Below are 54038 nucleotides of genomic sequence, written 5' to 3' on the forward strand. Positions count from 1 at the left end.
CTGAAGCTCTTGATGGTGACCGACATGGCTTGCTTTTCCCCGGTGAGATTGTACAGGTAGGCGTTTTCCGCCGCGGGCGAGTCGGTCAGCTTGGTGTTTAAGATATAGTCGCCCGGCGCCATGTCCGCCGCCGCATATTTGCCCAGGGCGGCGTCAAGGCTTCTGACCACGTTGTCGGGCAGGTTGTAGCTGCCAACCTCCACGGTTTTCACCATGTCCCTGGTGATTTGCTCCCCGGCTTTGATGTCCCTGGCGACGCGGACGATGTCCGTCTTTTTTGAAATGCCGGAATTGAAAAGCGGAGTGACCGCAAAGCAGATGAAAAGCGACAGCGCGATGCAGATCACGCCGAGAACGGTCCTGTTTCTTAAAAAGCTCATAGTGTGATTCCTCCTTGGAATATGAAATACGCGGCTATACAGCCGGCGGACAGAAAGGGCGCGAGGGGGAACGCCCTGGGGCAGTCCCTCTTGCGCAGCCTTTGCACCATAAAGCAACCGGCATAAAAAAGAAGCATGGCGGCAAGTCCCATGACCATGGCCGCCATACCTCCCCTGAAGCCGAGGACAAAGCCCGCCGCCGCCATCAGCTTGATGTCGCCGCCGCCCATGCCGCCCCAAACAAGGGCGGCAATCAGGAGCGGCAGGGCGGAAAGGCAGCCCAGCAGCTTCACCGGCGTAAAACAGATAAAGCCCGTCAGGGCGATTGCCAGGCAGATGGCGTCGGGGATGATCCTCTTTCTGACATCAATGAGGGACGCGGTCAAAAGCAGGACGATAAAAATGCCGCCCTTGAGCAGAAATAGCGGATTGCCCAGACCGCTGAAATCAGCCCCCATAGTTGAACATCTCCTGAATGCGCTGTTTGAGGGTGGGCAGCACCGTGTCGCCGAACAAGGTATACAGTCCGGCCAACAAAAGAGCGCCGATAACCACGGCGATTAATATGCGGATGGCCGAATCGACAAAATTCTCACCGCGTTCAGACAGCAAAGCCTTTGCCAACAATGCTTTGCCGGTGATTTGATCCTTTACCTTGGTTGCAATTTTTCTCATGGCAATTTACCTCCAAAATTCATATTTTCGTTGAGATTTCCGCGCTATGGCGGGGATTTGCATCGTGTGAATCCGTATCGTGCACATCTTCCACAGGAAAAACGGGCAGGTTCTACATGCCGCCCATCCGCATGCCGAAATCCTGTTCCGGCGCTTCTTCCAAAACAGACGGCCCGTCCGCAATTTTTTGCTCAGGGGGCTTTTGTTCGGCCGGTTTTTCTTCCTGCTTTCTTCGCGGCAGTTTATAGGTAAAGGCGGGCGGAATGCCTTCAAGGTCTTTGCGCCTCTTTACCTTGTACCTGTCGTTGTCCTCTTTATACAGGTAGTACCAGTCTTCATCAAAGCTGTACACTCCCACCATGCCCGTGGCGTTTCCGGCCTTGTAAATCAGTTGATACTTGAAAAGAGGATTGGGATCGCGGACAACCCTGATCAGGTCAAGCTCCAATTCTTCCGTAATTACCACCTCCCCGCGCAGGCAATAAAAAAAAACACCGGTGGTTCATTCCGGTGCCTGGATGCCACCTGTGAGATTTTTATCCGGTTCTGTATTCCTCCGTTTCGTCCACATGGAGAAAGCCCCGTGCCGCGGCCTCAACAATTCCGGAAGTTACAAGGGACACAAGCGTGCCGCCCTTGATTAAAAATCCGTCGCGCATCGTATAGTTTTCCGGGAGTTTTGCGTCGGAAGGCCGCGGGTAAGAGGTTTGACCGGTGTTGGCATCTTTGGATAACAGGCTTTTTTCTTCGCTCATGGGCATCATCTCCGTAAATCTATAATTGGGGCATGATCTTGCTTTGCTTACCCCATCCGCATTCCGGGGGTCTGTTCCGGAGAAGCGAAAGAGGGGTCGCCCTGGGTCTGGGTCTGGTTCTGGCTCATGCTCAGCGCCTGCTGATAGGCAAGGATGACCGCGTCGTTGAGCTGCTGCCTGAATTCCTTGGTCACGGGGAAACAGATGTCCTTGTATTCCCCGTTCCCCGCCTTGTAGCTGGGCATGTCCACGAACAGGCCCTTGCCGCCGTCCATGATTTTAACGTTCCGGATGGCAAAGCAGTCGTTTAGGTTGACCGAGGCTATGGCGCGGATGGCGCCCTCCGGACGGATGGAGCCAATCTTCACATCCACTTTCATGGGCAGGGGCTGCTCCGCGCTTTCCAAAGGGGCGACCTGGGTGTTTTCCGTTTTCTTCATAATATTTTCCCTCCTGTCTGTTTGGTTTTTGGACGCAAAGAGACAGCCGCGCGGCTGTCTCTTTGCTACAGGTCCATGGTCTGGCCATATTCCTGCTCCTGTTCGGGAGACTGGAACGCAATCTCCTTAAAGCCGAAGCGGTCGACGTAGTGGAAGGAGCTGCCGTTTTGGTCGTACAGCTCGATAACGTCCGACATGGAAAGGCTATGGCCCTGATAGCCGGGCGGATGGTCAAGGTTGAATTTTTCATAGATGGCGTCGAGATCATTGGTTTCAATCTGACCGTCGTAAACTACACGGTAGTTGTCCGGATTCGGCTCGCCGAAGCGCTCCAGCAGCTCATCGTAGCCGATGAATTTCATCATGACATCCACTTCCGGCTTGAGCTGGTGGATGCGGCAGTTTTTCAGGACCGGAGCGTTGCCGTCCGGATCAAGCCCGCCGCCGGCCAGCCGGTCGTACACGCCGTTTGTCCACTCAATTTCCAGGCCCTGCTTCATTGTGAGATAATCCTTTAATTCCTCGCAGCGAAACATGGGGTCGACGATTGCCCTGCCGTTTTCGATGTATCCCGCGGTGTTGCCGTAGAAGAGGACGCGGTGGTTTTTGATGCTGACGCCGTTCATTGAAGATCCCTTCTTTCATCAACGCGCTGTTCACACTATTCAAAGTAATACTTAACCGAATAGGTGATGTTGGACTTGTTGTACATGCAGGTATGGTTGGTATAGTAGTAGAACTCCAACTGGGTATAGACACCTGGAGCCAGCGTCCGACTGAAGGTGATGCCGTTGGTGGTCGTCTGGTAGTCCAGTTGATCCCATTGGCGGGTATTCTTGTTGTAGCCGCGCACCCGGCCATAATCGCTTCCGCTGTGGCCGCTGACCGGGGGAACTGTGAAGGTGTACTCGATGATGGTCGCGCCCTCAATACCTTCCTCCAGGATGACGGATTCGGGACCCGTCAGGGTCATGCCGCCGCCATTGGTGGAATCGGCCACAAAGAATACGATGGCCGTCCAGGGGGATTCCGCCCCGACGGCGTCCACCGCTTTCACACGGACAGTATTTTTACCCAGCGGATATGTGGATGTTTGAGCCGGTCTGCCCTCCCACACGTAGGTGATGGCGTCTCCATCCGGGTCCGTGGAAGACGCGGTGATGGTGACGGGCGTGCCGGGCGGTACGCTGTTTCCATCCGGCGTCCTTGTGATGACCGGCGTGTTTGGCTCCGAGTTGGCAACGGTAAAGCTGATTGTTGTCCAGTCGGAATACAGGCCATAGGCGTCCTTTGCCCTGACTTTGACGGCGTAAGAGCCAATCGCGTAGTAGCCGTCCGCGCTCTGGCCGGAGTATTCATAGGTCACCGCGTCCCCGTCGGGGTCGGTGGCGGATACGGCAAAGTTGACAAGCAGCTTCCCGTCTTTGGCTGTTCTAGTCACCGTTGCGCTGGCGGTCGGCTTGTTCGGGGCGGTGTTGGTGACGGTGATGTTTTCGGAGTGCGTGAACGTCCTACCCACATCATTGGTGACGCTGGCGATCAGGGTGTAGGTTCCGGTGGCGCCGATGGATATGCCGCCCCCGCCGTTGGTGAGGGTTCCGGTATAGCTTGCCGCACCGCCGTTCTTGGTCAGCGACCATGTGATGCTCTTGCCCTCCAGGCCGGAGACGTTCCCCATCGCAACAGTGAAGCTTGTGCCGACATGAACGGAGGATGGAATACTAAATGGGATTTGCGCAATAGGTTTTATAGCCGCGGTGTTGGAAGCAAACGTAAAGCTGCGGCCGTTTTCATCATTGGTGACAGCCGTAAACTTCACCGTGATGGTCTTGTCCGTGCTGATCCGCACCTCTCCGCCGCTATTGCCGAGGGTTCCGGCGGCGTACTGGGTGTAAGGCGCCAACGCGCCTCCGTCTATCGAGATGCACCAGACCATGTTAAGTCCGGCCGGTTCATTGCCCGAAACTGTGACCGGAAGGGCTTCTCCGCTGTATGTTAGCTGCGGCAGGCTGATTTGCATGTCGGGTATGGGATAAACGGCAACGGCTTTGCTCTGGGAGAAGGTTCTGCTCAGGGCGTCGGTCAGGGTAACAGTCAGCACATAGCCGCCTTTTGCTTTAAAGGTAATATTGCCGCCCACGTTGGAAAGGCTGCCGCCGGCGTACTCGGCGTACGGTTTGCTGTCGCCGCCGTCTTTGGAAATAGACCATGAGGCGGTAAGGTTGTCAAGCTCGCTTCCGCTTACCGACACGGAGGCCGTTTCTCCCACATAGCCAACCTGCGGGAGATTTAACTGGATTTCCGGTATGGGATAGATGGTGATTGCCTCGCTTCTTGCAAAGCTCCTTCCCAGGGTGTCGGTCATGGTGACAGTGAGGAGATAACTGCCTTTGGCTTTAAAGGTAATGCTGCCGCCCTCGTTGGTCAGGCTGCCGCCAGCGTAATCGGTGTAAGCTTTAGCCTCACCGCCGTCTTTTGAGATTGTCCATGAAGCATTCAGGTTTTCAAGATCATTTCCGCTCACGGACACCGAAGTGGTTTCTCCCGCGTAGCCAACCTGCGGCAGCGTTAGCTGTATTTCCGGTATGGGGTAGACGGTAATGGCTTTGCTTTGGGAGAAGGCTCTGCCAAGTTCGTCCGTCATAGTGACGGTCAGCACATAGTCGCCCTTCGTTTTAAAGGTAACGTTTCCGCCCAGATTGGACAGATCTCCGCTGGCATAGTCCGTGTAAGGCTTGCTGTCTCCATCGCTTGCCGATATGGTCCAGGCGGCGGCGAGGTTTTTCAAGTCGCTTCCGCTGACGGCCGCCGCGGCGGCTTCTCCCACATACGCGGTCTGCGGCAATGCCAACTGGATTTCAGGTATGGGATAGACCATAACAGAATCCGTATAGGAGAAGGTTCTGCCCAGGGCGTCGGTCATTGAAGCGGTCAGGGTATATTGACCCGCTTGGGTAAAACGGATTTTTCCTCCCTGCGCGTTGAGGGCGCCTTCCACACAGGCGTCAAAGGGTACGGCTATTCCATCCTTGGATACGCTCCATTCTACCGGCAGGACGCCTATATTGCCGCTGGTCCTTAAGTCGATTGTCCGGTCGGGATAGGTTGCCTCCGGCAAGCTGAACCGGATGTTCAGCACAGGATGCACCTCGGTCTTGCTCCCGTTTTCAAAGAGGAACACCCGCCCGGTTGCGTCTGTCGTTCTGGCTACCAGCTCGTAAACACCGGCGTGCTTGAAGTGGATTGTGCCCCCATCATTGTCCAATTTGCCGTCCACATAGGTGGCCCAATCCTGGAAGCCGTAGGTGTTGTCCACCAGCCACTCTACCGTCAGTCCATCCAGCTCGGCGGATGTGGTATCTACCTTGATATCACTGTCGGTGTGCGCTGTGGCCGGAAGCTGAAACGAAAGGCTTGGAACGGGATAAACGGTGACCGGCAAGGAGTAGCCGTAGGTTCTGCCTGCCGGATCGGTAAAGGCGGCGGCCAGGATATATTCGCCCTTATCCTTGAATCGGATGCTGCCGCCGTTGCTGGTCAATGTTCCCTCAACGTAGTCGCCAAGGGTGACTGGCACGCCGTTCCTGGTCAGCGTCCAGACCGCTGTGGCGGCGTCGATGTTTTCAAAGCAGGCTTTTACAGTCACAACCTTGTCCGTGTGGGTTATTTCCGGCAGATAGAAACCGGCCGCCCCAACAGGATACACCGTGGTTTCCGACGTGGTTGCATACTCTCTGCCGGTGGTATCGGTAACCGTTGCGGTTAAAGCGTACACACCTTTTTCTTTGAACCGGATTGCGCCGCCGGCGTTCGTCAATTCTCCCTCAAGGTAATCGCCGATGGCTACTACCTCGCCGTTTCGGGTGAGACCCCAATTGATAGAGAGGCCGTCCATTTCAGACAGGGTTGTGATGAGGTCAATGGTTGTATCGGTGTGCGCTTTTTCGGGGAGTTCGAAGTCTACGCTTGCCACGGGATAGACCGTGATGGAGGAGGAATGGCTAAAGCTGCGCCCCGTATCGTCGGTGACGGTGGCTGTGATGCCATAGCCGCCTTTTTCCTTGAAGGTGATTGTACCGCCCTCGTTGGAGAGGTCGCCGTCGATAGCCGTGTCCCATGCCACAGCCTCGCCGTCTTTGGTGGCTGACCACACGATGTCGAGATTTCCAAGCCCGGTGGTGTCCACCTCGATAGAAACTGTTTTATCCGTGTGGGTGTGCTGCGGCAGCTCAAAGGCTATGCCCACCACCGGATAGACCGTGATATGCTGTGAGCAGCTTGTCGTTTTACCATCGTAATTGGTGGCGGAGGCGGTCAATGTATAGCTGCCGCTTTCCTTGAATACAATGGTGCCGCCCTCTTTATCCAGGGAACCGGACACGGCTTCCGCAAGGTCAAGGGGCTGCGCGCTGCCGTCCGCGGCTTCTTTTGCGAGCGACCAAGCGAGCGTCTTGGCGTATTTAAGGACAGGCGTTACGGTGATGCTTGTATCGGTGTGCGCCGCGGCAGGCAGTTCAAATGCAACCTGTGCCCTGGGATAGCTGGCGGAGCCTCCGCCCGAACTGCCGGAGGGCGGTTTCTTTTCGCCCTCCTTTTCTGCCTCTTTTCTGATTTTTTCCAGTACTTCATCCTGCCGCGCAAGCAATGTAAAGGCTTCGGCTCTTGTGGTTTTGCCCTCCGGACGGATGGTGTTGTCGGGATAGCCTTTGACCAGATCGTACCGGATTGCGATGTTGACATAGCCTTTGTCGGAGCTTTTGATGGCCTTGTCGTCCGCAAAGCCGGTGTTGTCCGTGGTCTGTTTTGCTTCTTCCCCTTTGCCGATTGCCCACACCAGCATTCGGATGATTTCAATGCGGGTAATCGGTTCATCGGGTTTTAAGCCGCCGCCATAATCCGCCGGGTCGAGGATGCCCCGGTCTACAAGGGCCTCGATGTTTTTCTCCGACCAGTGGCCGGCAATGTCGTCAAAGGTGGGCGGTTCTCTCCCCGCTGCTGCCGTGTCCACCTTGTGATTCCTGGCCAGCAGGGCGATAAATTCACCTCTGGTGATGGTGGCGTCCGGCCTGACCGTTCCGTCAGGGTAGCCCTTGATCACGCCTTTTTCCGCAAGCTCGATGATGGTCTGTTCCGCCCAATGTCCCTTGATGTCGGGGAACAGGACCGCCGCGGCGTATGCGCTGCCGCAGAGCAGCAAGGACAGAACAAGGGCAAGGACGCAGATTCTCCTGCCTTTCTGTTTCATGTGGTTTTCAATCCTTTCTGTTCGTTTTTTTTATGGATTCAAAAAGCCGGGGTCTCGCTTCGGGTCCCCCGGCTCCGTTCCATGCTTGCAACACTCCATCGTCTTTACAGGTTCATGCTCATGCCGCCCCGCGCTTGCTCTTTGCGGAATGCCTCGATGGTTTCCGGTAATGGATGGATGACCTCGCCCCGCACCATCTCGAACACACAGAAGCCGTCGCTGTCGCAGATCATCACCCGGTGCTGGTACTCTTTTTGCATCTCGATGTAGTCCTTGACCTCCTTTTCGCTGCAGAGCCACACACCCGAGGCGTATCTGCCGTCCGGCAGAAAGCTGTACCCGCTGTACCTCGGCTCATGCTCCCGCGGGTCGAGAGCTCCTCTTGGCCGGATTTGCGAAAGGTGCAGCCTGGCGGAGTCGGGCAAAAGCTCCGGCTTCAGGATGCCAAGGACGTCGCCGCGGTTCCACCGCGCACGCTCGCCGTCGGCCAGGGAAACCGTGAAGATGGAACGGCCAATGGGGTTGGGGTTGCTGCCGTTGCCACCTTCGCAAAAGTACAGTTGATGCGCACCGTCCCGACGTTCCGGCGGCAGGGAGGACGGCTTCAATACGACGACCTTGCCCGCGATGGACATGGCATACCCGGTTTCGATGCAGTCCTCCTGGGTGAATGCGTTTTTAACCGTCATGTGAAAGCCTCCTTACTCTTTGCTGTTTTCTTCAAGGAGGGAGATGAGCCGCGCCGCGAGGGAGAGGAGGGTTTGCTTTTCCATGGTCCTGACGGTGGAGAACACATACGCCTCCACCGCCTGCGGGGACTGGTCGCCCACCTCGATGAGCTCAACCTTTTGGGCGGTGACGACCCCTTTTTGCACCGCCAGCTTTATAATGTCGCCGTGCTGCATCCCTGCGGCGGCGCGGAGCTGCCTGGGGATCAGGACGCGGCCTTTGTCGTCCAGCACCTTGTAAATACCTTTACCGGCCATCCGAAACACCTCCGCTTCTCATGACTTCCCGGACGGTGTCGGGATGGATGCCGAGATCATCGAACAGCTCCCGCAGCTCATCGGGCAGGCTATCCAGCAGATCGGCCTGCAAAATGACGACCGTGCCCCTGGCGCAGACGATCTCCAGGTCGCTGTCCAAGGGAATCTCCGCCGCCTCCAGCAGTTCATGGGGCAAGGTGAGTTCCGCGTCCTCATCGTCCTTGAGAGCGGCGACGCCGTGCGGTGTCAAGACAAATTCTTTATAGGTGTTGTGGATGGAATCTGTGGAACTGCTGATGTAAGCGAGCTTCACCGTGTCGCCGGGGACCAGTCCCATGTCCTTCAGGAACTGGGCGGGGACAGTGAGCTGGCCCTGTCCGTCCACAACGCTTTGCATTTCAATCATTTTCATAAACTGTTTCCTCCTTGGCGCCCCATCACTGGGGCGTATTCAATTTTTTTCGCATGGTCTTTTTCAGACCGCTATTCCGTGTCGTATAAGTCGTCCATCAGATCAAACAATCCTATCTGCGTGGGGATGTCCTGCATGCGCTCCGAGGTGTCGTAGTTGGAGATGAGGACTTCGGGGAATTCACAACCGTTGTCATATCTTTGGGCCAGGTTGTTGATGCGGCTGACGGATTCGATTTGATAGTCCTTGTACAGTTCCCGGATGTATTCGCAGTCGTTGTAGGACACCAGCCATTTGCCCTGGCAGCCGGCCAGCGTGTCCCGCAGCCGCGCGTGATCCTCCCTGCGGAATTCCACTGCGTAGTGACCTTCTGCTTCGAAGTACGGCGGGTCACAATAAAAAAAGGCGTTGTCCCTGTCGTACTGACGGATCAACGCCTCGAAGTCCTTGTTCTCGATCACCGTGTCTTTGAGCCTGCGGCTCCCCGACCAGATGAGGTGGAAGGTTTTGCGGATGTCGAAGGGCTGGCAGCCATAGGAAGTGCAGCCGCTGCCGTAGCTGTAGCGGATGAGCTTGAAGAAAGCTGCGGCCCGCTTGACGTCATTCATGACGGCGTTCTCCATGAGGATGGCCTTGATTTCCTCGAACTGCGGCCCACTCAAGTTTTGCTGGGCCAGCTCCAGTTCCTCCCGCAGGTATTCGCTGGTGAATTCCTCCTTTTCAAGATATTTTTTCAGGACGTTGAATTCGTCCCTGCCGTTTAAGGGCAGGAAGTTCAACTCCTTGAGCAGGGCGAAAGGGCGCTCCTTGACGCAGCGGAACAGGTTGGCAAGGTCGGCGTTGAAGTCGTTGTAGACCTCCATGTCGGCACCGGGCGGCTTTCCGAACAGCACCCAGCCACCGCCGCCGAAGACCTCAACGTACCGTCCAAACTCCTTGGGCATCCGCTGGTAGATAAGGGAGCGCAAGGCCTTTTTCCCGCCAACCCAACTGATGATGCTGTTCAATCATCCATCACCTCCCCAGCCTGCCGGCCCGGTCCATCTCGGTGCGCAGGCAGGTTCCGTCCGTGTCCCAGCAGATAAAACCGACGCCGGGATAAGGACAGCCTTTGCACCGGTTTAAGTCTTTGGGAAGGGGGACAGTATAGATTTTTCTTGGCGGCCCGTGGTCGCTGTTTTCTTTTTTCTGCTGTGGTTTTACATCTGTGTCCAAGGTTTTAGTCTCCTTTCCGGCAACAAAATAAGACGCCGCCTTTTCAGGTAGCGCCTTATGCTCATTTGCCTTTTCGATATATGTATAGGCGGCATGTCTTTCTACACACCGCCCATCTTAGGAATTTCATCCGGCTCATCTTCCACATATTCATATTCGCCGGTGCTTTCATTGTAGATATATCCTGCTTCGGCAAGGTCTATATCGAGTATGCTTGCCGCCAGTTCAAGGGCTTCGGCAGAACCACCCGCCGGGATATAACAGCTTAAGGTTTTGCCGCTTTTATACTCTGCCTTGCCAGTGTTATGCCCAAAGTCCTCGTCCGCCCATTTGTAGTCGAAACGGATATCCGGAAACATAGAGGACAGCTTTTTCATCAGATCGCTAACGCTGCTCCATGCGGTTAAGAATTTTACCGTGCAGCCGTCAAAATTGTCTGCGGTATGTTCGTCATAGCCATAGCTATTCCATTTCGTTCCCCAGTTTTTTATGCTCCAGTCATACCAGCAGTTTTCAGCACCGTACTTTTCAATCTCCTCCCTGCCCAGATTCCCCCTGTAGATATGTTCCGGCATCGGTACAATTTTATTGAAATCAATACTGCCGGCTCCAATCTCATCGTTCTTAATGGCTTCAAACATTGCCCTGACCTTTTCCTTATCACCATATACGGTAAGTATGTTTGTGATATGATTGGGCATGTTACATTCCTCCCATCGTCTGTTCGTTGAAGTTTTGTTCGTTTTCCTGTTTCAGTTCCCGCTCCGGTTTGATGAAGAAATGATCACTGTTCCAGAAGCTGACGAAGATTTCACCGTCATCCGTTTTGATGGGACGCTGCTCGAACCCCTCGCCCCAGCCGTCAGACATTTGACCAACGGCAAAATCGAGCAGTTTGTCTGTTTCCGCTTCGGTCAGCTCACCATAAACCTCTGCCACCATTACGCCCCACAGCTTGCCGTTCCATTCTTCAACTGTCGGGTGGAGGCTATAGATTTTTTCAGATAGTGCCTGGTCATCGTAGAAGTAAACCATCAGACCACGGTCACCTTCGCTGGGCAGCTTTTCTTTTTCGATAGCGGAAAGGATTTCATCCATGTAATACACCGCCTCTGATGGAGATAATTCTTCAGGCAGATCACCTGCGCCGCACTCGCCGTATTCATGAGAAGGGTATGTTGTAATCGACAGTGGACTGAAAAACTTGACGGTTTGCTTGATGTTTGACATTTGATTTCCTCCAATCGTTTAAATTTTTTATCTAAAAAAGGGCACAAAAAAAGCGGATGCATTTTCATTTGAAAACACATCCGCTCATTTTATTGAAAATCCTTATTCAGCTGTATACGAGGGTTCAATTCTCTCCAGATTGCCAAAAAAGCCCAATGTCATCTCTGATTTTGAAGTGTAAAAAATGGGGGTCTTTACCTCCATAAAAGCCTTATGCCATGCGGGTTTAGCCGCATGGCATCTTTATTTACCTAAAAAGATGGCTACCCTACTATAAAATGATACAAACGCACACCCCTGGTCAATCTTTCAACGATCTAAGGATAGGGGGGTGCATTTTCGTCAGGGGGTGTGCTATTTTTAAGTCATTTGCGCCTTAAAGTAATTAGCTTTGGACTGTCTGCATTCTGGTAAATATATTCGGTCAATCATCCATCGTATTGCCTGTTCTTTCAAATCAGTACGGTTAGAGTAAATCATCATATCTCTAGCAAACCAATCCACATCGCTAATGAAAAGCTGTGCCTTATTGATAAACGTCTCTGTTGTTGCATCAGAAAATGGGATATTATTTGCTTCACTGAAAATCTCAGAAATCACTGGCTGTACTTCTTTAACGAGTGAAAAGAAGCCAGTGAGAGAATAATTTGGCTTCTCTACATAATTACATAGGCTATCGCAATAAGGTAGGACTTTTCTTGCTAAATCGTTGTACTTGCCGATGGCATCTTGGGAAGAAATCTGCTCGTTCAAATGATTCAATCGATTTGCATGATAAGATTGCGTCCATTCGATGGCATACTGCGTGTCATTACGCCATACACCCCGACAAATCCAGTTCGGATTTGCTCCACAATCGTTCTCGTCGAAATAGAAGAATGTCCAAATTCTTGCGTTCTCACCATACTGGGCAAATAGTCCCTCATATACTTTTCTAATCTCCAAGGCCAGTTTGTCTCGGTCAAAATAAAGACTGTTTATACGATATTTGGCGATGATTTTGTTGAATGAAGCTTTTTCTTGTATATTGAAATCTGTTTGCGTTAACGACACATCGTCATACCCATCCAATGTATCGTATAGCATATCTTTTGAATACCCCAATTTCCTTAATTCCTGTCTAGACTCATTCTTAACACTATATGGGATTATAACTTTTTCAACAATGAGGTCATCTATATGCGGAGTGCCTTTGGAGATGATTTCATCCCCACATCTCCCGAATCCAAATATAATCCCAGTTCCACCCTGTCTGAAGGCACGAGGATTAGTGTAGCCCAAATCCTTATATTCCACTAAGTAGTCTTTTGAAATAACTTCGAAGACATCAAAGGCATTACCTGCTTCCCTTTGCAATATAGAAAGATTAGATATATCTTTTTCGAGAACAAAGGAAAAAAGGCTCATTTCATAACTATCAGCATTGACGGCTTCTTCCTTTTTGATCACAAATACCGCTCCATCGTCATTACCTTCACATGAAAAGAAAAGCGCGCAAAGATGGCTGATTGTTATGTCGCAAATTCTAGTAGGCACCCCATAATGTTGCATTTCGAAAAGAGCCAATAAAGGAGTAAGTTTTGGGTTTGAGAAGATCTTCTCGGCAATCATCTTTCTCTCGAAATCCAATGTTGGTGGTTTATCGGATCGAAAAAGATAAGGGCTTATGCCCCAATTGGCATCTGACTGACCACGAAAATAGTACCTGCCTTTGTACTTTTCTGTATACTCAACATACTCGGCGAAGGACTTTATCGTTTTTGTCTTCATTCTAAACCGCCTGCTTTTCCAACCGTTAAATAGTTATCTTCTTTTTATATTCCGGTTAATCTTTTTTTCTAGCTACGATACCAAATAACAAAGGTTCTCATATTTGCCATTGGGGTCGATACGCCGATACGCTGCCCCGATGATACCTTTACCCATAGGCTCCACAAGGTATTTTGTTATGGTTTCCTGAGTGAAGGGACTGATAACCCTGACCCGCTGCTTCGCTTTCTCAAAAGCGTCGATAATTGCATCACGGTGATTCATGTTTAACAATTCAATAGACATCACACGGCATCAGTTCTAGATTTCGTCACATCCACCCTTACTATCGCATACATGAATACGCCGTTTTTCGCATCAACCCTGCTGTAGTCATGCCAGTCGATACGGTAGCAGCCGGAGAGAGTAAGGGGTTTTTCCCGACCTTTGATAGAACCCTCGTTCATACTAACGCCCCAAGACATCGTACCTTCCTTGACCGCGCCGTTGTGTACGCTAAACTCGGAGTAACCAGCAGTATCATTTTTCGGTTTGTTCCAGTAGGATGGGTCATTCGTTAGCCAGATAGCATAGCCTTCACGGTAGCCCGAGACATGTTCGCGAAAAGCCTCGACACGGCAGATGTCTTTCACAAAATCATATTTGCCAACGTCCTGCGCGCCGTGGTTTTTTAAATAATACTTTTCACCACCGACCACCGCGCTGAACAGCTTCGTTTTGTACTTCAGTTCTATTGGATAAACGTCGCCGCCGAGCCGCACGAAAATATCAATGTACTTCGTAGGATCGTTAGGTGGCGGGTACTCAAGACGGATCGTGGCATCGGGATATCGCAACTGAATCTCCCATGCCAAGGCAAATTGAAAATCAGCCTCCGAATGAAATACCTTTCTTTTGTTCTTGAGTTTTGTCAATGGAATTGCTATATCCATTGTCCCACCTCTCATCGTGCGAATTCATTCCGGTTGCTCAGTCTTCCTCATCTCTAATATAAGGGACGTATTGTATATTTGCCGCAACTCTTGCTTTTCCCGATTCAATAATCGTATGTTCCAGCCGTTCAACTTCGCTTCTTGTCAGTTCAAGCTTACTGCGGAATTTAGTTTTATAATTATTAAGGTAGCAAATAAATTTACTCTTGTTATCTTCATTTTGAACAATAAAAATAGATTCGCTTACCGCTAATAACGGGAATTCGTCACTTTCAATATGCTCCCCATTTTCTACTACATACTGTACACTAGTAAAACCACGCCGGGGCTTATCTTCAGTGTCAGGAATTAACCAATCGCGTCCATTCTTTTTTGCATGCCTTAGTTTTCCGCGCCGTATCCATTGTCTTACTGTAACAGGCTCTACATTATGCATAGCGGCATATTTCTCGACTGTAAGGTAATCACATTCGACTGTAATTAAGGTGTGTTCCACAGTTGAGGTCATGCCACTAATTTCATCGTTTTTAACTTCAATCTCACTAGCCTGGCATAAATTCAGCTCCATACTATTCCCTAAAAACTGATATTCATAGAACCACCAAAGTTCTATCAAAACCGGAAGTTTGCATTTCTTTACGGCTGCAATAAATTTTTCGCAAAGTTTTACTCTGTTTTTTACAACTTCATTTGAGTATTCATTTTCTTCATTTAATTTTTCGTGTTCAACAAATAACTCTAATGCCTTTAAAATATCTTCCCTCGCAAATAAATAATCCTCTCGGAATAGCTTTTCTTTAATGTCCATAGAGGACCCTCCTATAAATGTTTAAAATAATTGTAACGCAACGTTACAGATATATCAAATATTTTCCATTCCTTTTTCTTAAAACAACTGTCGATTCTTGGTTTAAACATGTACACCTCATATTTACTTGACTTATTCTTGCTTTGGAGACATAACTACGGTTAAAAATCCAAGGAGAACGATATGAACAAGCAGCAGGCAGAAAACGAAATGAAATACCGCCTTATCAAGATCATGCTTGAGGCCATGGAAGCGGAAGGTCTAATTAATGTCTCAGAAAAAGAAACAGCTCTGAGAAAGCTAATCAACAAAGTTAAACCACTGATTGGTCAGTTGGACTAAAAAGGAACGCTTATGGAAAGGAAAGTTTTCAAGATTGCCGCGCGACCGTTACTTCCGACAATTACCGCAGAGCATTTCCTTAAGCGCCGGGTAGCAGCATATGCCCGTGTATCAACCTCAAGCGAGGAACAACTGGTCAGTTTTGAAGCTCAGAAAGACTACTATGAAAAATATATCCATGCTCATCCAAACTGGGAATTTGCCGGACTATACGTAGACGAGGGTATTTCTGGTGTCTCCTGTAAGAATCGCGCAGGGTTCAATAGCATGATCAAGGACGCACTGGACGGCAGTTTTGACCTTATTATAACCAAGTCAATCTCCCGCTTTGCTAGGAACACTGTGGATACCCTTACCACTATCCGAATGCTGAAGGAAAAAGGCATTGAGGTCTATTTTGAGAAAGAACATATCTTTACCTTTGACAGCAAAGGGGAACTCATGCTCACTATCCTATCCAGCATTGCCCAGGAGGAAAGCCGTTCCATATCTGAAAACGTAAAGTGGGGTTGCCGCAAGAGAATGGCCGATGGAAATTACTCATTGCCTTACAAATATTTTCTCGGTTATAAAAAGGGCGACGACAATAAACCCACAATTGTAGAAGACGAAGCCAAAATCATCCGGCGTATATATAGACTGTTCCTGGAAGGCCGGACCCCATCCAACATCGCCGCTATCCTTAAAGCTGAATCCGTTCTTTCGCCTGCTGGCAAGCCAACGTGGCAGGTAGCCACAGTGATAAGTATTCTGACCAACGAGAAATACTACGGCGTGGCCTTATTGCAGAAAACATATACTGAAGACTTCATGACCAAGAAGTGGCGCAAAAATAATGGTGAATTGCCACAATACTATATCGAAAGCGATCATGAACCAATCGTCAGCAAGGAAGTATTCGATGAGGTTCAGCGTAGGTTAAGCTTGCCAACCAAGGAAAACCCCAGTCACAACACCTTTGCTAACAAACTGTTCTGTGGTGATTGCGGGGGCAAGTATGGCAGAAAAATCGTTGGGAGTTATCGCGACAATAAAAAGTACCGCCATGCTGTTTGGAAATGTAACCGCAGGTATGATCACGCTGAAAAATGCCAGACTCCCTATTTGTATGAAGAGGTTATCACTCACGCCTTCAATAAAGCAGTTCTGTGGCAATTGAGGAACAATCCCTCGCTGGTAGAATTATGCTGCAAACTTGTTCTTTCGTCTATTCGGGCAGCCAAATCCGTATCCAAAGCAGAGCGCAAGCAGATGATTGTAGATTATATTTCGGAGTTTCTGGATGCTTCGCCTAATGAGGTAGCTTTTAGTACAACCGCCTGGCGCGTCATCATCGAACGAGCAGACATAATACGAGATCGGCAAATAATACTGCAATTTATTGACGGCAGCAAGTATGTGTATACCATCCCACCTTATTCGAATATCCGTAGAAAGCAACTCTTAAAATAATAAGCCCGCAACCAGCCATTACCGGCTTAGCGGGCTATGCAGCAATTATATCGTCTACACATTTACACAAGTTCTATCTTTAAAAACAAATTCCAGGTGACCATCTTGGTGGATAGTAACCTTTTCAACTGCTGCCAACCACAGCCTCTCATCAAACTCCTCGACCACAAACGGGCGGGTTCTGATTTCTCGGATAAACCTGTCCAGTATCAGTAATTTGTTTTGGCGGTTTCGCCGCTGATCCTCTAATTCAGCAACCCGCTCCGTTGCTATCCGGTGCCGCTCCATGTATCCCTGGTGCCGTTCGTTAAATTTATCCTGATTAATGGCAAAGCGGGCGTTTTCATAAATGGATTTTCTCGTGAGTTCGGAAACAACCTCAATTTCGCGGTGCAGTTCCGCAAGTTCCGTTTCAATTGCCGAGCAATCGCATAAGACTTCTTGGGCAAGGCGGCAGTTGGTGAGAACCTCATCCCGATCACCCATCAATATGTTAAATGCCTTCAGAAAGCGCTGCTTAATTTCATCTTCTGTAATATGAGGTGTTGAACATGGTTTATCGTTTTTGTACTTCTCATTGCACCGCCATACCGTGCGCCGATACTTGGTGTTGGAACCCCAAACCTTGGAGCCGTAAAAACCGCCGCAGTCACCGCAAACGATTTTAGCTGAAAATGGGCTATGGCAACTGACTGGCCTACCGAGTTTTTTACGCCGTTCCATTTCAAGCTGCACCGCATCAAATTCGTCCGGCTCAATAATGGCGGGATGGCTATTCTGCACATAGTATTGAGGAACCTCACCCTCGTTGACTTTGGTGGTTTTGGTGAGAAAATCCACCGTGAAGCTTTTTTGCAGCAGAGCATCACCCTTGTATTTCTCGTTAGTCAGAATGCTTATCACTGTCGCCACTTGCCAGGTTTTTTTCCCGGCTGGAGATGGGATACCCAGATTGCCAAGATGCTTGGCGATGGCTGAAGGCGTTTTACCCTCAAGAAACATTCTGTAAATAAGCCGCACTGTTTCTGCTTCCTTTTCAACGATTTTAGGTAAACCATCCTCACCCTTTTCGTAGCCAAGGAAATGACGATAAGGCATGCTTACTTTCCCATCAGCCATACGTTTGCGTTGGCCCCAGGTTACATTTTCAGAAATTGAACGGCTTTCTTCCTGTGCCAAGCTGGACATAATGGTGATTAAAAGCTCACCCTTACTGTCCAGCGTGTAAATGTTCTCCTTTTCGAAATAAACCTCAACGCCTTTTTCTTTTAGCTGGCGAACCGTAACCAGAGAATCAACTGTGTTTCTCGCAAAGCGGCTGACTGATTTTGTAACAATTAGATCGATTTTTCCGTCCAGTGCGTCGGCAACCATCTGCTTAAACCCATCGCGCTTTTTGGTATTAGTGGCACTGATACCTTCATCGGTGTAGATTCCGGCAAATATCCAATCAGCGCGTTCGTTGATGTACTTGGTGTAGTAGTCTACCTGGGCTTCGTAGCTAGTAAGCTGTTCCTCAGAATCTGTTGAAACGCGGGCATATGCAGCTACTCTTTTTCTTGCGGCTACACCAGTCTTTTCCGGCACAAAGCGGTTTATGGTTGGTGGTATGACAGTAACGGATCGAGCGGGTTTCACTTCAAATCTCCCCTTTGGTAAGCAAGTGCCCTTTCCCGCGCCTGCTGTTTCTTTTTGTCGTCCCAGCTTGATTTGCGTGACCGGTCTTGCCAGAGGGCTTCAACTTCATGACCGTCTTGAAAAATATAAATTACCTTGTTTGCTTGCGGCACCTGCATCTGCTTGATCTGGGATCGGAAAACCACCTCATCAAATTCCGCCAGACCTAGAACTTCAGCGGTCAGCGAAATTAGGGTTGGTTCCGGGATTTGCTTCGCTGGGCAGACGTCCTTGCCGTAATTGACGAAGGTGGAACAGTTCCACGCTGCATGCCCCTTGTAGGTTACCCGCCGATAGTTCTTGCCGCAGCGAGGGCAGAAGATTAAGCCTGAAAATGGGTAACGGTTGGCCGGGTTTTGTCTGACATTTCTGTTCTCCCGGCGAAGGGCCATGATTTCTTGCGCCTTTTGAAAGATGAGAGGGTCTATAATCGGCGGATGGGTTCCTTCGGCATAGTACTTTGGCAGGATTCCCCGGTTATAAACCAGCTTCTTTGACAAGTGGTCGGCTACATACTTTTTCTGGAGCAGCGCGTTGCCAGAATACTTCTCGTTATTTAGGATGGCCAGGACTCGCTTTGCTGTCCACTGTCTGCCGCTGAACGTTCGCACACCCATTTCCCGCAGCCTGGCAGCAATCCGATCGCATCCCAGACCGTTTACGTAATCAGCGTAGATCATTCGAACGATTTCGGCCTGTTCCTGATCGATTTCAATTTGACCATTGTTAATTCGATACCCGTACATGAAACGCAGGTTTACAATCTCACCTTGCTGGAACCGCTTGCGAATCCTCCACTTACAGTTCTCACTAACCGAACGACTTTCCTCCTGAGCATAGGATGCCAGGATGGTCAGCATAAGTTCTCCATCCCCGCTCATGGAATGAATATTCTGCTCCTCAAAATAAACGTCAACACCGAGCAGTTTTAGTTCCCGCACCGTTTTAAGAAGTGTTACCGTGTTGCGGGCAAAACGTGATATCGATTTTGTAATGATCAGGTCAATCTTGCCATCCTTGCAGTCAGCAATTAGACGCTGAAACTCCGGACGAGTATCTTTGGTTCCTGTCAGTGCCTCATCTGCGTATACACCAGCATATTCCCAATCTAGTCGCTGCTGAATATGGTTGCTGTAATAGCTGACTTGAGCTGCCAGAGATTGAAACATTGCATCTTTTGCGGATGATACTCGGGCATAAGCAGCAACCCGTAATCTAGCAGGGATTGGTGACACTGAAGGGTATATTTTCGTAACTATCTTTTCCATAATGACCTCCTTTCGCTATGACATATTCGCTCCAAAAGCCCATATTATCAAGTGTTTTGGCGATATATGCTGCGCTCCGAAAGCCCGTATTTTTGAGCGATAGCTGCCTCAATTTTAATCAATTCATCTTCTCGTATAATGCCTGCTGCAAGCCATCTATTGAAAACTGCCATGGTGGCTGTATAGTAGATGACTGCTAATGCCTTACTACTCATGCCGCACCGCCTTTGACCTGCCGTAGCAAGCGCGGGAGCAGTATTTTCGCTCTCGTTTGCCATACGCTTCAAAGGACTGGCCACAAGTCTGACAGGTAAATGACCGGATGGTTTTGTGTTTAACGTCCTCTGGATGGGCATTCCACCACGCCATACGGCACTTGTCCGAACAGAACCGTTTCTGCTTCTTCCCGATGGTCTGATTAAGCGGCACTCTGCACTGGCAGCAAAATGTACCGTCCACAGAGTCAGACATTATAGCAGCGTTTCCGCCCAGATTGTTTCTGCGACAGTAAGACTTCACCGTGTTTATCGATAAACCTAAGGTATCGGCTATTTTGGTGTAACTCTTACCTTCGGCGCGAAGAAGAGCAATCTGCTCTTTTTGCAAGCCGTTCATATAGGTTCCTCCCTTCGAAGGGCATGAATCGTTCCCTCACAATCCACAGGACAACGAAGGGCGGTTTGAGTACCGGTAGCTTAGGGTTAAAGCAAAAAATGCCGGGTGAAATCAATCACCCGGCGATTTGGAGTCAGTTATTAGGTTTTATTAAAGAAGTAAAAGCCAGAGCTAATGCTTCAAGGATAGTTCTTTTAGGTAATAATCGTTAAGGTTATAGGGATGAAATGTACTCGGCCATTCTTTCAATCAGCATCCCGGCGTATTCACCATTTACGCTCTGGCCTTTTCTTGCATTTTCCAGCCAATATTCAGGGGATTTAAGTATGCCGTTTCTTACTAACACCTCCAAAACTCCTTCCAGACCATTCTTGCTTTCTTCTATGTATGCTAACCCCAGTTGGGAAAGGATAGCGCCAGCTACTGCTTTGATAATTTCATCTCTCTTGGCATCAAACAGTGCATTGTCCTGGCTGTTATCAATAAAGCCGATTTCGATTAGTACTGCAGGGGCCTTTGTTTCTCTTAAGACTTGATAATTAGCAGTTTTCACCCCCCGGTTTGCAAAACCGACCCCCACCAGGGAGCTTTGAATTTTTTCGGCCAGCCCCTTTGACTTGGCTCCCGGATTTAAATAAGTGTAAGTTTCTACACCGGTAGCGGTTTCCGGCTTAAAAGCATTACGGTGAAAGGATATGAAGTAATCAAAGCTGCCCATGTTTTCAAAATCACATCTAGCTTTCAGGCTTACACTAACATCAGCCGTCCTGGTCTCATCGACGATTACTCCATGGCGTCTCAACACTGCTGCTACGGCCCGACCTAGGCTCAGCACATCATCAGCTTCTTTCCTTCCTTTATATACTGCGCCCGGGTCATTGCCGCCATGTCCGTAGTCAAAACATAACCTAGCCATTAATCTTTTCCTCCTTATTTAGTTGGTCCAAAACCAGTTTGAGTTTCTCCGGAATAGGTAGGCCGATCTTGGCTGCATTTTCCAGAATACTAATCCCTTCGTTGGATAAGTAGAAGAAGATGACCGCGGTACGGACAGCGCTACCGTTTGTTATTACCTGGGTGTCGATAATGTGGCCCACTGCCACCAGGGCAAAAATCAGCACCTTCTTAAAGATGCCCCTGGCACCGACCTCGCTGGAAAGGCGTTTTTCCAGTATGGCCAACATGACACCGGTCAGGTAATCGATAACTACAAAGGTAATCAGCGCGTATAAAAAGCCGTCCCAGCCTCCCAAGACCCAGCCCAGCCAGCCGCCAAAGGCTGTTAAGGCGATTTGAAATGAGCTTTTCATTGTTAGTCCTCCTTTTAAAATTGGTAATAAAAAAGAGCCCCAAGGCCCATTCTGAAAAATACTTAATGCCTATAATTCTCAAGCTGATGCAATCCTGCCTGACACTTCCTTTTGTATATCAGTTGGCACCTGATCAATGGTTCTCCTTCCTGCCAGCACCAATTCAGCCATCAATTCAGTGCTGACCGTGCCGGGATTTGCCTCCGAAAGTTTAGCTACAGCCTCCATCAGTACTAAACTATACTTTTCAAGCTTGGCTACTTTTTCGTCCAGCGTTATATTTCTGCCGCCGCTTACTTTGTTATTCCATTCAGCAGTCGGTATCAGTTCCAGATGGCATCCTTCTTTATTTACAACCTTTATAGACTCGTAATTGGACAAATTGAGTTCAGGATCATTGGCAAAGACATAGTCCTGTCCTGGAGCCAGCACTGGTTCAGTCTCAGATGCTTGCACTACTAAACCGTCGTTCTTGTTATATACTAAAAACAATAAGTCTGCCTCCCTTCGTTAATACCTGTAGATTTCCAGCTTGCCTACCATAGATCCGCCGCCCCCGCTGGAAACAGAAAAATATATGGTGACAGATAGGGAAGAGCGAAAGGGGATAGCTAAATTGGCTCTGCTGTCAATTACATTGAGTTTCCCCATTGAATCAGCAAACAAAATAACATCAGATGCTCCCCAGGCTACACTACCATTCACAGAACCAAAGGCAGGTAGGGCCATTCCGTCAATCGTGACGGTAGCCCGGCATCTACTGGTCCATGAGGATGAACCGCTGGCTTGTATATAAATGTTTTGCAATATACCTGTGCCATTATAGGAAATGGTTACACTTTGTTCAGTACTGCCCCAGCTGCTGGTGTTTGACGATATAGTGCTTAATTGCATGATGGTGTAGTTCTTTATATAGTTTTGCAAAACTTCTTTAAGGTTGCCGATTTTGGCATGCAGGCTACCCGCCGGATCAGCGGCATCAGTCCTCACTCCGACCTGTCTGCGGATAAAAGCCAGAATTTCTTCTGAGCCAAACATTACACCACCCCCCGTTTTAATATCTCGCCTGACCATTGATAGGTTTTGATCTGTCTGACCCCACCTATAAAACCGGAAGCAGGGGGCAGGTACCGGTAGGCTTTGGCGATTAGATCACCGTCCCATATAAGCCAGGTAATAGCATTGTAGCCATAGATGCCATGCAAAAGGTTGCCCGTTTCCCCGTTATATACCCCAAAGTGGATAGCATTCTCCGCTGTCCAGTCTCCGCTGTTTCCCGCTCTTTTGTAAGTGGGGTATAAGGAGTCTTGTATGGTTTCCCCATGTAGGTGGAAATGGTTATCAGCATCCCCGGCTTTTTTAATGATCAGCCAGTAGTAAGCGCCGCTCACCAAGTCAGATATATCTATAGGGATGCTGAAATATCCCTTGCTGGGGGGAATAAACTCTTTAGGCAGTACCATGAATCTGAGCAACGAACCCGCTGTTGAACCGTCCGGATTAAAGCCGTCCCGCAGTTCGACCAAGAGATCAGCCCCCTGACCATGCCTGATAATTTCAAAGGTCACTCTCGCGATAGCGGCAGCGGCATCGGCTTTAAACCGCACCGCATGGTCATAACCGGCACAGTCAAATTCAGCTATGCCCGCTCCGGTTTTGCCTCCAAAAGCGGTGCCTTCATAAATATGCGAGAATTCCTGCATTATCATAGCAGCATTAGCCAGGTTCTCATCGATTACTGTTCGGCCGCTTTCAGCTGCAAACAACACAATAATCACCCCCTACTGCAGAGTAAGCCTGCATTCCACTGTCAAAATCATCTGGTTTTCCTTGCCCCAGGGCACTTTTAAGAGGTTAAACATAATGCCTGAACCGGGGGCATCGCTGGCGTCGGTAAAGATACATGTCTTTTGGTGCTGCCCGTTGCCTTCTCCAGCCAAGAGTACCGTCCTAAAGCGGATCATGTTGCCGGACTGGGTCACCACCGATACAGCCTTGCGGTAAACTTCCGATATAGTATCCCCTTCGGTCGTATCATCACCAATAACGAGATAGGGGCTGGAGAGTCCGGCCAACTTCTGGGCGGCAATATTTAAACCTGCGCTGGTAACATAGTTTTTTAAAGGGCCGAAAACTTTGCCGTCCCCATATTCCAAGTACCATTCTGATTTAAGGCTGATAATATCTTTCATGTCACACCACCCCGTATTGGCCCAGAACCACCGTCAGGCCAACCAGCGAGTCGGCTTCATCTGGTGATTTGTAGTTTAAGACCTGCACGTTGGCTTTTTGATAGGCCCTGAATTTGATAAAGCCCGGGAAAGGTACTGTTACAGCTTCGGAAAAGTCCACATCCGCCCATGGGCTCCACTGGCTGCCATCAATACTTGTTGATATCTGCAACCCCCTAGGCAATGACATAGCTTGGGTCTGGGGATAGATGCGGGCCAGGCTGCCAATAGTGGGTACAGGTTGGCTTTCCGGTTGCGGGATGTTTTCAAGCCCCCACTTGTGCATTTCCCATATCATAGACATAGCCTAACCTCCTATGTGATATCCTCAGCTGTAATCACCGCCAATATTGACCATAGGCCGACACTGGTGTTGGTTATCTGTTTGATACTGAAACCTTCTCCTGGCCGTATACATAAAGGCTTAACATCCATTCCCCGGGGTATCATATTGAAATCCAGCAAAGGAGTGGCATTAAGGGTCAGGGGTATTTCATCGTTATTAAGAGTTACCGGCCACAGCAAGGCACCTTCAACAATGGTGGCTCCGGTAGCAATATGAATTGTCGCTGTCAGGTTAACATCCGCAGTGTCAGCTTTTTGCGGAGTTATAACCGTACCGCCGCTCTGACTGGTGGTACGCATAAAATCCAGTTCAACCCCTACACCGGAAACCGATGTCAGTGACATATTAACAATGGATAGCCTAGGTACCCGAACTAAATACCCGCTGCCTGCATCGTTATATATGGAAAACAAGTGCTTGTTTTGCGCCAGAGAAATGCTGCGCGCTAAACAATAAAAGGTAGGCAGCCCTTGCAGGGCCACATACTGCTCATAGCCCGCTGTGCCTTCAATCGCCCGGTAGCGCGCGTTTAACTTTTTCCCGGTGCTGTCGGGCGGGACTTGAATATATCCGCCAGCCATAAAATCAACCTCCTATCATCACCGCACCGCTTGCACAGCCCTCGACCAACCAGGGACGGTTTTGGGCCGTTTTAATCAGCGCGTCTTTTATCGCGATGGCTTCAGTTCCATAGACAAACTTATGGATCAGTTTGGTATCGTTCATTTTTTTCTTCTGCTGAGCCGAGACCAGGGCTTTAAGAAAATCGGCTATCCCTAAGAGACGTCCGCCGTATTCGATTGTATATACCCAAATTCCGGCTTCACTTAAGGAGATGGTCACCTTTTGTACCAGGAAAACTGCGTTTACACCACGTTCGGGAAGCTCAATGGCGACTAATTGTCCCGGTTCCCATCCCGGCACTGTGGTGATGAAACTACCGCTGGTCTTGGGGTTGGCCCATTCGCGCAGATCGGCGTTTCCGGCCGCTTCAGCCGCTTCAATGGTGATCAGGGTATCGTCTTTGATGTAGTGCTCATACACCCCGTCGCCGCCTTCCAGGACGGCAATGGAAGCCTGGCTGGCCAAATCATCTACCATGGTAATAACATCAATGCTTTGCCGGGCGGTAAGCGAAATGGTCACGCCACTCTCGGGTGTATCAGTATCAGCAGAACAGCGCAGGTAGCCGTCGCCGAGATTTACCAGATAATCCTTGGCATCTTCTTCATCCACACCCTCAACCCCGACGTTTTGCACAGTACCGCCCACCTGCAAGCTACATTCATTAGGAGACCAGGGGAGCACCCAGATACGAGCCGCACCGTCTGCTTTCCACTCGATAGTCTGTGGGTCGGACAGCATGCTGCCGCCCAAAACATATACGCGGTTGCGCAGTCCTTGGTGGTCGATACTTACCTTGAAATTGCTAAACCGACCCCCGGCCTGCAATGTCATGGGGGCAGAAGTTCCCATTTGGGCAGGATCAAAAAAGTGGACCACCTTGTAGTAGTCCACATACCATTGCCAGCCGATATAGTCGCACAGCCACTTGATACATTCCGACGGCATTTTGTAGTTGAATTCGGTGCCGGTAGACTCGATTACTGGTGCGCCGCTGGCTATCCCCGCCGCCGAAAAACCGGGACAATATTTAAGCAGGATGTCGTGTACAATGGTGTCGGCATTTAAGCCCAGATAAGTTTCCACCACCAGCTTTTTATCCATCTGCAGGGTATAGTCCTGGCAGTCCACCTTCCACACCAGCGGAGCCTTATAGTTCACCAGTTCCACCCGGTCGATAGTTCCGGCAAAGAGCCGGGGTTCCGTAAGGTCGCTATCCTCGATGATGACTTCACTGCCCTCAAGAGGTTTTTCTCCCTTAACCGCAAATGAGCAGTTGTCTACCTGACTGGTAAGGATTTGGCTGATAGTAAGGCTCCCCCGACGATAGTCCGGCCAGCGCTCCATCCCGGCAATCTTAAGGCTTTTAGCCACTGAAACGCACCCCCTTGGCCAGGAGCGTCCGGTAAATCTGCTCGCCCGCGTCAGCGGTGCCGCCATTGACCGTTATGCTGATCTGGTTGATGGTGGTCGAGCTGTTACTGGTTGCATTTGTGGCAACCGTACCCAAGGCTAAAGGAGCAATTCCTGCTAAAGCGCTCTTTAAGTCAAGGCCACTTAAATTGTTTTTTAAGCTGCTGTAGGCAGCCGTTATATCAGCCACCCCGATTTTTATCTTGTCTACTAAAGAGGGAGAGTTGCGCTGATTGGGGTCCATACCGGAACCCATTATGCTTCGCACTTCATCCATGACACTTTGCAAGGCACTCATCCTGGACCTTATGCCCCGGATTAACTCACTCATGGCCTGGATGCCGTACCCGGCCGATTTTTTGACTATTTCCTCATACTTCTTTTCGATGGTGGCGATGGTTTCGGCGGCGTTCTTTTTAATTTCGCCGTTCTTTTCCTCCCAGGCCTTTTTGTATCTGACCAGCTCCTCATCGGCCTTGGCTTTCATTTCCATGAGTTTGTTCTGCATTTCGATAGTCTGCTGGGTAAGTTGGTTCTGGGTTTCCAGCCTGATCTCACTTAAGCGCTGGCTTAGCTCAACCCGGGCCTGACGCATCTCGATATTGGCTTCCGCCCGGGCCTGAGCGTTTTTGGTTTTCCAAAGGCTTACATATTTATTCAGCTCATCAGTTGTCAAGGCATTTAAGGCCGCGACCTGAGGAGCCGCCTTGACTCCCATCTGCCGCAGTTCGTCAATCAGCCCCTCGTCAACCCCTTTGGCGGCCAGTGACTTTAAGTTGGCCTGCCAGCTATCGAACTGACTAACCTGGTCCTCCAGATTACCAAGCAAGGACTTGCCCGATACTTTTTGTGGCTTCACTTCATCAAAAAGCCCGATCTGGTTTTTGATGGACTCCACCTTGGCTGCATAGCTCTGCTCAAAAGCTTCGATGGCCTGGGCTTCTTTCTCTAAGCCTGCTGCCGTAATAGCGGCTAATTTATCGGACAGTTCCTGCTGCAAGGCGATTTCATCCTGGGCCAGTTTGCTTTTGACTTCCCGGCACTGGTCAGCGTACTCTTTTTCCGCTTCCAGCAGCTTGGCATTGGTTTCAGTCTCTATATCTACCAGACTGTTCTTCATATCGACCAAGGTGGCAATAATGTCGGATACCGAACCTTCTATAAAGGATATTCCTTCTTGCATGCCGGTGCTCAAGCCTTCGCTGATATTAAGGCCATATTCGCGCATCACCTGGGAGGGGGAGCGGATGGATAGGGCTTCTTTGATTTTGTTTTTTACCGTCTCGGCAATTTCCCCGGCGATTTCCCTGACTTTCTCAATCCGGCCTTTAATCCCGTCGATCAAACCCTGAATAATATGAGTTCCTATTTCCAGCAGCGTATTGTGCAGGGTTCTTAGACCCTCGAAAGCGTTGGCCACCACTGTCTTAATCCCATTCCACAGGGTGATGAAAATGTTTTTGATATGCTCCCAGGCTCCTTGCCAGTCTCCCTGTAAGACATCCAGGAAAAAGCCGAAGGCGTTTACAATCACTTCCGCTGCAGTCTGAAATACCGCCTTGATGATGTTCCAGATATTTGTGAATACAGCGGTGATATCTTTACCCCATTTATCCCAGAACACTTTAATGGCAGTTCCGGCTTTGGCGATAATGTTCCCAATATCCGCCCAGATCTCCTTGACCGTGTTACGAAATCCTTCATTGTTCTGCCAAAGCTCCTTGATAGCTAAGATTATCCCGGCAATAACGGCTGCGGCGATAGCAATAGGACCAGTTAAGGCGGAAAAAGCCGCCCCCAACGCTGCGGTTACCCCACCGGCGCTGGCGATAGCGGCTGCAGCTGTACCGACTACACCGGAGATGGCCCCGGCGGCGGTGACCAGCTGACCGATAATCAGGACAACCGGGCCTATGGCGGCAGCCACCCCCGCCACGACTAGAATGGTTTTTTGGGCGCTGGGACTTAAAGCACCGAATCTTTGCACCAGTTCATTTAATCTCTGGATTAATGGGGTTATAACCGGCAGGATATGCTGGCCAAAGGCTCCCCCCAGCTCTTTTAAGCTTTCGGAGAAAACCCGCATCTGGTTAGCCGTTCCCGCCCCGGTTCTCTCGAAATCCCCCTGGGCGTTCTTGGTCATAGCCAGGACATAGTTGTACCTGAGCTGGGTCTGCTCAGCCTGGTTCATATCCTGGATTTTCTTTTTAATCCCCTGGCTGTAGGCGTATTCCTGCAGGTTGGCCTGGGTCATAACAATGCCTAATTCTTTCAAAGATTCGGTCTCGCCGGTAAATACCGACTTTAAAGCGGTATCCGCTATGTCGATGCTGATGTTCTTAAAACTGGACAGATCTCCGGCCAAGCCCACCAGAGTCTTGCTCATTTCTTCTGCCTGCGTAGTGTTAAGCCCCAAGCTGGTAGCCATATCCCCATAGGTAGCAGCCATATCCAGGGCAGTGCCCCTGGCGATGCCATAGCGTTCCAGGGTGGTATCGCTCCAGTTCTTAACGCCTTCAGCGTTATCCTGAAAGGCTACTTCCACCTTGTTCAGAGCTTCATTGGTATCTGAGGCCAGTTTCACCGCAGCGGTTCCGGCGGCTGCAAGCGGTGCGGTAACCGCCAGGGACATTCCCTGACCGGCACTGGTGATGCTGCTGCCCGCTGCTTTTAATTTCTGGCTGGCTTCTTCGGCCTTTTTAGAGAGCTTGGTCCAGGCGGAAGCTTGCAGTTCCAGTTCCTTGGCCGTATTTTTTAGGGAGTGTTCCATATTGGCCAGAACCTTTTCGGCCTGCAGCATTTTGATCTGCAGTTTTTCCACCGCGACCGCATCCTGCTCGGTACTGCCCGCTGCTTTTTCATATGCCTCTTTTAAGGCGGCCACTTTCTGCCTTTGCACCTCAGCCTGCTTGTTTAAATATTCAACTTTTAATTTAAGTTGGTCGGCGGCGCTGCCCATATCGCCCATCTTGGCGGCGGCTGCCTGAAATTCAGCTCTGGCCAGCTTAAGCGACTGATCCAATTCTTTCATGCCCTGATTAAAGCCGGTGTTGTCCAGACCAACTTTGACCAGCAGTTCACCGATGGTTTCAGCCAACTGTTTTCACCCCCTTACCAAATATCATCAATGTACCCGCTTGGATTGTTTTCAGCTTCGTTAACTACAGAGCCAACAATGAGCAGATCCCAGAACATATCGAGCGTCATGGCGTCAATCTGTTCCGGGAGCCAGTGGTAGCTTTGGGCCAGGCTCAAATAGAAATACACCACCATTTGATAAGCCGACAGCTGGCTTAGGTCAGGTCCGTCGGCGGGACTTGGTTTGGGAGTTCTGTCATCTTGCGGCTTACGGCCTCGGCCACCCAACTGGCAATCTGGTAAAAGAGAGGGACAAACTCATCCAGGTCCAGTTCTTCTTCAATAACCTCAGCGGTAATTTCCGGGTGATTAAAGGCAGCAGCGATCAGGCGTTCCATCTCGCTTAGAGCTTCCTCATCGCCTTGCTCTTTATCGCCGAATTTATCTTTGAATTTGGTTACTTCGCGCCACAGTTTGACCTTGGGCGGCGGCGCGGTGTATGTCTTTCCTTTAAGGGTAATCTTGGGGTTCTCCATCGATATCCCTCCCTGTGTGATAGCGGTACAAAAACCGCCCCGATTGGCTTAAACAGCAGTGGTGAAGCTGCCGATTGAAGCATTAGCCAGGTTTTGGCCGCAAATATCCCTGACCCCCTGCGTGCATACCATGATGTAATCCGCGCCCGGGGCCAAATTGCTGGCCGGATTGAAAGTCACCACTTTGTGTTCTGAATTGATACTAAGGACTCCGGCAACTAAGGACCCATCATCAGCCTTCAGTAAGATAAAATTAGCGGCGGTTACATCGGTAGCCTGGATGGCGTTGGCAAAGGTCCAGGTCAGGTTAGCGTCTGCTGCCACTCCGCTGGAACCATCCACCGGACTTATTATCACCGTCAAAGGGCCGGGGGCCGCTCCGTCCACCGCCGTAAACCAATTAATGCCGGTTGAAACTGCCCAATCGGGATGATCCTCATCGCCGATCTTCTGCCAGGCGTTGTCAAAGGTGCGTTTAATAAATGTCCCCTTGATTTTGGGGGTCTGAAATTTGGGCTTATCCTCCGCAGTCTGGTACTCCTGCTCTTGCAGGGCGAATTTCCCTTTATACAGCCATACATAGCGGTAGCTGCCGTTGCTCTTTTTGGACTTGAATCCCAAAGCCACATAGGGTGCGGTGTCGGTTGACTTCTTGACCAGCACCCCGCCAGTGACGCTGTGCCCCAAAAGGGCCGCCTGGGTGTTGAGGTCAATGTCTTTAGCCTCAAACTCCACATCGATTTCCCCCAGCGAGGTGACGGTTTCATCAGGCCCGTCGTCGCAGTACAGGGTTTCTGTATTGCTCTTGGGACTTATTTTGGCGTTGATAGCCCCGGCTATGGCCACCGGGCTGTTATATGTCGCTCCCAAAGGCGTATCGCTGGTAAGAACCGCGTAATACAGGCTGTTTAAGCCTACTTGTACCCCTGCCATTTTTTAACCTCCTTCAACTTCCCGCTCAGTCACATACCTGAGCGCTTTGTGAAATATTTTGGTATCGTCTTCATAAAGATCGGCGCTGCTAGTTCTTTTAAAGCCTAAAGATTTCATGGTTTTGTCCACCTCGGCGGCAATAGGGGAGGTGCTGGCTGCTTTTACCCACACATCCACTTGCACGTGCACCTCAGCCATAAAGGCAGTGTTGTCTGCCCAGGCGGAATCGAAATTGGTTATCTCAAACAAAGTAATGTATTTGTCTAAGCCCTCCGGCGCTTTCAGCTGGTAGATATAAGGCCCGCCCAATAAAGCCAGCAAATCTGTGTTTTCCTCCAAAGCCGCCAGGACTTCCGGTTTGACATTGATCATAGGTTAAGCCCCGCTTTCAAGGTCTGCCTGATGGTTTCCAACACCTGTTTTTTGCTTTCGGCTTGAGCCGGACCCATGAAAGGGCGGGCGGTCATCTTGGAGGTGCCGTACTCCAGAAATTTGCCATAAAAAAAGGGAGCCTTTGGTCCCACCTCAACGTATTTGCCGTTTTCATCCTGCTTTGGTTCGGAAATCACGATATTGTCTGCCAGGTGCTCCTTCGCCATGGCGCTGCGGGGAGCCCTTTGGCTGGCGTTTTCCTGGACGATTTTGGCTCCGGCATAGAGGGCCTGGTTCTCTGCCGGAGCGGCTCTTTGCCCCAGTTCCTTTAGCCTATCTAAAATTTCGTCCATACCTTCCAGGGTCATATTACCTGCCACCGGGGATCACCTCCTTGCACATCAGTTCTATTACGCGGTGCCGCTCATCCTTATCGATTACCGACAGAATTTGAAATACCCGGGAGCCATATAATACCCGCATTGAAGGAGTTATCCCGGTTCGGTAGCGGATTTTAATCCGGGTGGTGACCTCCGACTGCAAGGCCCCCGCCTGGAAGTATTCTTTACCCGATATGTCCGACACTGCTGCCCACACTGTGGCTACTGTAGTCCAGTTTTCCAGGGGGATGCCTTCTGACTTGGTAATGGTCTTGGCCTGCAAGGCAATACGCTGCCGCATCTCACCCATTAAATCGCGCTTCTTCATAATTACCACCCTTCTCGGCGGTAGGCGAATAGGAGCCTGGTCATAAACTCAATTAATGCTTTCATGTCGACTGCTTCCCGTAGTTCATAGAGATTGCCGATGGCATAAAGGAGGGCTTGTTTAACTGTTTCCGGCACCTCGGTAAATTCGGTCAGGGGAAAGCGCAGAATGTCCTGGCAGAGTTCCTCGGCGGCACCTATGAGATCGGTGATGAGCGTATTGTCTTCATCACCGTCTACTTTTAGATACAGTTTTACTTCCTCCAAAGTAAGTACCAATACGCCCACCGCCTTTCATTACTCGGCTGCCATAAGTCCCGCGGCTTTAAGCTTAGCGAGGAGGGCATTGAAGTCGGTCACCAGGCCTTCAATCGTTGATGCCGTACTGTCCGCTTGAGTTCCTGCAGGCTTAAGTTCATTACCTGCAAAGGTCAGTTTACCGCCAACCGCAATCTCAAGCGATCCGCCAATAACGGTTATCTCGCCGCCTTGCTCAGTGTAGTTTTTTACATTGCTCATAACTCACACCTACGCTTTCATCTTAAGTACCTTGATGGCTTCAGAGAGAATCAGCTTGCCGTCCACCCGCTGGGTTGCCTTAAATCCTACCTGACCGGTTGCCGCATAAAGCTCGTTCAGCCTTTGGAAGGAACGGCCTTGCCGATCAGCAATCCAGTAGTAGCCGAAATCGCCGAAAGCGATAGTTTTAGCCCCTGCCGCAATTGTCGGTACATAGGCTGAAGTCTTGACCGGACGATTTAAAATCGTATCCGGTTGTCCGGCAGAAATGGAGGGCTGCCACAGGTACTGGCCGTTGCCGTCCTTTAATTTTCTGATGGCTTTGACAGTGGAATCATTCATCACGAATACGGCGTTTTTGCGGTAAGGGGACTTAAGGCTGTAGAACAGATCCATGATCTCATCCACCGTAATAGCTGTTGCCGAGGCAGCAGTTACACCCAGTTCCGCTCCGCCGGTAGCGTTGAAAATTCCGGTCGGCTTGCCGGTTCCGTCACCGATGAAGAAGGATTCCTCTTCCTTGGCCCCGATTCTCCGGGCAAATTCCCGGGCGATATATGACTCCAGATTAAAGACGCTGTCATTTAACAGTTCCTCGGATACCTTGATCATGGTTGCCAGCTTGTACGCTCCAATGGAAACCTGCCCGAAGGCATCGTCTGATTCCGGAATAGCGCCTTCTTCATCCACCCAGGAGGCGGTGCCCTTGGAGGCTACCACCGGTATTTTGCGGTCGCCGCTGGCGGTTTGGATGATCTTGGCCATGGTGCGGAAGATGTTTTCTTCTTGCAGAGCTTCGACCAGGGTACGCTCGAACTCGTCCGGAACCAGGTAGCCTCCCTCGGAATCGGTTCCCACCTGCAGCGCGTTTAATACTTCGTATCCCGCTGCCTTGCTGCGCATGGCGTTCCAGAAGGCTCGTTTGTACTCGTCACTGGCCCGACCGGTTTTATCCTCAGGGTTGGGCTGGCCGGGCTTGCCGGTAATGGGTGTATTGACGGGTTTGTTAAGTTCCGCGTCCAGTGCCTGCTGACGCTCCAGCCGGTCGATTTCTTTGCCGAGATTCACAACATCGGCTTCCATCTTTTCATAGACGGCAACGTCCTCGGCGGAAAGGAGCCCGTCCGCGCCGCGCTTGCTGTCCAGAAAGGCTTTCGCGGCATCCCAGGCTTTGGCTCTTTTCTCCCGCAGTTCTAAAATTTTGCTCATGGTCATTCCTCCCATTCTAATGTTTTAACAGGCTGAGCCGCTTTTCCAGGTAGCTGAGCGGGGTAGCGGTTTCAGGTTCAGGTTTCTTATGGGGCAGCTTTTTTACCAGCGCGTTGGTAACCGTCATTTTGTCAAAAAGATAAGCCGCGCTGGGCGGCTCGGTTAGGTGCTCTTCGGTTGTGTACAAGACTTTGTCGGCAAAGCCCAGCTCCACTGCTTTCCAGGCGTTAAACCAGCTTTCGGCATCCATCATGTGTGAGATTTTGGTCCTTGATAAACCGGTTTTTTGTTCGTAGGCATTGATGATGCTTTCTTTAACCTCGGACAGCATGGCAATACCGCTTTGCAGGTCAGATATTTCCCCGCATATAACGGTGGCGGGGTTATGGATCATCATCATGGCTACCGGAGACATGTGAACCTCGTCCGCCGCCATGGCGATTACTGAAGCCGCACTGGCGGCAAGCCCTTCGATTTTGACGGTAATATGTCCCGGATATTCTTTTAACATGGTGTAGATCTGACTGGCGGCAAATACATCGCCACCTGGAGAGTTAAGCATCACCACCACATCACCATCCTCAGCGTTGAGCTCGTTTTTAAACTGCTTGGGGGTAATATCGTCGTCGAACCAGCTGTCCTCAGCGATATACCCATCTAAAAAGAGGGTGCGCTCCTTATCGTTTTTAAGCCAGTTCCAAAACTTTCTGCTCATTTTAAGGCCTCCTTTCTATCGGTATTGGCATACGCGCCCACATCTTCAAGCTTCAGCATGTTGCCGTTCATGGCATAAATATCACCATGCTCGATGGTGTTCATGTTTTCTAAAGTCCGTACATCGTTGGGGCTTAAAAAGCCGTTTTGAATACCTATGGCGTAGCCTTGCATTCTTGAGGCATAGTCGCCGCGTAAAAGCCCGTCCACCACAAAGCCCACAAAATACTGGCCTTTTTCGGATGGGCTGAGCAGAGCTTTATTCATTCCTTGCTCAAGCCTTACCAGCCAGGGTCTAATAGTATGAACTACAAAACTGATGGACTGATGCTCGATGTTGCTGAAGGTGGCTTTATCCAAATTGGCCACCAGATGGGGCGGCACTCGAAAGATCCGGCAAATCTCCTCGGTTTGAAACTTCCTGGTTTCAAGAAACTGCGCCTGTTCCGGCGGAATTCCTATCGGCTGAAATTTCATACCTTCTTCCAGAACCGCTACCCGGTGGGCGTTGCCGCTGCCCTGGTAGACCGCGTTCCAGCTTTCCCGGATTCGGGCCGGGTCTTTGACTACCCCGGGATGCTCTAAAACTCCGCCTGGACTGGCTCCATTGGCAAAGAATTTACCCCCGTATTCTTCGGTGGCAATCGCCATGCCTATGGCGTTCTTGGCCATAGCGATAGGAGAGTAACCCACCAGTCCATCAAAACCAAGCCCGGGAATATGCAGGATATCTTCTGGCCTTAAGATCACATATCCGGTGTTCTTGCGGTATTCGAAATAGAGCTGCCCATCAGTTGTCCGATCCACTGTCATGCGGTCGGGCAGCAAGGGATAAAGAGCTAAGATTCGGCCCCTACCGTCTCTAATTATCTGGGCATAGGCGTTGCCCCATAATAAAAGATGACTCATCAGTGTTTCCCGAAACACAAATGAAGTCATCTCCGGATTAGGCTCATCATGGAGCAGATAATATAGCTGGTGGTCTGTGGCTTTCTCCTTGCCATTGTCCGTGGATCGGTAAATATTGAGTGGCAGACTGGCTATGGTTTCCGCCAGAATTCGGACGCAAGCATATACCGCGGTGGTCTGCATGGCCGTTCTTTCATTGACGGTTTTGCCGCTGGCGGTTCCGCCGAAGAAAAAGCTGTATGTGCTGCCATACAGACGATTTTTAGGACTTGCTCGGGGTTTCAGCAAGCCCGAAAGAAAAGGTATTTTCATAAATCGTTCCTCCTGAAAATGGGCATGAAAAAAGCACCTCCGAGGAGATGCTCAAATATTATGTAACTATGGTAATCGAATTATGTTTAGCTTATTATGCCATCTATTAAGATTATTCCCTTTTTGTGCTTCGAAATAAATTCTGTTCGCAACTATGTCCGCTGCTCTTACAAGTAGTTTTGATTTGGAATTGCACAATTGTAATTGTACATCTAACAGTCTGGGAAAAATTGGTGGATAAAAGGCATTGTAACTGTAATTATATGTTCCATTTCTAAATTCTTGTTCAAGCCCCTCTTTTAATTCATAATATCCATTGGTTGCGGTTGTATGTTCATCGATGTAAAAGTACAGCCGCTCTATATTATCTGGAGCAATCACATTCTTGCGAATCAAGTTTTCAAAAGCTCTTTTAACTCCAATCTTGTATGCGTAATCAAGATATCTTTGTTTATCTTTCTTGCTTTCAAAAATCCTATCCAAGACCGACTTTTGATCAATTACTGCCCCGAATTTGTAACAGTTATTAAGGGAACGAAATAGCTTACCTTTATCCTTATTCGATAAATTAGTTGCCTTAAGTTCAAATTCTTTTGGCAAGTTTCTTGCGGTCCGGATTGCTTTTTCAGCAGCAGCATATCTGTGTGACCATTCCTCCTTAGAAAGGGTACCTAAGATTATCAAGCCGCCGAAAACAAAGATATCATTATGTACTTTGTCAAACACTCCAGATTCATCAGAATAAATATAAATATTCATATGAAACCCTCAAAACAAAAAAACCGCCAATTGGCGGCCTCGTGACCGACGACATTATATGTCGCTTAAACGCTAATTCGGTTACACGAGTATACAGCGTATTTCTACCTGCATATTAATTATATGTTTAATGAGGGCGAAAGTCAACGGAGTCTGGTTTTTTTTAATTTTACATTAAATGATAATTATTCCTCTTTGATCATATACACTACCATCGTTACCCTCATGTCGAATAGCCCTATCCAACGCCATAATCAGTGCAACAGCTCCATCAATCCGTTCGGTGCTTTTCTCTTTATCGGGCTTGATATTGCCAGCCGGGTCTGTGCGGATAAAAATATTATCCATCATCCAGCGCAGAACCGGATGACCGCCATGGGCGATCTTTTCTTCCAGGGTCAGTTTCATTAGTTCCTTGGTAGGAGGGGACATATCCTTAAACCCCTGGCCAAACGGCACCACCGTAAAACCAAGCCCTTCCAGGTTCTGTGTCATCTGGACCGCTCCCCAGCGGTCAAAGGCAATTTCTTTAATGTTGTATTTGGTTCCGAGTTCCTCGATAAAGCTTTCGATGAATCCGTAATGTACCACATTGCCTTCGGTGGTTTTAAGATACCCCTGCTTTTGCCACAGGTCATAGTTTACGTGATCGCGCCGAACACGCAGGTCGAGGTTTTCTTCCGGTATCCAGAAGTAGGGGAGAATATGAAATTTATCGTCCTCATCAACCGGCGGAAAAACCAGCACAAAAGCTGTTATATCGGTAGTGCTGGACAAGTCCAACCCGCCATAGCACACCCGGCCTTTTAGTTCTTCCGTGTCAACCTTGAAAGCGCATTTGTCCCATTTCTCCATGGGCATCCAGCGTACTGCCTGTTTGACCCATTGGTTGAGCCTAAGCTGCCGGAAGCTGTTTTCCTCAGCGGGGTTTTGTTTTGCGCTTTCACAGGCAGCTTTAATCTTGTCGATACTTACGGTTATACCCAGCGACGGATTAACTTTTTTCCACACTTTAGGGTCAGTCCAGTCGTCATCTTCCTCCGCTCCATAGATTACAGGATAAAACGTAGCATCATGCTTGCGACCGGCCAGCAGATCTTTGGCTTTTTGATGCACCTCATAGCAAATACTGTTGACGTTATCGCCCGCTGTTGTGATGAGGAAGTAAAGCGGCTGCATCCTTGCATCCCCGGAGCCTTTGGTCATGACGTCAAACAGTTTCCGGTTAGGCTGGGTATGCAGCTCGTCAAACACCACGCCGTGGATGTTGAAACCATGCTTCGAATAGGCTTCAGCCGACAGCACTTGATAAAAGCTATTGGTCGGCAGGTAAATAAGCCGCTTGGTGGAGGCCAGGATCTTAACACGTTTGTTTAGTGCGGGACACATCCGCACCATATCGGCGGCAACCTCGAACACAATAGATGCCTGCTGGCGGTCGGCAGCACAGCCATAAACCTCAGCACGCTCCTCGTTGTCCCCGCAGGTGAGAAGCAAGGCAATGGCGGCCGCCAGTTCAGACTTACCCATTTTCTTTGGAATTTCCACATAAGCCGTATTGAATTGCCTATAGCCGTTGGGTTTCAGTATCCCAAAAATATCGCGTATAATCTGTTCCTGCCAGTCTATGAGTTCAAAGGGCTTACCAGCCCAGGAGCCTTTGGTGTGGCACAGGGCTTGGATGAACGCCACAGCATAGTCGGCGGCATCTTTACTGTATTTTGAATCCGGTGCCATATACTGTGTCGGTTTATATTTCTTTAGTTTACGTATATTGCCGCCTCCTTTCTTAAAGCGAACAAAAGAAAAGAGCCTCATAAGAAGCTCTGTTAACCGTATATTTATTGCTCTTCAGTTATTTGTTCTCACCTTCCTCGCCCGTCAGGATAAAGCGGGCGTACTCGGTCTTGTAATCATTAAGGTATTAACCAGTTCGTGAAAACCTTGGGAGTATGCTTCCTGCCTAACGCGGGGGATGTCAAACATATTCGTAGCGCCGCTTTCCCTGATGGCTAAAATCTGCAACCGAATGGTTTCGTTCATTTGTTTTCCTCCATTTCTGCCGACTTAGCGGCTGCCCGGCGCAGGGTATCATCGAGTTTTCTTATCTCATCCTCGCCAAATACTACCCCCAGCCCGCTACCGGAATCCCAGTTGACAAATACGGTGCCGGTATCGTCTACAAATGATACTGTGCCTTGGTCGCCGGGCCTCAGCCTGGTGTACGGGTCCTCCATACGGACCATCTCGACCCGCGTACCCGGGGGATAATATGACCTCAAAACCTTTAACATTTCAGGATTAATTTGCTTCATGCTTCAGGCCCCTCCTCCGAATTGCGCTGGCCGTTTTTGAAAGCGGCGCTACCGGTTAGCCTGGAGAGCAGGATTTTTCGTTCCTCTTTGTATTCCGGCCCGATAAATCCTAAGCGCAGCAAGAAGCAGCGAAAGGCATATTTTTCGTTGTCATAAGCCTTTTCGGTGGCGGTTACCCGATGCTGGTTCTTGGCCATGGCGCAGAGCGCACCGATGAAGCGGGCATAGGCGTTGACTTCTTCCGCTGCAAGGCTCCTGGAGAACCAGGGGAAACGCAGCCTGTCCTCGGTCAGTTCAATTGGCAATCTGTCTGTGTCCAGGGCTTTCTTAATAAGGGTTTCCTTGCTCTTAACCAGCCGCTCCAGATTGGCAATGGCGGCTTCGGTAAAACCTTCCCTGGGCATCTCAATAACCAGTACGTTTGGCGCTTCAAATTGAAATCCGCGCCGGTCAAGCTCGTTTAATAGTTGCTCAAGATCTTCCTCACTGTTGTTTTCACTGGCGCTGAGGGTGCCTTCTTTGTTGACGGTAAACCCGCCTATGACATAAGCAAAGGTCGGTGCGCCTTTGTATTCCGGCGCAGTATTCAGGATTTCGCTGATTGCCTGAACCAGTTCTTTACGTCTAGCACCGGTAACGTTAAACTTAAATTCCATGGGATCGACCACCTTTCTTTTTGGTAGTCATATACATCACTCTTAAGCTGTGGAATAGCAAGCCTTTATACCAGTTTTGGCACACTGTTAAAGGGTATTTTCTGACCGCTGCGCATTAGGAAAACATCAGCGTCAGAACCCTTAAATTCAATGTACCTATTCACAATAACATCGCAGAACTTCTCGTCCAGTTCCACAGTGTGACAAATCCGGCCAGTTTGCTCACAGGCGATCAGGGTACTGCCCGAACCGCCGAACGGATCAAGAACAATACACCCTGTCATGCTGGAGTTGAGTATCGGGTAAGCTACCAGCGGCACGGGTTTCATGGTCGGGTGGTCAGTATTCTTCCTAGGCTTGTCAAACTCCCAGATGGTAGACTGCTTACGGTCGGAGTACCAGGCGTGTTTGCCCGTTTTCTTCCAGCCAAACAGGATCGGCTCGTGCTGCCACTGGTAAGGCGAGCGCCCCAGTACCAGCGACTGCTTTTTCCAGATACACGTTCCCGAGAGATAGAATCCTGCTTCTAAAAAGGCTTTGCGGAAATTCAGTCCTTCGGTATCGGCGTGGAACACATAGATACTTGCGTCCTTGGCCATCGCCTTTTCGGTCAGGGTGAAAGCTTCCAGCAGAAACTGATAGAACTTTTGGTCCGCCATGTTGTCGTTTTTAATTTTGCCTGCTGTACCCTCATAATTGACGTTGTAGGGAGGGTCTGTCACCACCAGGTTGGCAAGTTTGCCATCCATGAGCAGGGAAAAGGTTTCCGCTTTGGTACTGTCGCCGCAGACCAAGCGATGCTGCCCCAGTAACCAGAGGTCACCCGCCTTAGTTATAGCGGGCTTGGCTAGTTCGCCTTCTACATCAAAGTCGTCTTCTTTAACGTCCTCGGCACCGCCCAATAGTTTGTTCAGTTCCGTGTCATCAAAGCCGAGAAGAAATACGTCAAAATCGGCAGCCTGCAAATCCGCAAGCTCTACCGAGAGCATCTCCACGTCCCAGCCAGCGTTCAGGGCAAGGCGGTTATCGGCTATAATATAGGCCCGCTTCTGGGCTTCAGTCAGGTGTTCAGCGAACACGCAAGGTACTTCAGTAATACCTTCCTCCTTGGCAGCGAGGATGCGCCCGTGTCCTGCAATGACGTTGAGGTCTTTGTCTACAATTACCGGGTTGACGAAGCCGAACTCCCTGAGTGATGCTCGAAGCTGAAGTATTTGTTCCTTGCTATGGGTGCGGGCATTGCGTGCATAAGGTACTAACCGGTCAATATTAACTTTTTCAAAACGCTCGGTTGTGTTCATCTATTCCTACCGTCCTTTCCTGCCTGACAGCAGGGCTTCCATAATATCATCCTGCGGGTTGCCGACAAAGGCTGTAGTGCAATTCTGTTTTACGATGTCAAAAATCTCGTACCAAATGAGGTTGGCCTGCTTCTGAAAAGATTGGCTCATCTGTACGAAGGGGCTGGCTATAGCGCCACCCGTAGTCGGATGTTTGCCCAAAAGCCCATAGGTGCTGATGGCTTCCTCACACTGGATGTAGCGAGTGAAAGCCTGAGCATAGGCTTCAATCAATCTTGGGTTAACGAATTTCTCACACCCGCGCTCTTTAAGCCATTTCCAAGTTTCTCTGAACAGATCGTCAGCGCCCAGCGGCTTACCATCTCTCTGTCTCGCGCTGAGGTAATCGCTGGGCGTTGGCATATCTTCTCCATATAAATCGGCCGCATCGTCAAGGTCGTCCGCTTCAAGCATCGACTCGGGATGCAGTTCCGGGGCGGCTAAAACTTTTGCGGCCTTTCCGGCCGAGATTTTGTCAGCCAGGGGCTGCGGCTTGTCACCGGCGCGGACCCTGCGGCCGCCCCTATTGGTTCCGTCTTTTGCCACAAGCCTTCACCTCCTTACTGTGGCGTGGTTTAATCCCCCGTTTGAACCGTAATTTTTACGCGCGAAGGGGGCCGCCCGTTCTCCAGGGCAGGGCTGTAGAGATTTTGCCCCCCTACCCTTGAGTTTTCTTTGTTTCTTTGATAGTATTTAATCAAAGATTCTTTGTATATTTTCTGTTGGATCAGCATATACTACCAAAGGAGGAATACTAGTGCCGCAAGTTAAAACCAAAGGAGAAAATCCTATGATAAAGAAACGTATCTCGGTATCTCAGAAACGTCAGATAACCATACCGATTGAGTTTTATAACAGCGTCGGCATTGACAAGGAAGTGGAATGCTATGTCCAAAACAATGCCATCGTCATCCGTCCCGTTCGGGAAAGCGGCGGAGAATTTGACGAACAAATCCTGGCCGATTTAATAGCCCAGGGTCTTTCAGGACAAGAACTGCTGGATAAGTTTAAGGAAACCCGCCGCCAAATCCGTCCCGCTGTGGAACGCTTGCTTGATGAAGCCCGTCTTGCTGCTCAGGGCCAAGCATCAAGCAAAACTTATGAAGATGTTTTTGGCTCGGAGGCAGACTGATGACCAAATTAGTCATTCTGCCTCCCGCCGCTCGCTATCTTAAAAAGCTAAAAGAGAAACCGCTAAAAGAGAAATTCCGAGCAGCCATTGATCAGATTCAATTGGATCCCTATTGTGGTGATCCCAAAACCGGTGATCTTTCCGGCATATATTGCTGCGACATTTTCCATAACAAAACCAACTACGAACTTGCCTATACCATTATTGAGGAAGATGACGAAACCGTTGTCGTTATACTTGCGGGTACCCGCGAAAACTTCTATGAAGAACTGAAGCGATACATGAAGTAAGGATGCCGTTCCTAACAGCGCACGTATCTCTTTAACCCCACCGGCCGCCTTCTTTTGCAGTTATTCTCGAATGGCAGCTAGTGCATAACGCCATGAGATTATCCGCTGTATGGGTTCCACCCCTTGAAAGCGGTACAACATGGTGCACCTCCTCAGCTGGTGTCAATTTGCCTTCCTTCTGACACCTTTCGCAAAGGGGATGCTCATTTATATACCGGTCGCGAATGCGCTTCCAAGTCCTGTTGTAGCGTTTCTTCATGGCGGGGTCGCGCTGATTGCGTTCATATCGTTTTGTCTCTTCTTTGGTGTGCTCCTCGCAAAACCTTCCGTACGTCAGCTTTGGACAGCCAGGGTAGGAACACGGCCGCTTGGGCTTAAAGGGCATTAGTGATCACCTCGTTATAGGCATACAAAAAGCCCTCGCAGATATGACCCTACGAAGGCTCTCGATGTGGCTTCCGATACTATTATTATACAGTGCCCTTAAGCAAACACTCCCTCAGAATTCCCTCATCTTTATCCGAACAGCATACTGCGCAGGTGGTTAAGCGCGTTGCTCCGCAGCCGCTCGATATGGCTTTCGCTGTAGCTGAGTTCACTCATCAGACGGTAGGTTGCGCCGGACTTCTGGTTGTCACCCATGTAGAATTCAGATAGGATGTGCTGCTCAGTGTCCGTCAAGCTTGACCAGGCAGGCTCGAACCATGCCATATACTCTATCGCCTGGCTGTAGCGTTCCCGCAGGATGTCCAGCTTGTCAATCTGCGCCGCCAGTTTGTCGGCTCCAGCCTGCGGATTCCTTGCGGACGGCATACTGGATAGCTTGGGGGTTCTGGGCGCAATCATTTCTTCGTACACACTCTTTATTTCCTCTGGAGTGTTGTTGATGATAAACCGCATGTTGTTGTAGTCGCGGATGGCGGCAATCGTCGCCGCATTTTTGTTGATATATTTCAGCGCAATCATGCTACCACCTCCTTCAGGTTTGCTTTTACCGCATCAATCAGGGCGGTCTGGGTCTTGTCCTTTCTTTCCAGGGCGCGCATCACATCTTCATCAATGGTGCCATTGGTGATGATGTGGTGGATAACCACCGTATCCTTTTGACCCTGCCGCCACAGCCGGGCGTTGGTCTGCTGGTAGAGTTCAAGGCTCCAGGTAAGCCCAAACCATACCAGAATGGAGCCGCCCGCCTGCAAATTCAATCCGTGTCCGGCCGATGCCGGATGAATCACGGCCAGTGGTATTTTTCCGTCATTCCAGCGCCTAATGGAAGCAGTGCTGTCCAGCTTCTCAGCGGGGAAACGATTAATTATCCTCTCCAGATCGTGCTTGAACCAGTAAGCTACCAAAACAGGCTTGCCGTTGGCGGCTTCGATAATATCCTCCATGGCATCCAGCTTGCGGTTGTGGATATGCGCCACGCCTTTATCCTCGTCATACACCGCGCCGTTGGCCATCTGCAGGAGCTTGCCGGAAAGCGCCGCGGCGTTGGCGGCATCAATTTCCCGACCTTTAAGGGACAGTACCAACTCGCGCTTCATTGCCTGGTAGCAAGCCATTTCATTTTCTGACAGCCTGACGGGGATCTCGTTCATCACCAGTTCCGGCAGCTTCAAATAGTCGGTATTTTTCATGCTGATGGTGATGTCGGAAATCAGCCGGTAAATAGCTTCCTCGGCACCGGGCCGGGGTTTGTATGAAAACACCATCTGCTGGTTACGCTTGTCCGGCATAAAATAATTATTGCGGAAGTGGGTGATATATCTGCCAAGGCGCTGCCCCATATCAAGAATGCCGATTTCAGCCCACAGGTCCATCAATCCATTGGATGAAGGCGTACCGGTAAGGCCGACTATCCGTTTAACCCCAGGCCGAACCTTGCGCAGGGCCTTGAACCGTTTGGAGCCGTTATCCTTGAAAGAACTCAACTCGTCGATTACCACCATATCGAAGTCGAAGGGAAGGCCGCTTTTATTCACCAGCCAGTCGACATTCTCCCGGTTGATGATGTACACTTGCGCTCTTTTCCTAAGCGCAGCTTTCCGCTGGGCTTCGCTACCTATAGCCACCGAGCAGGTAAGCCCCTTTAAGTGATCCCATTTTTCAATTTCCGTGGGCCATGTATCCCGTGCCACCCTAAGCGGGGCAATGACCAGAACCTTGCGAATCTCGAAACTTTCCAGGGTAAGGTCGAAGATGGCTGTCAGCGTAATGACGCTTTTGCCAAGTCCCATTTTAAGCAGAACAGCCGCGATTGGATGCTTAAGGATGAATCTTGTGGCATAATCCTGATATTCATGTGGCTCGTATCTCATTCAGCATCCCTCCAATCTGCTCCGGGCTATCTATGACGTACACCGAAAACCCTAACGCTTCCAGTTGTCTTTTTCGTCTTACCTGCAAAGGCCGTAATTTACATCCCATCGCTTTAATTTCTGCAAAGGCCATCCGTCCATCGGGCAATAATATTAAGCGGTCGGGCACTCCATCGAACCCTGGTGACACAAACTTTAGCGCTAAACCATCCATGCCGCGGACTGCCTTGACCAGTTTTTGTTCTATCTTTTTTTCTCGCATAGGACTCCCCATAGCATTTTTATTCCTTTCATCTTGTTGCTACTTGCTCATTTGCTGGAACGGAACACACCTTGGAACAATAACCTGGAACAGCCTCGAACCCTGAATTTACAAGGCATTCCGCTCAGTTGTGTTCCAGTCGTACCGAAAAATTCCTTATAGACCCTTACGCGTGTATATAGTTCCATATAGGTACAGAGAGTAATAATACAAATAACTCATATATAATTCTTGGAACACTTGGAACAGAACTTGTCGAGTTGCCTATTCTTCTAAGCTAACGCCTGTTCCCACTGTTCTCTTTTCCTGGAACAAACCCGGAACGCTTGGAACACCTCTGCCTTAATCCGGCTTTCTCAACCACACATTTTGGGGGCCGTAGCCAATGATTCGGATCTTCTTATCCCCGCGCCGCCAGTCGGTCATTTTCTGCATGATGGCGGTGATTTCATAGCTGTCGCGGGTTCTGATGTCCTCGCGGTTCTTGTTCAGGCACTCGCACCAGATCTCAATATTGCTGACAATATCGCGCCGTTTAACACCTGGCGGCCTGGTTGGGTCATTCTGATCCCGGAAATAATCACGTCTTCGGTATACATCCAAAGTGTCCCAGTTCTCCGGCAGAAGCATGTCGAGATACTCGCGTACCAAGCCTTCACGTTCATCAGATTCCATGGCGTCTGCCTGCTCACTGACCGCCGCCTCCGCATCGGCTCCCTCAAGGTAGAGCTTCTCACCGTTGTTCCATATCAGCTTGGCCTCGGCCCAAATCTGAAGAACATCATCATCTGTGATATCCCAACCACGCCTGGCATTTTTACCGCTTACACGGACTGGCCAGAAGCGGCGGTTGCCGGTCACATCACGAAGAAAACCGGCACTTTCGCTGTTGGTGCTGCCCACAATAATACATTGACGAGGATGGCTTTCAGTTACATGTCCGTAGCTGGCACGATAGTTATCATCACAACGGGATAAAAATGCTTTTACGTTGTTAACGTCAGTTTTCCGGATACCAGCAAGTTCGGGGATTTCTATAATCCAGAACCCCTGTATCTTTTCAGGAGCATCCTTGCCTTTTCCCATGTCAGCAAAGGTCAGGCTGTCGGAAAACCACTCTCCGGCCAGCTTGCCAAAGAACGTGGATTTTCCAAGTCCAGTCGCCCCATTAATGACCAGCATGTAGTCAAACTTAATCCCAGGCTGATAAATGCGGGCGACCGCCGCCGCAAAAGTCTTTCTAGTAACAGCCCTGGTGTACGGGGTATCTTCTGCACCGAAGTAATCAATCAGAAGCGTTTCGACTCTTTTAATGCCGTCCCAGGTAGGAAGTGTGTTAAGATACTCACGTATCGGATGGAATTGTCGGGCAGCTGCTGCTGCCATAACGGCATTATTCGTCTTAGTCGGTGAGTAGATGCCATAATGATTTTGCAGATATTCATAAAGTTTCGCCGCGTCCGTTTCGCTCCAGCCAGGTTTGAACCTTTGCCAGGGTATTTCCCCACGAACATCCACACCGTCCCGCAGTTGGTTAAAAACGATACCGCTCAAATTAGGGTCATTGTTTAATATCAGAAGATAGTTTCCGAAACTGTCTTTAACAGCACCGGTCTTTTCAAGTTCCAGGGCCTTCTGCCAATCCGCATCCCTAAACTCGTTCTCCGCCTGGGCTTTACGTTCTTCAGCCAACTGCTCCTTGACCCGTTCATCCTTTATGGCTAGTTCCGTCATGGCCCTAAAGGAGGGCAGCTTTCCCGGAGGGGTATCCAAAGCGGTCTTGTCGTCGAGGTCGCGGAAGCGGTGTATTCGCACCAGATCAAAGGCATTCAGCAGCCTGCCGCAGGCCGGATCGGTAGCGTGATGGCTGTAGGCGAATTTACCATCGTATATGACCAGTCCCGCTGAAGAATCAGCAGGGATATAGTCGTAACGCCCATTCATCGCGCTGCGCTCATAGACGTCGGATAAAAAAGTCTCAATTGCATCCTCAATCGAGTAAGCCCGGCAGAACGCACCGACTGCACCTTCCTTGGTGAGCGGATCGGCTTGCTGGGTAATTTGGCTACGAACCACTTCTGACTGGCGCGAGGATACAGGCCACAAGGAAGTATCCCGCCAGTCAGTGTATTTTTCGAGATATATATCGGGGTTGAGCAGTTCGCCTTCTTTTTCTTGGAACACAAACTCACCGTCAGATGGCGTTGACGGCCAATACATAAGCCGTGATGGCTCATAAGTCGTGTCATCAAACAAGTCGATACCGATTTCCTTGGCTACCATGCGACCAAGAGCGGGGTACTCGTCCTCGCTTACCTCGCGGGACAGGGGAATAACAAGCCGCAGGCGCGGTGCATCCGGCGTGTGTTTGTGAGTGGAGTAAACGCAGCACTTGAAATCGTAGAGCATATTAATTTCATCCCAAATTCCTGGCCTGGCATAGTCCATATCCAAGGTGAGCAGGGAGCGGCAAAGGACATAACCGTTCCTGCGTTTGCCCTTGCGCAGAGCGCCGCCCACGAAGCCGCCCACATCTTTGATGGAATCCTGCTGCGCGCGGCTCATCTTGCGGAATTCCGATACCGTTTCGGTGGTGCGGATCGTCGTGCTGACCCGGGAGAGAAAGTTTTCCCATGAGATGTCCCTGTTTTTCCACTTCTTATCCATGCGGCTGTTGCCGACCGCTATCTTCACGTTCCCTGCACCTCCTCGCATTTCTCAGTAAAGTGCCGAATGGGGATGCCCTGCTTTTTCGCTTTGCTGATTTCCCGGGCCATACCGTCCGACACCCGGTGGCCGAACACCCACAGCTCATCGCATTTGCTAAGTAGAACCAGGGCAAAATTTAGCCCGAGATCGCGCTCTTCACGGTTGCCGTCGTCCATAAACTGTGGGTAGTGGAGATGTGGTGCGAGGGGGATGTACCCCTTGCTGACGGCAAACCGGCAATAGCCCAATGCACGGATGATGTTGTGTTCAGTGTCACCGGCAAAAGGAGAGCAGATGTAAACCAGCGGACGGTACCGTTTTTCCTTTCGCGCCGCACCGTCCGAAGAAAGAGCGGCTATATGTTCCGGGCAGCCCCCGCTGTTACGCCCGTCCATCCCTATCCGCCCCTCCCCCGAGAAAGTAGTTGACAAAATACTGCTGCCCTTTGCCAGTAACTTTGGTGGTCTTGCTGATGGTGACATGACCATCCGAATGGGTAATGGCGGTTTCTTTTACTTTGAAAAGACCGAGTTCCATGGCCTTTTGGGTCGGCGCGTTGTAGTCGGTGCCTTTGCGCTTGATAAGGAAGCCGTCCTGGCGGAGCCTTTCAAACAGGCGGTTCTGGCCGATTTCGATACCGTTGCCTTTGAGGATTTTCGCCAGTTCGCCGATTAAAATGGTGCCGTCCGATACGGATACAGCATCGGCAAATACCACCTTAGGCTTATCTTGGGCGACCTGTAGCTGAAGCCGCTCTTTTTCCTGGCGTTCCTCCTTGAGGGCGGTCAAGAGCTTAATCCAGGAGTCAGGGTCATTCATGATTTCTTCCAGCTTAGAGGTTGTGATGTAAGCTCCGTGTCTGCGAATCTGAGGAAGAACCTCGTGGGTAACCCAGCGTTTAAACTTCTTGGCTTCGGGCTTGTCAGAGCGCAGGATAACATTGTAAAGCCCGCTCTCGTTAACGATGTTGGTTTGCTGCCGCCTACCCATACTGTCGGTGACGTAAGCCAGACTTACATCATCCTCGTCAAGCCGGTCGGCAATCATGCGAGCGTTGCTGAGTTCCAGCACTCCGCACACATCCTTTAGCACCCACCAAGTTTCGCCGTTCCTCTGGATGGTTCTGACCTCTTTTCCCTCGTAGGAGAATACCTGTAGTTCGTTCATATGGATTCGTCCTTTCCGAAGGCTTGGATTTTGTTTTTGGCCTTCGCTATATCGCCACCACAAGGAGCGGAATCGGACGGTCCATTATTTTTTTCTAATCTTTTTTATAGAACTGGCACTCAAAGCCGTCAGCACGGAGCAGAAGCCCCTTAGCCCAGGGAGGAGTTTCACCCATAACCTGGCATATATCATCAACCAATGCATCTGCCGGGGCTTCAATGACAACCTCGTCATGGACATGCATTACTATGTTGTAGCCCAGGGCATCCAAACGGCGCATGGCATGGCAGAGAATGTCTCTTGAGGTCGCCTGGACGATGTTCTCCACGAACTTAGGCCCGTAGCTTTCGATGCGCTCCCATTTCTTGTTTGTCCCAATACCCTCATATGTCACCGATTCGCTGCCGAAGCGGTTTAGCTCTATTCTGGGCTTCACATAGCAAAGCTTCCTGCCGGATGGCAAGGTAATGAACAGCATTCCGCTGCGGTACTCAAAGCGGAGTCCATGTGTTTCCGTAGTGACGCGTTCCTTGACCGCCCTTTTGGCAGCCCGGTCAACGTCCCACCAGAACCTTACTATGTTGGGATTGGCCTTTCGCCAGACGGTTACCAGCGGCTGGAGTTCATTCTCAGTAAGCCCCATATCAAGAGCGCCCATAGCGGTTAAAGCACCGACTGATCCGCCGTAGCCAAGCGCCAATTCGGCTATTTTCCCTTTCTGGCGCAGCGGGCTGCCTTTGGTGACCTCTTCAATAGGAACATGAAACATCTGCGCCGCCGATGCTTCATAAATCTTGCCGTGGGTGGCAAATACCTCATTCCGCCATGTTTCACCCGCCAACCAGGCTATTACCCTGGCTTCAATGGCGGAAAAGTCAGCAACGATAAATTTTAATCCAGATTGTGGGATGAATGCGGTACGGATAAGTTCGGATAAAACGGAGGGCACAGAATCATAGAGCATCTCTGCTGCATCAAATTGCCCGGAACGAATAAGATTACGAGCTTCCTCTAAATCCGATAGATGGTTTTGCGGAAGATTTTGTACTTGGATCAACCGCCCAGCAAAGCGGCCAGTACGATTAGCTCCGTAGAACTGCAGCAACCCGCGCGCCCTGCCGTCGGAGCAGACTGCGTTTTCCATGGCTGTGTATTTCTTTATACTGGACTTGGCTAGCTTCTGCCGTAATTCCAAAACATGTCCCAGATTTCCGGGTGCGGTCTTAAGCAGTTCCTTAACCGCGGCCTTGTCCAACGTATCTGTTTTAAGGCCATGTTCAGCAAGCCAGGACTTCATCTGCGCGACCGAGTTGGGATTATCCAGTGCAGTCAGTTCTTGCATAACTCGCGTCAGTTCCGATCGGGATCGCTCATCGCAGCTGATCGCTTGCCTGACCAGGATTATGTCCAGCAGGATACCTCGATCATTGATTTCCTGGTCAAGGATATAGTTTTTCCACTCATCCTCCGGTACGGGAAAGCTCGCCAGCTTTGCCTGTATTGCCATTTCCGTTTCCACATCGCGGGCATTGTAGGCTTTGAAGCGTTCCCACCTTTGAGGGTCGTGTTCAGGGAGATTACGAGTGCGCTGATTGTTTGTTTTAGTAGGCTTGCAGGGCATGGAGAAGTAGCGGATCAGGTCTTTGCCTTCAGTCAGTTTTTGTTTTTCAGCGCCGGTGACCAACGCAGCGCCCTCCAGCGTTAAAGGCAGACCGAGATAGGCGGACCACACCATGGTGCAACGCCATGAATTTGGTTTCAGCCACTGGTTAAGATAGCGGGACAGACATACGCGTTCAAACTGCGCATTATGTGCCCATTTGATAACGGATTCATCTAAAAGGGCGCTGTAAATCTCATCCGGCAGATGTTCACCGCTGGCCAGATCAATAACCTGAACACCTCCGCCGTCAACACTGTAACCGAACAACAGGATTTCAAAATCCGGGGACTCAGCATAGCGATAGACCCCGCTTTTCGCGAGGTCTACCGTGCTGAAAGTCTCTAAATCAATACTAAGCGTTCTCATGACAGAAAATCATCGTCCACATCAGTGGCAAAATCATCAGCAGCACTTGATTTGCTGCCCAGCGGTTCACCGTCACGAATTTTCTGGATGTTGCCCAAGCCACAGGCAATTCCTTTGTTGCCGTTGGAATTGAAAGCATAAAAGTTTATGCTGACTCTTGCGTAAACACCAGAATAGATTTCTGAACGCTCAAGGATAGGGTTGACTTGCCTGTCCACGATTTGTGGAGCGGTATTGCTATTGGCGTTTACAAAATAGCTGTTGGCGTAGGCTTCGTCATCAGGGCGGTCGACATCGCCATCACGAAGCGGAAGTTTTAACTGCGCTTTAGAAGGAATCTTGCCACCGAATTTGCCTTTGCCTTCCTCGATCGCTGCATCCACAGCTGCATTGATGGCCGCGATGGTCTTGGTGTCTGACTTGGGGATAATCAGGCTGACACTGTATTTTTCCGCGCCGCCGTTGATGGACTTGGGTTCCCATACATTCGCATAGGATAGACGTACAATGCCGGTGATAACTTTGGTGGGATTTTTCCCAAGACTACGATTAACTTTGTTTGCTGTATTTGACATAGTATTAAACCTCCATAAATTCATTTTTTGCGTTTGATAAACTCATCGCCGGTCGATTATCCGTGACTGAAACCAGGGTCGGTTTGCCGGGCGGCTTTATAACCAGTCCGCCAAGAATTTCATTGAACTTGGATTTGCCCATCAGCTTTTCCATCTCAGTAATGGTGATAAGGCTCCGCTTATAGATGTCACGGTATCCAGCAGCTTTTGCCGCTTCGGCTACGGCCTTCTCATCGCTATATTTCCCGGACGGAGCGCCCCTCGACTACCTTGAAGCCGGGCCATTCCTTGCCATGGTTCACAGCGGCGTCTGTGGCATAGGCAATAATCTCATTTGCCCAACTGGTCAGGTCGCCGATCAAATTGAGAACCTCGCCAATTTCCTCATCGGAAAGCAAGGGAGGAAGGGCAAACTCAAAGGCCGCCAGTTTAAGCTTGGCTTCGGCTCTGGCTCGACACTTTACTGCAGCCCGGCAGAACTGACAGTGTTCACCCGGGGCGTACTCGCCCTCACCTTTAAAAGCCAACTCGGCGGTGGGTATCAGTGTTTCCTCCGCCCATTGATAAAGCGATTCTTTAAATACCGTGTAGGTGCTGACATTCTCCCGGCGCGGCTGGAAAATGGTCATGGCCACTGTGCTGATGTCATATATCCCGTCAAACAACTCCAGGGCACCAAGTGCATACAGCTTCATCTGGGGATTGTCCTTGGCATTCACCAGAACGCCCTGCCCATACTTAAAATCGATAACATGGAGTGTACCGTCGCCGATAATAACGCAGTCGCCGGTACCGAAGCCATCCGGAACATACCTGGAAAAATCCAGCCTCTGCTCAATCAGCACCAACGGGTCGTTGCAGGTCAACTTTATCTGGGCGATGGTTTCAAGAACAAAATCCACATAAGCGCCGGTGTGGGCGTCCATTTCGTCGCATTCGTACTTGGAGATTGGCTTCTTCGAGCGCATTTTTAGTGCCCGGCGCAGTTTGTGTTCAGCGAGGGCATGAGCTGCGGTACCCTCAGCAGCGGCTTCGCTTTCACTCTCATCAAACTCCAGTTCCAGCCTGGCTGATGGAGTACAGTTCATCCAGCGGTGCGCTCCGGAAGCGGAGAGAATAGCGTGTTTGCTCATTTCAGCCCCTCCGCATCCGCGAGAAGTGCGGGATAATTTGCCGGGTCAATTTCACTGAGCCTTGATGCACCGTGCTTCTCCAACAGTGCTCGGACCTCAGCGGTAAAGCCGTCATGGCTTTTCGCAGCCAGCACAGCCCGGACCTGCTCAAGCGTGACCGCTTTGGTTTCAGACTTTTCTTCCTTTTTGACAGTTGGTGCTTCCGGCTTCAAAGCCCCGCTAGGCTCACCATCCGCCATTGTCTCTGCTACAGCCCAAATGCTGTCTGCCAGATTTTTTAGGTTAGCCGCTACATCCAGCAATAGCTTGGTTTTGCTCATGGCTATCACCCCCCTCCTCAATAATTGAAAGCGCTCTCACACTGTCGCCTGGGACAATGACTGTCAGCCTTTGCTTGTCACCAAGCAGGAGACGCAGCAGTCTCTCGCGCACGGTGACACGGCGACAGCCAACTATTCCGCCGCCCTGTGGTTCCTTTGAAACACTAATTCTAAGCGTGTGCTTCATTCGGATCACCTTGCCTTTCCGAAGGCTGATTTCTTGTGCCTTCTGCCTTATGCCACCTGCGGAAGATGAATCGGACGGTTACTATAACATTTTTTTGAGTTTGTTCTTTGCTCGGTTTACGGCGTGGCGTATAGCGGACTCGTCCACGCCTTCCAGTGCAGCAAGTTCTGTGTATTTCCAACCTTCCAGACAGGTTTTACGGATAAGGTACTGCTGTCGCTCGGTCAGGTGGGACATAGCGCGGCTAACAGTTTCTGAAGCTATAAGGTCGGCAAGCAAGTCCGTTCCATCGTCAAAGAACCGCTTGTCCTCATAGGTGAAACTCTCAAGGGAAGTGTGGCGGCGGGTTTCCCGCCGTTCATTTTTCTTTTCTTCTTCTACAGAACTGAGATAGAAGGTACCGACTTCGTCAGAAACCTCCAATTCGATGATTCTGCCATCGGCATCTTTGTAATTTATTAACATCTTTTTCCTCCTGCGATTTTCAAAAGTTGGCTTGAAAATCCGCAGGGGGCCGATGTCTCAAATCCGTAGAAACAAAACGAGACGGGCGGCGACACCATTGGTTGGTGCCATCCTGCCCGTCTCGCGGTTCTGCGGATTCTCGTTATTGACTTGTGTTTGCGGTTATGCTACTTCTGTATTTATGATCTCTGCTGTTCCATCTGGTTTAATAAAAATCAGCGTCTTGCAACCTTTGTGGACAATTTCTACGACGCCAGCTCTTTCATCCAGGCGACAGACCAGCTTGCCGCGAGCGTTTCGGATGTCTCGCATCTCGACGCATCTCCTTTCCTCCGGTTATAAAGAAATGTTCTATGGCCTTTGCGAACTCATTTCTTAAGGCAAGTTTAATCAAAAAAAAGACTGCCGTGGCGGACACCTCATGTCCGCAAATCAAGGCATTAATATAGGGATTCTGCTTGGTAATTGGCATAAAAAAAGGCCATACACAACCCTTTTATTGGGTTCATGTATGGCCCATCATATTTGATAAATAAAAAACCGGACATCACGTGTCCGTTAGGCAAAGATATTTTTTATAACGGGTCGGCCCCGTGCTTTTGTAAAAAAGATCTGATTTCATCCATTGATTGGGGATAAAGGTGGGTCAGAACAAACCTATACCATTGATGGCTTTGATCGTTGTTGTTTAGCGAAAACGGAGACTTATCAATTATATGGTTGCTTATTTCCGGCGGCAGATGCAACCCCAGGCAAATTAGAATTACTGAATTAATAGAGCCGCCCGGCTCTTCGCCATTAAAAATCCGCCTTATAGTACGTTCACTAAGCATTGTTCTTGCTTCTAATTCCTTAAAAGTTACCTTTCTCCAATCCTTCACCATTTTGAGAGAACCCGTAAAACTATTTGGCAATTCATTATAAATACGTGCGTTTTCCGCCAATTCATTAGCCAATAGTTTTGCT

At 49.9% G+C, this 54038-nt stretch carries 70 protein-coding genes and 1 pseudogene (2 of these 71 cut by a window edge); 5 read left to right on the top strand and 66 right to left on the bottom strand.

Features of this window, described 5'->3' with window-relative positions; all coding sequences use genetic code 11:
- The 19 genes from cpaB to L9W92_RS05500 all read right to left on the bottom strand — a co-directional run.
- Positions 1-380 carry the 5' end (the start) of a Flp pilus assembly protein CpaB gene (gene cpaB, locus L9W92_RS05410; protein WP_240082729.1) on the bottom strand. Its footprint begins 433 nt before the window's first position, so only the first 380 of its 813 coding nucleotides appear in the window; the start codon lies at positions 378-380; its stop codon lies off the left edge, out of view.
- Positions 377-838, bottom strand: coding sequence for a prepilin peptidase (locus tag L9W92_RS05415; RefSeq protein WP_012281369.1), 462 nt, complete (start codon positions 836-838; stop codon positions 377-379). The genes cpaB and L9W92_RS05415 overlap by 4 nt, the downstream gene beginning before the upstream one ends.
- Positions 828-1055, bottom strand: a complete 228-nt coding sequence (locus tag L9W92_RS05420) for a DUF6133 family protein (RefSeq protein ID WP_240082730.1) — start codon at positions 1053-1055, stop codon at positions 828-830. Before L9W92_RS05420 ends, L9W92_RS05415 begins: the two co-directional genes overlap by 11 nt.
- Before the next feature lie 112 nt (positions 1056-1167).
- On the bottom strand, positions 1168-1521 hold the full coding sequence (locus L9W92_RS05425; RefSeq protein ID WP_240082731.1) for a hypothetical protein: 354 nt from the start codon (positions 1519-1521) through the stop codon (positions 1168-1170).
- A 70-nt stretch (positions 1522-1591) separates the two neighbouring features.
- Positions 1592-1810, bottom strand: a complete 219-nt coding sequence (locus L9W92_RS05430) for a hypothetical protein (protein ID WP_012281372.1) — start codon at positions 1808-1810, stop codon at positions 1592-1594.
- 47 nt (positions 1811-1857) lie between these two features.
- Complete coding sequence (locus tag L9W92_RS05435; protein ID WP_240082732.1) at positions 1858-2250, bottom strand: SpoVG family protein; 393 nt, start codon at positions 2248-2250, stop codon at positions 1858-1860.
- A gap of 65 nt (positions 2251-2315) precedes the next feature.
- The gene (locus L9W92_RS05440) at positions 2316-2876 is read right to left on the bottom strand and encodes a YodL domain-containing protein (RefSeq protein ID WP_240082733.1); all 561 of its coding nucleotides are present in this window, start codon (positions 2874-2876) and stop codon (positions 2316-2318) included.
- 35 nt (positions 2877-2911) lie between these two features.
- Positions 2912-7495: an S-layer homology domain-containing protein gene (locus L9W92_RS05445; RefSeq protein WP_240082734.1), complete on the bottom strand. Its 4584-nt coding sequence runs from the start codon at positions 7493-7495 to the stop codon at positions 2912-2914.
- Positions 7496-7599: 104 nt separating this feature from the next.
- Positions 7600-8184 carry a hypothetical protein gene (locus L9W92_RS05450; protein ID WP_240082735.1) on the bottom strand — a complete coding sequence of 195 codons (585 nt, stop codon included), beginning with the start codon at positions 8182-8184 and terminating at the stop codon, positions 7600-7602.
- Between the two features lie 12 nt (positions 8185-8196).
- Positions 8197-8481, bottom strand: coding sequence for a midas domain-containing protein (locus tag L9W92_RS05455; RefSeq protein ID WP_240082736.1), 285 nt, complete (start codon positions 8479-8481; stop codon positions 8197-8199).
- Entirely contained in the window at positions 8471-8794 is a 324-nt protein-coding gene (locus tag L9W92_RS05460; protein ID WP_312038064.1) for a hypothetical protein, read from the bottom strand. The genes L9W92_RS05455 and L9W92_RS05460 overlap by 11 nt, the downstream gene beginning before the upstream one ends.
- A gap of 170 nt (positions 8795-8964) precedes the next feature.
- Complete coding sequence (locus tag L9W92_RS05465; protein WP_240082738.1) at positions 8965-9900, bottom strand: DNA adenine methylase; 936 nt, start codon at positions 9898-9900, stop codon at positions 8965-8967.
- Between the two features lie 7 nt (positions 9901-9907).
- Positions 9908-10108, bottom strand: coding sequence for a hypothetical protein (locus tag L9W92_RS05470; RefSeq protein WP_240082739.1), 201 nt, complete (start codon positions 10106-10108; stop codon positions 9908-9910).
- A 101-nt stretch (positions 10109-10209) separates the two neighbouring features.
- Positions 10210-10809 (bottom strand): DUF1281 family ferredoxin-like fold protein, encoded by a 600-nt coding sequence (locus L9W92_RS05475; protein ID WP_240082740.1) that lies wholly within the window; start codon positions 10807-10809, stop codon positions 10210-10212.
- A 1-nt stretch (position 10810) separates the two neighbouring features.
- A complete protein-coding gene (locus tag L9W92_RS05480) occupies positions 10811-11338 on the bottom strand; it encodes a hypothetical protein (RefSeq protein WP_240082741.1) in 528 nt (175 codons plus the stop codon).
- Positions 11339-11698: 360 nt separating this feature from the next.
- A complete protein-coding gene (locus L9W92_RS05485; RefSeq protein WP_240082742.1) occupies positions 11699-13108 on the bottom strand; it encodes an FRG domain-containing protein in 1410 nt (469 codons plus the stop codon).
- A 72-nt stretch (positions 13109-13180) separates the two neighbouring features.
- The gene (locus L9W92_RS05490) at positions 13181-13372 is read right to left on the bottom strand and encodes a phospholipase D-like domain-containing protein (RefSeq protein WP_240082743.1); all 192 of its coding nucleotides are present in this window, start codon (positions 13370-13372) and stop codon (positions 13181-13183) included.
- A 20-nt stretch (positions 13373-13392) separates the two neighbouring features.
- On the bottom strand, positions 13393-14040 hold the full coding sequence (locus L9W92_RS05495) for a hypothetical protein (RefSeq protein ID WP_240082744.1): 648 nt from the start codon (positions 14038-14040) through the stop codon (positions 13393-13395).
- Between the two features lie 37 nt (positions 14041-14077).
- A complete protein-coding gene (locus tag L9W92_RS05500) occupies positions 14078-14848 on the bottom strand; it encodes a helix-turn-helix domain-containing protein (protein WP_240082745.1) in 771 nt (256 codons plus the stop codon).
- 183 nt (positions 14849-15031) lie between these two features.
- On the opposite strand from L9W92_RS05500, the gene L9W92_RS05505 reads away from it, so the two are divergent.
- Entirely contained in the window at positions 15032-15190 is a 159-nt protein-coding gene (locus L9W92_RS05505; RefSeq protein ID WP_240082746.1) for a hypothetical protein, read from the top strand.
- A gap of 12 nt (positions 15191-15202) precedes the next feature.
- A complete protein-coding gene (locus L9W92_RS05510) occupies positions 15203-16642 on the top strand; it encodes a recombinase family protein (RefSeq protein WP_240082747.1) in 1440 nt (479 codons plus the stop codon).
- Between the two features lie 54 nt (positions 16643-16696).
- Here the strand turns inward: L9W92_RS05510 and L9W92_RS05515 are convergent, their stop codons facing one another.
- From L9W92_RS05515 to L9W92_RS05530, 4 genes are read right to left on the bottom strand one after another with little or no spacing between them, the layout of a single operon-like run.
- A complete protein-coding gene (locus L9W92_RS05515) occupies positions 16697-18280 on the bottom strand; it encodes a recombinase family protein (protein WP_240082748.1) in 1584 nt (527 codons plus the stop codon).
- On the bottom strand, positions 18277-19587 hold the full coding sequence (locus tag L9W92_RS05520; RefSeq protein ID WP_240082749.1) for a recombinase family protein: 1311 nt from the start codon (positions 19585-19587) through the stop codon (positions 18277-18279). Before L9W92_RS05520 ends, L9W92_RS05515 begins: the two co-directional genes overlap by 4 nt.
- Positions 19588-19634: 47 nt before the next feature.
- Positions 19635-19802, bottom strand: a complete 168-nt coding sequence (locus L9W92_RS05525; RefSeq protein ID WP_240082750.1) for an SHOCT domain-containing protein — start codon at positions 19800-19802, stop codon at positions 19635-19637.
- Positions 19795-20202, bottom strand: coding sequence for a helix-turn-helix domain-containing protein (locus L9W92_RS05530; protein ID WP_240082751.1), 408 nt, complete (start codon positions 20200-20202; stop codon positions 19795-19797). The genes L9W92_RS05525 and L9W92_RS05530 overlap by 8 nt, the downstream gene beginning before the upstream one ends.
- Positions 20203-20267: 65 nt before the next feature.
- Between L9W92_RS05530 and L9W92_RS05535 the strand changes: the two genes are divergently transcribed.
- On the top strand, positions 20268-20414 hold the full coding sequence (locus L9W92_RS05535; protein WP_240082752.1) for a hypothetical protein: 147 nt from the start codon (positions 20268-20270) through the stop codon (positions 20412-20414).
- Between the two features lie 2 nt (positions 20415-20416).
- On the opposite strand, the gene L9W92_RS05540 is transcribed toward L9W92_RS05535, so the two are convergent.
- The 28 genes from L9W92_RS05540 to L9W92_RS05675 form a co-directional block, all read right to left on the bottom strand.
- Positions 20417-21118 (bottom strand): N-acetylmuramoyl-L-alanine amidase family protein, encoded by a 702-nt coding sequence (locus tag L9W92_RS05540; RefSeq protein WP_240082753.1) that lies wholly within the window; start codon positions 21116-21118, stop codon positions 20417-20419.
- Positions 21111-21512: a phage holin family protein gene (locus tag L9W92_RS05545; protein ID WP_240082754.1), complete on the bottom strand. Its 402-nt coding sequence runs from the start codon at positions 21510-21512 to the stop codon at positions 21111-21113. The genes L9W92_RS05540 and L9W92_RS05545 overlap by 8 nt, the downstream gene beginning before the upstream one ends.
- Positions 21513-21590: 78 nt before the next feature.
- Positions 21591-22004 carry a CD1375 family protein gene (locus tag L9W92_RS05550; protein ID WP_240082755.1) on the bottom strand — a complete coding sequence of 138 codons (414 nt, stop codon included), beginning with the start codon at positions 22002-22004 and terminating at the stop codon, positions 21591-21593.
- An 18-nt stretch (positions 22005-22022) separates the two neighbouring features.
- Positions 22023-22550 (bottom strand): hypothetical protein, encoded by a 528-nt coding sequence (locus L9W92_RS05555; protein ID WP_240082756.1) that lies wholly within the window; start codon positions 22548-22550, stop codon positions 22023-22025.
- Positions 22550-23281 (bottom strand): hypothetical protein, encoded by a 732-nt coding sequence (locus L9W92_RS05560; protein ID WP_240082757.1) that lies wholly within the window; start codon positions 23279-23281, stop codon positions 22550-22552. Before L9W92_RS05560 ends, L9W92_RS05555 begins: the two co-directional genes overlap by 1 nt.
- A 12-nt stretch (positions 23282-23293) precedes the next feature.
- Positions 23294-23704 carry a hypothetical protein gene (locus L9W92_RS05565; protein WP_240082758.1) on the bottom strand — a complete coding sequence of 137 codons (411 nt, stop codon included), beginning with the start codon at positions 23702-23704 and terminating at the stop codon, positions 23294-23296.
- A 1-nt stretch (position 23705) separates the two neighbouring features.
- The gene (locus tag L9W92_RS05570; RefSeq protein WP_240082759.1) at positions 23706-24047 is read right to left on the bottom strand and encodes a hypothetical protein; all 342 of its coding nucleotides are present in this window, start codon (positions 24045-24047) and stop codon (positions 23706-23708) included.
- A gap of 11 nt (positions 24048-24058) precedes the next feature.
- Positions 24059-24670 (bottom strand): hypothetical protein, encoded by a 612-nt coding sequence (locus L9W92_RS05575; RefSeq protein ID WP_240082760.1) that lies wholly within the window; start codon positions 24668-24670, stop codon positions 24059-24061.
- Positions 24671-24674: 4 nt separating this feature from the next.
- Complete coding sequence (locus L9W92_RS05580) at positions 24675-26087, bottom strand: hypothetical protein (protein WP_240082761.1); 1413 nt, start codon at positions 26085-26087, stop codon at positions 24675-24677.
- Positions 26080-29223, bottom strand: coding sequence for a hypothetical protein (locus tag L9W92_RS05585; RefSeq protein WP_240082762.1), 3144 nt, complete (start codon positions 29221-29223; stop codon positions 26080-26082). The genes L9W92_RS05580 and L9W92_RS05585 overlap by 8 nt, the downstream gene beginning before the upstream one ends.
- 14 nt (positions 29224-29237) lie before the next feature.
- Positions 29238-29399, bottom strand: a complete 162-nt coding sequence (locus L9W92_RS05590; RefSeq protein WP_214082559.1) for a hypothetical protein — start codon at positions 29397-29399, stop codon at positions 29238-29240.
- Positions 29400-29419: 20 nt separating this feature from the next.
- Positions 29420-29740, bottom strand: a complete 321-nt coding sequence (gpG, locus tag L9W92_RS05595) for a phage tail assembly chaperone G (protein WP_240082763.1) — start codon at positions 29738-29740, stop codon at positions 29420-29422.
- Positions 29741-29788: 48 nt separating this feature from the next.
- Positions 29789-30673 carry a major tail protein gene (locus L9W92_RS05600; protein ID WP_240082764.1) on the bottom strand — a complete coding sequence of 295 codons (885 nt, stop codon included), beginning with the start codon at positions 30671-30673 and terminating at the stop codon, positions 29789-29791.
- 3 nt (positions 30674-30676) lie between these two features.
- Entirely contained in the window at positions 30677-31045 is a 369-nt protein-coding gene (gene gp17, locus L9W92_RS05605; protein ID WP_240082765.1) for a tail completion protein gp17, read from the bottom strand.
- Positions 31042-31425 (bottom strand): HK97-gp10 family putative phage morphogenesis protein, encoded by a 384-nt coding sequence (locus tag L9W92_RS05610; RefSeq protein WP_240082766.1) that lies wholly within the window; start codon positions 31423-31425, stop codon positions 31042-31044. Before L9W92_RS05610 ends, gp17 begins: the two co-directional genes overlap by 4 nt.
- Positions 31415-31753 carry a phage head closure protein gene (locus L9W92_RS05615; RefSeq protein ID WP_240082767.1) on the bottom strand — a complete coding sequence of 113 codons (339 nt, stop codon included), beginning with the start codon at positions 31751-31753 and terminating at the stop codon, positions 31415-31417. The genes L9W92_RS05610 and L9W92_RS05615 overlap by 11 nt, the downstream gene beginning before the upstream one ends.
- A 2-nt stretch (positions 31754-31755) precedes the next feature.
- On the bottom strand, positions 31756-32040 hold the full coding sequence (locus L9W92_RS05620; RefSeq protein WP_240082768.1) for a head-tail connector protein: 285 nt from the start codon (positions 32038-32040) through the stop codon (positions 31756-31758).
- Positions 32041-32049: 9 nt separating this feature from the next.
- Positions 32050-32271 carry a Head fiber protein gene (locus tag L9W92_RS05625; RefSeq protein ID WP_240082769.1) on the bottom strand — a complete coding sequence of 74 codons (222 nt, stop codon included), beginning with the start codon at positions 32269-32271 and terminating at the stop codon, positions 32050-32052.
- A 9-nt stretch (positions 32272-32280) separates the two neighbouring features.
- A complete protein-coding gene (locus L9W92_RS05630; protein ID WP_240082770.1) occupies positions 32281-33480 on the bottom strand; it encodes a phage major capsid protein in 1200 nt (399 codons plus the stop codon).
- 16 nt (positions 33481-33496) lie between these two features.
- On the bottom strand, positions 33497-34195 hold the full coding sequence (locus L9W92_RS05635; protein WP_240082771.1) for a head maturation protease, ClpP-related: 699 nt from the start codon (positions 34193-34195) through the stop codon (positions 33497-33499).
- The gene (locus tag L9W92_RS05640) at positions 34192-35415 is read right to left on the bottom strand and encodes a phage portal protein (RefSeq protein ID WP_240082772.1); all 1224 of its coding nucleotides are present in this window, start codon (positions 35413-35415) and stop codon (positions 34192-34194) included. The genes L9W92_RS05635 and L9W92_RS05640 overlap by 4 nt, the downstream gene beginning before the upstream one ends.
- Positions 35416-35481: 66 nt before the next feature.
- Positions 35482-36174 carry a DUF3800 domain-containing protein gene (locus L9W92_RS05645; RefSeq protein ID WP_061212674.1) on the bottom strand — a complete coding sequence of 231 codons (693 nt, stop codon included), beginning with the start codon at positions 36172-36174 and terminating at the stop codon, positions 35482-35484.
- A gap of 174 nt (positions 36175-36348) precedes the next feature.
- Positions 36349-37947, bottom strand: a complete 1599-nt coding sequence (locus L9W92_RS05650; protein ID WP_312038066.1) for a terminase large subunit — start codon at positions 37945-37947, stop codon at positions 36349-36351.
- Positions 37948-38055: 108 nt separating this feature from the next.
- Positions 38056-38217, bottom strand: coding sequence for a DUF5049 domain-containing protein (locus tag L9W92_RS05655; protein WP_376741786.1), 162 nt, complete (start codon positions 38215-38217; stop codon positions 38056-38058).
- On the bottom strand, positions 38214-38489 hold the full coding sequence (locus L9W92_RS05660) for a DUF4314 domain-containing protein (RefSeq protein ID WP_240082774.1): 276 nt from the start codon (positions 38487-38489) through the stop codon (positions 38214-38216). Before L9W92_RS05660 ends, L9W92_RS05655 begins: the two co-directional genes overlap by 4 nt.
- Positions 38486-39145, bottom strand: a complete 660-nt coding sequence (locus L9W92_RS05665) for a virulence protein (RefSeq protein ID WP_240082775.1) — start codon at positions 39143-39145, stop codon at positions 38486-38488. The genes L9W92_RS05660 and L9W92_RS05665 overlap by 4 nt, the downstream gene beginning before the upstream one ends.
- Before the next feature lie 65 nt (positions 39146-39210).
- Positions 39211-40446, bottom strand: a complete 1236-nt coding sequence (locus L9W92_RS05670; RefSeq protein WP_240082776.1) for a site-specific DNA-methyltransferase — start codon at positions 40444-40446, stop codon at positions 39211-39213.
- A gap of 6 nt (positions 40447-40452) precedes the next feature.
- On the bottom strand, positions 40453-41031 hold the full coding sequence (locus L9W92_RS05675; RefSeq protein ID WP_240082777.1) for a P27 family phage terminase small subunit: 579 nt from the start codon (positions 41029-41031) through the stop codon (positions 40453-40455).
- A 244-nt stretch (positions 41032-41275) separates the two neighbouring features.
- Here L9W92_RS05675 and L9W92_RS05680 point away from each other — a divergent pair, with 244 nt between their 5' ends.
- Both L9W92_RS05680 and L9W92_RS05685 read left to right on the top strand, forming a co-directional pair.
- On the top strand, positions 41276-41617 hold the full coding sequence (locus tag L9W92_RS05680; protein ID WP_240082814.1) for an AbrB/MazE/SpoVT family DNA-binding domain-containing protein: 342 nt from the start codon (positions 41276-41278) through the stop codon (positions 41615-41617).
- Positions 41617-41907: a type II toxin-antitoxin system RelE/ParE family toxin gene (locus tag L9W92_RS05685; protein WP_240082778.1), complete on the top strand. Its 291-nt coding sequence runs from the start codon at positions 41617-41619 to the stop codon at positions 41905-41907. Before L9W92_RS05680 ends, L9W92_RS05685 begins: the two co-directional genes overlap by 1 nt.
- A 31-nt stretch (positions 41908-41938) precedes the next feature.
- On the opposite strand, the gene L9W92_RS05690 is transcribed toward L9W92_RS05685, so the two are convergent.
- The 15 genes and pseudogenes from L9W92_RS05690 to L9W92_RS05760 all read right to left on the bottom strand — a co-directional run.
- Entirely contained in the window at positions 41939-42292 is a 354-nt protein-coding gene (locus L9W92_RS05690) for an HNH endonuclease (RefSeq protein ID WP_240082779.1), read from the bottom strand.
- A gap of 131 nt (positions 42293-42423) precedes the next feature.
- Positions 42424-42873 (bottom strand): sigma-70 family RNA polymerase sigma factor, encoded by a 450-nt coding sequence (locus L9W92_RS05695; RefSeq protein WP_240082780.1) that lies wholly within the window; start codon positions 42871-42873, stop codon positions 42424-42426.
- Positions 42870-44225, bottom strand: coding sequence for an SNF2-related protein (locus L9W92_RS05700; RefSeq protein ID WP_240082781.1), 1356 nt, complete (start codon positions 44223-44225; stop codon positions 42870-42872). The genes L9W92_RS05695 and L9W92_RS05700 overlap by 4 nt, the downstream gene beginning before the upstream one ends.
- On the bottom strand, positions 44206-44487 hold the full coding sequence (locus L9W92_RS05705) for a VRR-NUC domain-containing protein (protein ID WP_240082782.1): 282 nt from the start codon (positions 44485-44487) through the stop codon (positions 44206-44208). Before L9W92_RS05705 ends, L9W92_RS05700 begins: the two co-directional genes overlap by 20 nt.
- A gap of 342 nt (positions 44488-44829) precedes the next feature.
- A complete protein-coding gene (locus tag L9W92_RS05710; protein ID WP_240082815.1) occupies positions 44830-47181 on the bottom strand; it encodes a virulence-associated E family protein in 2352 nt (783 codons plus the stop codon).
- Complete coding sequence (locus tag L9W92_RS05715; protein ID WP_240082783.1) at positions 47178-47591, bottom strand: DUF7768 domain-containing protein; 414 nt, start codon at positions 47589-47591, stop codon at positions 47178-47180. Before L9W92_RS05715 ends, L9W92_RS05710 begins: the two co-directional genes overlap by 4 nt.
- Positions 47578-48363: a phage antirepressor gene (locus tag L9W92_RS05720; RefSeq protein ID WP_240082784.1), complete on the bottom strand. Its 786-nt coding sequence runs from the start codon at positions 48361-48363 to the stop codon at positions 47578-47580. The genes L9W92_RS05715 and L9W92_RS05720 overlap by 14 nt, the downstream gene beginning before the upstream one ends.
- A 94-nt stretch (positions 48364-48457) precedes the next feature.
- Complete coding sequence (locus L9W92_RS05725; RefSeq protein ID WP_240082785.1) at positions 48458-50392, bottom strand: DNA polymerase; 1935 nt, start codon at positions 50390-50392, stop codon at positions 48458-48460.
- On the bottom strand, positions 50389-50967 hold the full coding sequence (locus L9W92_RS05730) for a DUF2815 family protein (protein WP_240082786.1): 579 nt from the start codon (positions 50965-50967) through the stop codon (positions 50389-50391). The genes L9W92_RS05725 and L9W92_RS05730 overlap by 4 nt, the downstream gene beginning before the upstream one ends.
- A gap of 4 nt (positions 50968-50971) precedes the next feature.
- Positions 50972-52100, bottom strand: a pseudogene (locus tag L9W92_RS05735) (DUF2800 domain-containing protein).
- Positions 52097-52420 (bottom strand): rRNA biogenesis protein rrp5, encoded by a 324-nt coding sequence (locus L9W92_RS05740; RefSeq protein ID WP_240082787.1) that lies wholly within the window; start codon positions 52418-52420, stop codon positions 52097-52099. Before L9W92_RS05740 ends, L9W92_RS05735 begins: the two are co-directional and overlap by 4 nt.
- Positions 52383-52607, bottom strand: a complete 225-nt coding sequence (locus tag L9W92_RS05745; RefSeq protein ID WP_240082816.1) for a hypothetical protein — start codon at positions 52605-52607, stop codon at positions 52383-52385. Before L9W92_RS05745 ends, L9W92_RS05740 begins: the two co-directional genes overlap by 38 nt.
- 81 nt (positions 52608-52688) lie before the next feature.
- Positions 52689-53072 (bottom strand): sigma factor-like helix-turn-helix DNA-binding protein, encoded by a 384-nt coding sequence (locus tag L9W92_RS05750; RefSeq protein WP_013843525.1) that lies wholly within the window; start codon positions 53070-53072, stop codon positions 52689-52691.
- Between the two features lie 162 nt (positions 53073-53234).
- Complete coding sequence (locus L9W92_RS05755; RefSeq protein ID WP_240082788.1) at positions 53235-53384, bottom strand: hypothetical protein; 150 nt, start codon at positions 53382-53384, stop codon at positions 53235-53237.
- A 263-nt stretch (positions 53385-53647) separates the two neighbouring features.
- Positions 53648-54038, bottom strand: the 3' end of a protein-coding gene (locus L9W92_RS05760) for an ImmA/IrrE family metallo-endopeptidase (protein ID WP_240082789.1). It continues 1481 nt past the right edge of the window; the window shows 391 of its 1872 coding nt (coding positions 1482-1872); its start codon lies off the right edge, out of view; its stop codon occupies positions 53648-53650.

Origin of the sequence: Pelotomaculum terephthalicicum JT (assembly GCF_022410535.1) — a bacterium.
Lineage (GTDB): Bacteria > Bacillota > Desulfotomaculia > Desulfotomaculales > Pelotomaculaceae > Pelotomaculum_D > Pelotomaculum_D terephthalicicum.

What these genes read in the sequence shown, in the direction of transcription:
- L9W92_RS05750 (WP_013843525.1), bottom strand. Translation starts at nt 53,072, where the DNA reads ATGTTAATAAATTACAAAGATGCCGATGGCAGAATCATCGAATTGGAG.
- gp17 (WP_240082765.1), bottom strand. Translation starts at nt 31,045, where the DNA reads ATGATCAATGTCAAACCGGAAGTCCTGGCGGCTTTGGAGGAAAACACA.
- L9W92_RS05720 (WP_240082784.1), bottom strand. Translation starts at nt 48,363, where the DNA reads ATGAACGAACTACAGGTATTCTCCTACGAGGGAAAAGAGGTCAGAACC.
- L9W92_RS05440 (WP_240082733.1), bottom strand. Translation starts at nt 2,876, where the DNA reads ATGAACGGCGTCAGCATCAAAAACCACCGCGTCCTCTTCTACGGCAAC.
- L9W92_RS05665 (WP_240082775.1), bottom strand. Translation starts at nt 39,145, where the DNA reads ATGGAATTTAAGTTTAACGTTACCGGTGCTAGACGTAAAGAACTGGTT.
- L9W92_RS05475 (WP_240082740.1), bottom strand. Translation starts at nt 10,809, where the DNA reads ATGCCCAATCATATCACAAACATACTTACCGTATATGGTGATAAGGAA.
- L9W92_RS05725 (WP_240082785.1), bottom strand. Translation starts at nt 50,392, where the DNA reads ATGAGAACGCTTAGTATTGATTTAGAGACTTTCAGCACGGTAGACCTC.
- L9W92_RS05540 (WP_240082753.1), bottom strand. Translation starts at nt 21,118, where the DNA reads ATGGCTAGGTTATGTTTTGACTACGGACATGGCGGCAATGACCCGGGC.
- L9W92_RS05695 (WP_240082780.1), bottom strand. Translation starts at nt 42,873, where the DNA reads ATGATTGCGCTGAAATATATCAACAAAAATGCGGCGACGATTGCCGCC.
- L9W92_RS05700 (WP_240082781.1), bottom strand. Translation starts at nt 44,225, where the DNA reads ATGAGATACGAGCCACATGAATATCAGGATTATGCCACAAGATTCATC.
- L9W92_RS05505 (WP_240082746.1), top strand. Translation starts at nt 15,032, where the DNA reads ATGAACAAGCAGCAGGCAGAAAACGAAATGAAATACCGCCTTATCAAG.
- L9W92_RS05590 (WP_214082559.1), bottom strand. Translation starts at nt 29,399, where the DNA reads ATGGTGGTGTATTTCTATTTGAGCCTGGCCCAAAGCTACCACTGGCTC.
- L9W92_RS05715 (WP_240082783.1), bottom strand. Translation starts at nt 47,591, where the DNA reads ATGGACGGGCGTAACAGCGGGGGCTGCCCGGAACATATAGCCGCTCTT.
- L9W92_RS05480 (WP_240082741.1), bottom strand. Translation starts at nt 11,338, where the DNA reads ATGTCAAACATCAAGCAAACCGTCAAGTTTTTCAGTCCACTGTCGATT.
- L9W92_RS05565 (WP_240082758.1), bottom strand. Translation starts at nt 23,704, where the DNA reads ATGAAAGATATTATCAGCCTTAAATCAGAATGGTACTTGGAATATGGG.
- L9W92_RS05500 (WP_240082745.1), bottom strand. Translation starts at nt 14,848, where the DNA reads ATGGACATTAAAGAAAAGCTATTCCGAGAGGATTATTTATTTGCGAGG.
- L9W92_RS05420 (WP_240082730.1), bottom strand. Translation starts at nt 1,055, where the DNA reads ATGAGAAAAATTGCAACCAAGGTAAAGGATCAAATCACCGGCAAAGCA.
- L9W92_RS05555 (WP_240082756.1), bottom strand. Translation starts at nt 22,550, where the DNA reads ATGTTTGGCTCAGAAGAAATTCTGGCTTTTATCCGCAGACAGGTCGGA.
- L9W92_RS05445 (WP_240082734.1), bottom strand. Translation starts at nt 7,495, where the DNA reads ATGAAACAGAAAGGCAGGAGAATCTGCGTCCTTGCCCTTGTTCTGTCC.
- L9W92_RS05740 (WP_240082787.1), bottom strand. Translation starts at nt 52,420, where the DNA reads ATGAGCAAAACCAAGCTATTGCTGGATGTAGCGGCTAACCTAAAAAAT.
- gpG (WP_240082763.1), bottom strand. Translation starts at nt 29,740, where the DNA reads ATGGAGAACCCCAAGATTACCCTTAAAGGAAAGACATACACCGCGCCG.
- L9W92_RS05430 (WP_012281372.1), bottom strand. Translation starts at nt 1,810, where the DNA reads ATGAGCGAAGAAAAAAGCCTGTTATCCAAAGATGCCAACACCGGTCAA.
- L9W92_RS05660 (WP_240082774.1), bottom strand. Translation starts at nt 38,489, where the DNA reads ATGAAGCAAATTAATCCTGAAATGTTAAAGGTTTTGAGGTCATATTAT.
- L9W92_RS05690 (WP_240082779.1), bottom strand. Translation starts at nt 42,292, where the DNA reads ATGCCCTTTAAGCCCAAGCGGCCGTGTTCCTACCCTGGCTGTCCAAAG.
- L9W92_RS05625 (WP_240082769.1), bottom strand. Translation starts at nt 32,271, where the DNA reads ATGAGCAATGTAAAAAACTACACTGAGCAAGGCGGCGAGATAACCGTT.
- L9W92_RS05485 (WP_240082742.1), bottom strand. Translation starts at nt 13,108, where the DNA reads ATGAAGACAAAAACGATAAAGTCCTTCGCCGAGTATGTTGAGTATACA.
- L9W92_RS05615 (WP_240082767.1), bottom strand. Translation starts at nt 31,753, where the DNA reads ATGAAGAAGCGCGATTTAATGGGTGAGATGCGGCAGCGTATTGCCTTG.
- L9W92_RS05755 (WP_240082788.1), bottom strand. Translation starts at nt 53,384, where the DNA reads ATGCGAGACATCCGAAACGCTCGCGGCAAGCTGGTCTGTCGCCTGGAT.
- L9W92_RS05520 (WP_240082749.1), bottom strand. Translation starts at nt 19,587, where the DNA reads ATGGAAAAGATAGTTACGAAAATATACCCTTCAGTGTCACCAATCCCT.
- L9W92_RS05640 (WP_240082772.1), bottom strand. Translation starts at nt 35,415, where the DNA reads ATGAAAATACCTTTTCTTTCGGGCTTGCTGAAACCCCGAGCAAGTCCT.
- L9W92_RS05490 (WP_240082743.1), bottom strand. Translation starts at nt 13,372, where the DNA reads ATGAATCACCGTGATGCAATTATCGACGCTTTTGAGAAAGCGAAGCAG.
- L9W92_RS05630 (WP_240082770.1), bottom strand. Translation starts at nt 33,480, where the DNA reads ATGAGCAAAATTTTAGAACTGCGGGAGAAAAGAGCCAAAGCCTGGGAT.
- L9W92_RS05635 (WP_240082771.1), bottom strand. Translation starts at nt 34,195, where the DNA reads ATGAGCAGAAAGTTTTGGAACTGGCTTAAAAACGATAAGGAGCGCACC.
- L9W92_RS05450 (WP_240082735.1), bottom strand. Translation starts at nt 8,184, where the DNA reads ATGACGGTTAAAAACGCATTCACCCAGGAGGACTGCATCGAAACCGGG.
- L9W92_RS05645 (WP_061212674.1), bottom strand. Translation starts at nt 36,174, where the DNA reads ATGAATATTTATATTTATTCTGATGAATCTGGAGTGTTTGACAAAGTA.
- L9W92_RS05670 (WP_240082776.1), bottom strand. Translation starts at nt 40,446, where the DNA reads ATGAACACAACCGAGCGTTTTGAAAAAGTTAATATTGACCGGTTAGTA.
- L9W92_RS05415 (WP_012281369.1), bottom strand. Translation starts at nt 838, where the DNA reads ATGGGGGCTGATTTCAGCGGTCTGGGCAATCCGCTATTTCTGCTCAAG.
- L9W92_RS05525 (WP_240082750.1), bottom strand. Translation starts at nt 19,802, where the DNA reads ATGAGTAGTAAGGCATTAGCAGTCATCTACTATACAGCCACCATGGCA.
- L9W92_RS05530 (WP_240082751.1), bottom strand. Translation starts at nt 20,202, where the DNA reads ATGAACGGCTTGCAAAAAGAGCAGATTGCTCTTCTTCGCGCCGAAGGT.
- L9W92_RS05575 (WP_240082760.1), bottom strand. Translation starts at nt 24,670, where the DNA reads ATGGCTGGCGGATATATTCAAGTCCCGCCCGACAGCACCGGGAAAAAG.
- L9W92_RS05600 (WP_240082764.1), bottom strand. Translation starts at nt 30,673, where the DNA reads ATGGCAGGGGTACAAGTAGGCTTAAACAGCCTGTATTACGCGGTTCTT.
- L9W92_RS05495 (WP_240082744.1), bottom strand. Translation starts at nt 14,040, where the DNA reads ATGGATATAGCAATTCCATTGACAAAACTCAAGAACAAAAGAAAGGTA.
- L9W92_RS05730 (WP_240082786.1), bottom strand. Translation starts at nt 50,967, where the DNA reads ATGTCAAATACAGCAAACAAAGTTAATCGTAGTCTTGGGAAAAATCCC.
- L9W92_RS05745 (WP_240082816.1), bottom strand. Translation starts at nt 52,607, where the DNA reads ATGAAGCACACGCTTAGAATTAGTGTTTCAAAGGAACCACAGGGCGGC.
- L9W92_RS05685 (WP_240082778.1), top strand. Translation starts at nt 41,617, where the DNA reads ATGACCAAATTAGTCATTCTGCCTCCCGCCGCTCGCTATCTTAAAAAG.
- L9W92_RS05455 (WP_240082736.1), bottom strand. Translation starts at nt 8,481, where the DNA reads ATGGCCGGTAAAGGTATTTACAAGGTGCTGGACGACAAAGGCCGCGTC.
- L9W92_RS05435 (WP_240082732.1), bottom strand. Translation starts at nt 2,250, where the DNA reads ATGAAGAAAACGGAAAACACCCAGGTCGCCCCTTTGGAAAGCGCGGAG.
- L9W92_RS05680 (WP_240082814.1), top strand. Translation starts at nt 41,276, where the DNA reads ATGATAAAGAAACGTATCTCGGTATCTCAGAAACGTCAGATAACCATA.
- L9W92_RS05545 (WP_240082754.1), bottom strand. Translation starts at nt 21,512, where the DNA reads ATGAAAAGCTCATTTCAAATCGCCTTAACAGCCTTTGGCGGCTGGCTG.
- L9W92_RS05570 (WP_240082759.1), bottom strand. Translation starts at nt 24,047, where the DNA reads ATGTCTATGATATGGGAAATGCACAAGTGGGGGCTTGAAAACATCCCG.
- L9W92_RS05510 (WP_240082747.1), top strand. Translation starts at nt 15,203, where the DNA reads ATGGAAAGGAAAGTTTTCAAGATTGCCGCGCGACCGTTACTTCCGACA.
- L9W92_RS05705 (WP_240082782.1), bottom strand. Translation starts at nt 44,487, where the DNA reads ATGCGAGAAAAAAAGATAGAACAAAAACTGGTCAAGGCAGTCCGCGGC.
- L9W92_RS05655 (WP_376741786.1), bottom strand. Translation starts at nt 38,217, where the DNA reads ATGAACGAAACCATTCGGTTGCAGATTTTAGCCATCAGGGAAAGCGGC.